The organism is Aquabacterium sp. A7-Y (genome assembly GCF_026153205.1).
GTDB lineage: Bacteria > Pseudomonadota > Gammaproteobacteria > Burkholderiales > Burkholderiaceae_C > Caldimonas.
The window spans coordinates 1-55897 of record NZ_JAPFBW010000022.1; the positions used below are offsets into that span (position 1 = coordinate 1).

Here is a 55897-nt window from a genome sequence, read left to right on the forward strand (position 1 = left end):
GGCGAGGTTGCTGCCGCGCACGCTGATGACATCGGGCGTGGTGGTGCCGATTTCGGTGGTGACTGCCATGGGTTTCTCCTAGTGTGGTGTCCCGCAGATACGTGGCAGAAGTTCTGCCGAGAAACGGCCGCATGCGTCGTTGCGGTGCTCATCGGGCGGCCCCGCCCGATTCCGCGCCGCGCCTAGCCTGCGACCGTTTTCGACAGAACTTCGCAGCCGGTTCTCTTCGGCACCCAGCTGTGCCACGTATCTGCGGGACACCACACTAGCCGGCCAGGCCGACGGTGATGCCGCCGCAGACATAAAGCACCTGGCCGGTGATGAAACCCGCCCTGGCGTCCATGAAGCCGTCGACGGCGTGGGCGACCTCGGCGGGGGTCCCGAAGCGCTGCACCGGGATGCTGCGAGCGATGCGCTGCGTGCGGGCGCTGTCCGGCGGATTGGCCGCCGCGAAGGCTTCGGTCATGATCGGACCGGGCGCGACCGCGTTGACAGTGATGCCGGTCGCAGCGAGCTCCAGTGCCCAGGTGCGGGTCAGCGACTGCAGCGCGCCCTTCGCGGCCGAGTAGCCCGAACGCAGCTCCTTGCCGAGGGCGGCCCGGCTGGTGATGTTCACGATGCGGCCGAAGCCGGCCGCCTGCATCGCCGGCAGCACGGCCTGGGTGCATTGCAGGGCCGCTCGCGCGATCACCCGGATCTGCAGGTCGAAGTCTTCCAGCGAGGTGTCCTGCAAGCTTGCCGGCCGGATCGCCGCGACGTTGTTGACCAGGCCGGCGACCGGATGGCGGGACGTGATGGCGGTCAGTGCGGCGGCAAGGGCCTCCCGGTCGGACATGTCGACTTGAACGAACTCGCCGACGTCCGGCTCGGGCGGCGGCTTGAGGTCGAGTGTGACGACCTGCCAACCCGAGGCGCGCAACCTGCGGCAGGTGGCCCAGCCGATGCCGGAGGACCCGCCGGTCACCACGGCATGGCGGGTGCAGTTTCCTGTGCTCATGTCCTTACTTTCGCGAGGCGTTGTGCGATGTGCCGGTGCGTGTCCTTCTTCGACACCTTGCCGTTGGCCGTGCGAGGGAGTTCGTCGAAGAAGTGGACGGCTTTCGGTGTTTTCACCGGGTCGAGCTGGTCCCGCACCCAGGACGTCAGCTCCGCCTCGGTGGCGACTGCGCCGGGGCGCAGCTGCACGGCCGCATGCACCGCCTCGCCCCACTTGTCGTCGTCGATGCCGACCACGGCGCAGTCGTATACCGCCTCGTGGCGACCCAACACGTTTTCCACGTCGCTGGGGTAGACATTGAAGCCGCCGGTGATGATGACCTCGCGCACGCGATCCTTCAGGAACAGGTAGCCCCGCTCGTCCAGGTAGCCGCCGTCGCCGGTGTGCAGCCAGCCATCGTGCAGCGTCTGCGCGGTCTGCTCCGGCTGCTGCAGGTAGCCCGACATCACGAGGTCGCCGCGCACCACGACCTCGCCCGCCTGCCCGGGCGGCAGCAAGCGGCCTTGCGGGTCCATGATCGCGACCTCGGTCAGCAGCGTCGCACGCCCCACCGACGCCAGATTGCGCGGGTCGCGGGCCTCGTCGGCCGACAGGTAGGCGATGATCGACGGCGCTTCCGTCTGTCCGTAACCCGTCTCGACGCAGCCGAACACCTGCTGGGCCTCGCGGATCTTGTCGGTGCGCATCGGCGCGGCGGCATACACGAAGTGGCGCAGCGAGCTCCAGTCGCGCTGGCGCACCGTTTCATCCTCCAGCAGGCTGTAGATCAGCGTGGGGGGCATGAAGACCGCCGTGATGCGTTCGCGCTCCATCTGCTCGAGCACGTCGCGCGGCCGCGTCGAGCCGGGCAGCACGACCGACCCCCCGCAGCCGAGCACGGGCAGCAGGAAGGTCGAGGTGCCGTGGGTGATCGGGGCCACGGCCAGATAGCGTTCGTGCGGGTGCAGGCGCATCGCGTGGATGAGGGAGACGATGGTCGTGTTCCAGCACCGCAGGCTCTGCATCACGCCCTTCGGCGGGCCGGTCGTGCCCCCGGTGAACTTGATGGCCTGGGTCTCAGACAGGTCCAGGCGGACCTCCTGCGGAAGACAACCCCGGTGGCGCTCGACGAGTTCCTTCAGTTCGCACCTCGGGGTCGCCTGCCCGAGCGGCGCGACCGCCGGGGTATAGCGGATCGTCGCCCCCTGGTGAGCTGACAACTTCCCGGCCAGCGTCTGCTCGACCACCACCAGCGACGCCTCCGTGAAGTCGACGATGCGCATCAACTCCTGCTGCCCGGCACGCGGATTGAGCGGGACCCAGACCTTGCCAGCCAGCAAGGTGGCGAACAGTGCGACGACGTGCGCCAGGTGGTTGCCGCCGCAGATCGCAATGCGCGCGTGCGGCCGGGGCGCCAGTTCCTGGAAGGCCGATGCCAGTGCCTGGGACCGCTCGACCAACTCCCGGTAGCTGAGCGACCCCTCCGGACCGGAGACGGCGATCTTGTCGGGAAAGCGCACGGCGCTGCGCAGCAAAAAATCTATCGGCTGCATGGCGGCTTCCTTGTCTCGCACGCACCGGGTTTCATTCCGCCTTGGCTCCCGAGAACTTGACGACCTCGCTCCACTTGTCGTGTTCCTTCTGCACGAAGGCGGCGAACTCGCGCTGTTTCATCGGCCGTGTTTCGGCGCCGAGCTCGCGCAGGCGGGCCTGGACCTTGTCGCTTTGCATCGCCTTGTTGACCTCGCTGTTGAGTCGCTCGACGACGGCGGGCGGCGTGCCCGCGGGCACGAACAGGCCGGACCAGGCGGTCGCTTCGTAGCCGGCCACGCCGGCTTCCACCATCGTCGGAACGTCGGGCAACAAGGGGGAGCGGCTGGCGCTCGTGACGGCCAGGGGCCGCAGCGTCCCTTTGGCGATGTGCGGCAGGGACGTCGGCAGGTTGTCGAACATCAGGTCCACCTGGCCGCCGATCAGCTCGGTCAAGGCGGTGGCGCCGCCGCGGTACGGCACATGCACGATGTAGACCTTCGCGAGGTGCTTGTACAACTCGGCCGACAGATGGATGCTGCTGCCGTTGCCGGACGACGCGGCATTGAGCCGGCCGGGCCGGGACTTCGCCAGCGCCGTCAGCTCGGCAACCGACTTCGCCGGCACGGCGGGATGGACCACCAGGACGTTGGGAATCGTCGCGAGGAAAGCGACCGGCACGAAGTCCTTGCGTGTGTCATAGGGCAGCCTGCCGTACAGCGTGGGATTGATCGCGTGGGTGCCGACCGTGCCCTGCAGCAGGGTGTAGCCGTCCCCCGGGGCCGTCGCGACTTCCCGTGTTCCGATGTTTCCGCCGGCTCCGGCCCGGTTCTCGACGATGACGGTCTGCTTGAGGGCCTGGCTGAGCTCGCCGGCGATCATGCGGCCGAACAGATCGGCCGCGCCCCCGGGCGGAAACGGAACCACCAGGCGAAGCGGCCTGGCGGGCCAAGTGTCCGCATGCGCCGACGCCGAAACCCAGCAGGCAGCCGTGGCCGCAATGACAAAAAGCAGTCGCCTGATCATGTGAAGTCCTTCGATAGGCTAGGGAGGGGAACGCCTGCAGCGCAGGAGGAGGTGGGTCAGGGTGTCGGCGGGGGCCGGCCGATGCCGCAGCACAAGCCCCCGTCGACCGGCAGTTCGACCGCGTTGATGTAGGCGGCTTGATCCGACAGAAGAAAGCCGATCGCGCTGGCGATCTCCCAGGCCGAGCCCTGCCTGCCAAAGGGCAGCGCACCGGCGGCCCGGCCGGGCCTCGCCGCGCCGGCGGCACGCCCCATCGGCGTGTCGATCAGTCCCGCCAGGACGAGGTTGGCGCGGATGTCGCGGCTGTGTCCTTCCATCGCGGTCGCGCGGCACAGCGCGCCGAGCGCGGCCTTGGAGGCCTCGTAGGCGGGATTGCGCCCGAGGGGCAGCAGCGCGGCGACCGAGGAGACGAAAACGATGGCCGCGCCGGGGGACATCAGCGGCAAGGCCGCCTGCACGCACAGCAGGTGGCCCCGCGAGTTGACGTTCAGGATGCGGTCCCAGCTGTCCGCGGTGACCTCGGGCAGCGGGCGCCTGTCGCTGATGCCCGCATTGAGCACCAGTCCGTCCAGGCGTCCCATCAGGCGGCAGGCTGTCCCGGCGATCGCCGTCGCCTCATCGGGCTGCGCGATGTCGGCCTGCACGGCCCAGGCCTGTCCTCCCTCGGCTTCGATCAGCGCCACGGTGGCTTGCGCGGCCTGCAAGGAGCGGTCCGCACACACCACCCGAGCGCCGCGCCGCGCCAGCGCCAGACAGGTCGCGCGGCCGTTGCCGACCGGCTCGCCGGCAGCCTCGAACGCCTGCCCGCCGCCGACCACCAGGACATGCCGCTGCGCCATGTCCTGCCCTTGCCGGGTGGCCGCCGCATTCTTAGAATGTGAAAAGGTTTCCATACAGAAATTCACTATACGAAGCGCCGCGGGAGGCATCAACATATGGAACGTTTCCATTCGGGAAGACCATGAGCGGCAAGGCGTCGGTCAGGGATGTGGCGCTGGCGGCCGGGGTGTCCATCGCCAGCGTGTCGCGGGTGCTCAACAACAGCGGCTATGCCAGCGAGGCCTTGCGGCAGAGGGTCGAGCGCGCCGTCGCAGCGACCGGCTATGCGCCCAACTTCAGCGCCAAACATTTGCGCACCGGGCGCAGCAAGGCGGTCGGCTTCATGGTGTCCAACATGGCCAACCCTTTCCTGTCGACCGTCTTTGCCGAGGCGGAGCGCCGCCTGCAGGTCGGCGGCTTCTCGCTGTTGGTGGCCAGCACCTACGACCAACCCAGCAAGGAGCAGGAGTTGCTGACCTTGTTCGAGAACCGGCGCCTCGAAGGCATCATTGCGTCGCCCTGCGAGGAAGGGGTGCCGCGCGCGCGCAATCCCTTCGTGAAGGCAGGCTTGCCCCTGGTGATCCTCGACCGCGAGGTCGATTGCGACGGCGACCTGGTGTTTTTGGACCACCGCGCCGGCGTGCGTCAGGCCGTGGAGTACCTGGCGTCCCTGGGGCACCGCCGCATCGCGCTGTTCGGCCCCAGCCTCGCCATTCGCCCGGGCCGGGAGAAGCTGCTGGGCTACCGGGACGGCCTGGAGGCCTGTGGCCTCGAGCACGACCCCGCACTCGTCTGCATGCTGCGATCCGCGGTGGACTCGCCGCACGAGCAGATGGCCGAGATGCTGCGGCTGCCGCAACGGCCCACGGCCCTCATCGGTCTCGGGACGCGCATGCTGGCGGGTGTGCTGCGCACGGTGCGCCGGGCCGGCCTGGAGATTCCGCGCGATCTCTCCATCGTGGGCATCGGCACGGACGACGTGTTCGCCTTTGCCCACCCTCCAATGACCCTCCTGCGTTTCAAGCTCGATCGCGTGGCGCAGGTGGCGGCCGACCTGATGCTGGACCGCCTGTCCAGCACCGCGGTGCCGGCACCTCGCACCGTCACCGTGCCCTTCGACCTCGTGCTCGGCGAGTCCTGCAGGGCCGTGCACAAGTCCTGACGGTGCACGGGCGAGCGCCCCCGCATAGAGGCAGGCCGCCTGTTACCTTCGAAGCGGCTTGACGGCGCCGGTCGCCGAACTAGGGTCCATAGGTCTTCGTCCCATTCTTGGAGGACCGCATGAGCCTTTCCGCCCCCCTTTGGCTGGCAGCGCCGCTGCTGGCATGTGCCTGCCTCCAGATCACGCCGGCCCAGGCGGCCGGCAGTGGCGATGCCTACGCCGAGATCGCCGACCTGCAATGGAGCGTCGAAGATCTGGCGCCCGCAGACAATGTCCGTCCGGAGTTCGTGATCGGCTCCGGCGGCATCTTGTCCAGCCTGCGCTCGATCGGGATGCCCTATGTCTACCGCGGCGACGAGCAATCCGAGCTCGGAGCCTTCGAGCCGCGGACGCTGTCCAGCCGCTATCGTGACAGCTTCGCGGGTGTCGTGACCGGCGCTGACCGGCTTCGCACACATGGGCGGGCCGGGCCCGAAAACAACGTTTTCTCGAACACGACGGCCTCGCTCGGGGCGATCCACCTGACCCCGCAGACCCGCTTGACGCTCACGGGCACCGCCACGGTCGGGCTGAGCTGCATCGCCGGCGCCGGCGCCGACCACTGCACCTTCCAGGACCAGGCGGCCGCCTGGTCCTGGCTGACGCTGCGCTTCGGCGACGATGTCAGCAGCCCCGGCAGCCGCTTCATCGCCAAGCTCGATGCCACCGACTTCCCGACCGACTATCACGGTGAAGCCCTGACGCTGGAGCAAACGTTTGTCCTGAGTGTCGAGAACCGCTCCGATGTACAGCGTGAGGTGCAGTTCTCGGCATTGCAGGCGATCTTCACCGGCAACGCCGCGCCTCCCCCGGTGCCAGAACCCGGCACCTGGGCCTTGCTGGCCGCGGGCCTGGGCTTGCTGGTCGCACGGCGCCGGGCCGCCGCCGCTGCGGCGCTTGCCTGCCTGGGGTCGGCCTTTGCGCCGCTGGCGAGCGCCGTCCCGGCGCAACTGGAGACGGTGCGTGACGTGATATCGGCCAGCTCGCTGCCCTCGGTCAGAACGCCCATTTCGGGCGTGGCCATCGATCCGGCGACCGGCATGGTCTGGGAGCGCCTGTGGACCAACCCCCAGGCCGCGGTTGCGACGTACAAGACCTATACCTCGATCGAGGCCTTCGAGGCGGACGCCTACAGCGGCCTTCGGCCGAACGCGCTCGGCTGGGGCACGTATTTCGCGGCGCGCGACGGCCAGCTGTACAGCCATGCGTCGAGTGACCGGGCCCTGATCGGCCGCGAGGTGGCTGAGACCGGCACGCCGATCGATGTCGCCGTCGTGCCGGGTATGGGCGGCGAGAACGGTGTCGACAGCTTCGACTGGGGCGGTTACACGGCCGCCAACATGCTGAGCGACGGAGAGCATCTCTACGCCGTCGGCGGCGCGGCGGGAAGCGCGGGCGCGCGTTGGCAGATCACCACCTACGACACCGCCCTGAACCCTCTGCGCACGGTGTCCTTCGCCGCGGCTGACCGGCCCGGCTTCGCGTTTGCGATCGACGGGCGCATCGTGTTCGGCGACGACTACGACGACGACCACATCTCGATGATGGTCGACGCCGCCACCGGCGCGATCATTCCCCTCGACGTCACGCTCCAGGGGCAGGACCTGGGGGGACCGTCGGGCTGGGGCTTTGGCTCCACCCAAGGCATCTACATCGAGAACGCCTTCTACGACCACGTCAACGACGCCGTGTATTTCAACGATGCCGGCACCTATCTGAAGCTGGCCGAGGCATCGCAGGTCTTCGGCATCATGGGCAGCGTGCCCGAGCCGCAGTCTGTGCTGATGCTGCTGGCCGGACTGCCGCTGCTGTGGTGGGGATCTCGGTGGCGGGCGGGTAGCGGGCGGGTACATCGCTGAACCTGGCCTGTACGTCGAGCCCATCGAGACGCAAAGCCCGAAGGGCCTGCACGACATCCATCGTGCAGGCCCTTCAGCGCTTGCGCTGAGGCTACCGGGTGGCAGCCAGCGGGTGGTTTACTGCTTCAGCATCACCGGCTCCTGACCCAGGGTGACCATGCCGCCGGAGATGCCCGACTCCTGACCCGCCAGGGTGCGGACCTTCGAGACGCCCCATTCGCTGGGCACCACCACCTTCGTGTTCTGCGAGATGGACCAGGCGATCACGTAGTTCTCGCTGCCGCGGTTGACCCGGAACACATACACCTTGTTGTTGATCTGGAAGGAGTCGACCAGGCGAGCCCCCTTGATCCACTTGATCGCCTCGGCGTAGGCCAGGCCCGCGGTGGTCGGCGTCTTCCAGTCGGCTTCCACCATGCGCGAGCCGGTCGCTTCGGTCTGGCGCTCCCAGAAGTAGTAGTTGAAGTTGCGGATGCCCTTGCCCCACATCATCATCAGGGCCCGTGCGTTCACGCCGCGCTTCTGCACATAGGACGAATCCCAGGTCGAGCAGTTGTGCTTGGTGCGATCGCAGATGTAGCTGCCTTCGGTGTTCCACAGCTGCTTGTCCTGCAGGCCGTGGTTGCGCATCACCTCGCGGGCATTCTGGATCTGCGAACCCAGCGCTTCCGGGTCGGAGTTGTAGTAGAAGTGCCAGCCCACGTAGTCGACATACTGACCCCCGCCCAGTTGGAAGAAGCGGTCCATGAAGCTGTAGCCCTGGTCCACCCCCACGCCCGGCGACACCAGCTTGGCCGTCGGGTCAGCCGCCTTGATCTCCTCGCTCGCGATGCGGGCCATCTCCACCATCTTCTCCATCGACCCCTGGTAGGTGCCCGAGAAGTCCGGCTCGTTCCACAGCTCGTAGAACTTGATCTTGCCCGCGTAGCGGCGTGCGATGGTGCGCACATAGTCGCGCCAGTCGTTCATGTTGGCCGGGTGCATGTTGGCGCCAGGACCGTACATGCCGTTGGAAGACGGGTTGCTCGACGCCCACTGCGGGGTCTGGCCCATGGTGTACAGGATCTGCCCCCCGTTGCGGGTGATGTAGTTCACGTACATGTCCATGCGATAGCCGTTGCCGGTGGTCCAGTCCCACACGTTGTTGGCCTTCTCCAGGTCGCGCCAGTTGGTGCCGGTGTTCCACATGCGCACGATGCCCTGACCCAGGGTTGGCCAGTTGTGGTGCACACCCAGCTTGTTCACGTGCACACCGAACAGGGTGTCGGGCGCCGTGGCGGTGCTGTACGGGGCCATCTCGTTGTACTTGACCTCGGAGATGCTCAGGTTGTCGACCCAGATGTTGGCGCCGGGCGTCTTCGAGATGACCCGCACGGTGCCCAGCACGTCACCCAGGTAGGTGCCCTGGATCTCGATCTTCTGCCAGGTCGAGCCCACGGCGACGGTCTTGGCGCCGGCCGCGTCCCACGGGTGGGCGTCGCGGCGCACCATCAGTTCCACCGACGCACTGCGGTCCGAGCGCACATAGACGCTGGTGCGGTAGGTGCGGCCCTTCTTGAAGGCGTAGGGGTACACCAGCTGCGCATCGCCGCTGCCCTTGCTCAGCATGCGGAAGCGCTGCGACGACCCACCGGCGTAGACGAAACCCGCACGGGTTTCCCTCGAAGAGTCGTAGGTGGCGATCGGGAAGCCCCAGAAGTTCACCTTCCAGCCCGGCGCGGTCAGCGCGTAGCTGCCTTCAAAATCCGAGGTCGCGACCGGGGTCACGGTGGTCGACGCCGCGCCCTTGGCCGGCAGCACGATGGCGGTGGCGTCGGAGGTGCCGCTCGACGGGATCGCGGTGACGGTCACGTCGTCGATGTAGACATTGGCGCCCAGCCGCTTGGAGATCACGCGCAAGGAGCCCGGCTCGTTCCAGCGGTAGGTGCCTTCGAACTCGACCTTGGTCCAGCCGCTGGTCAGCGCCACCGTCTTGCTGCCGGCGACGTTGAACGGCGCGGCATCACGGCGCAGCATGATCTCGACGCTGGCCGCGATGTCGGCGCGCAGGTAGGCGGTGACGTGGTAGGTCTGGCCGTAGCTGAACGGGTAGGGACGCACCAGCTGGGCGTCGGCGCTCGTGCCGGCGGCGCGCTGCGTCACCTTGAAACGCTGCGAGGACGCGCCCGAGCGGAAGAAGGTGGGACGGGTTTCACGGGCGGTCTCGTACTGCGTGCCACCCCAGGCGGAAACGGTCCAGCCCGGCGCGGTACGGCTGTAGCTGCCTTCAAAATCAGCCCTCACCACGTGCGCGGTGTCGGCAGCCGACACCGACATCGCCTCTTCCGGCGCGGCAGCGCTCGTCACCGACATCGCGCGTTCCGTCGCCAGCGCTTCCACTTGCAACTGGGGCGGCACCGTGTCTTCGACCACGGGGGCATCGGTCTCAACGGCTTGCAGGTCGCCGGCGGCTTCCGCCGTCGACGCCACGCTGTCTTCCACCACGGTCGGCTCCGCCGACATCTCGTCCTCCGAAACGGAACCGCCGCCGCAGGCAGCCAGCAGAACCACGCTCAAGGAAACAGCCCAACGATAGACGCTCGAGTTCATTCTCTGTCCTGGATATGTGCATGATCAAAACCAAACCAGGTCCTTGCCGCGCGGTGAGCGGGTACAAGTGACGTGTTTGGACAGGAGAGCGGGCGCGCGAAGGAGGGTACCGACCTGAGTCGGTGTGACGTCCGAGCGGACGTGACCTCGTTCTTCCCGCTAGGTGTTGTCAGGCAGGGGAGCCTGAGCGTCTTTCACCGTTGCGATGCCCACCTAAACGGCGCTCAGCGGGCGGACTTGATAGTCAAGAATGCAACAAAGTTACGCTGAATGTGACTGTTGGTTTCTCGATCGCGCTGCGTCGGGGCTGCGTAGAGCGGCTCTCGTCGACGAACTCGCAATATGCGGTGCGCCGACTTTGCATTTATTGCGGTTTCCGAAACGACCCCTTGTCAGCAGCCTCGTTTTTCCGCCAAGGGTTAACCCCTAAAGTTCATCCCATCGATGAGCACAAACGAACAACGGTTGCGACTCAGCGAGGGGCCGGGGGGCCGATCCCGCCCATCCGGAACTAAGCAAACTGAGAATGGAGCTGAACATGAACGCCAAGAAGAACCTGATCGCCGTGCTGATGACCGCCTTCGCCGCTACCGGCGCCTTTGCCGGCGAAGCGAACGACTTCGACCAGAGCTGGACCGGCGAGGCCCAGTCGGTGAAGACCCGTGCCGAAGTGAAGGCCGAGCTGGCCCAGGCCCGTGCCCAGGGTGAACAACTGGCCGTGTTCAGCGGCGAAGCCACCGTGCTGCCCGCGCAGGCCGCCACCGCCACCGCCCGCAGCCGCGAGGACGTGAAGCAGGAAACCATCAGCTTCCTGCGCACCCAGCGCAGCGCCGCCCCGATCAACATCGGCGGCTGAGTTCGAAGGGCGGGCCGAGCGGCCCGCTGCTGGTGACGACAAAGGAAAGGCCCGCTCCGCGGGCTTTTTTCATGGCGGCGACCGGCAGGTGGAAGTGGGGCAGAGCAGAGCCGCGTTCACGGCAGCGAGGCTGAAGCCGAGAACGCCTTTTTCATCGTATCCCGGTGATCCTGCCCTTCACTCGTAGTGCACGGTCCCCATCTGCACACGCCGCTGTGACCGCGAAGGTATTCCCTCGCTGTCATCCCTTGCCTCGATAGCCTGCTCCAGGTTCTCGCGCACGTCGTCGGGAATCCGGCGAGGCAGGTTCTCCACCAGGTAGGTGAGTTCGTTCACGTCGCACACCTGCTCCAACGCGAGCACCGCCTGCCGTCGCACGTGCTCGTTCGGGTCGTCCAGGCTTCCCGTGAGCAGCGGCAGGCTGTCCTGCGGGGGGAAGAAGCTCAGGGCCCACACCACCCGGCGCCGCACGTAGGCCGACTTCTCCTTGCGCCGCAGCCGCTTCAAGGGACCGAGTGCGGCGGGCTCCGCCATGGCAGCGAGGGCGAGTGAGGCTTCGGCGCGAACGCCTTCATCGTCGTCCTTCAAGCGCCGAATCAACGGTTCCACGAACTGGGGATCGCTGCAGTCCTGCAGTGCCTTGCAGGCCTGCTCGCGCACGTGGCTGTCGGCGTCATCCAGGGCACGGGCCAGCGCCGCGGCGGCGCCCGGGAGACCGCTGCGGGCGATGGCCTCGACCAGGGTTCCCCGGGTCACCGCATCCTTCGCGGGATCCATCAGGTGCGGCAGCACGTCTTGCCATCGCATCAGGGTGTCGGAACGCGCCAGCCCTTTTGCCGCAGCCTGCTGCACCTGAATCTCGGGGTCATCGAGACCCTTGAGGAACACGTCTTCTCCACCGTCTGGCTGCAATTTCGCGAGCGCTCGATACGCTTGCTCCCGCACGTCGCGGTCGGCATCCGCGGCTGCGCGCAGCAGGACGGGCAGGGCTTTCGGGTCCTGCAACCGGCCCAGGGCCTGGATCACCTGACGCCGAACCTCGACCTCTGCATCTGCGGCCGCCTCACGCAGGGCTGGCAGGGCTGAGGAGACGTCGTCCTGCGTGAAGGCCAGCAGCGACCACAAGCCGCGTGCCGCGCTGAGCCGGATCTCCAGGCTCGGGTCACGCAAGGACTCGCACAGGGCTGGCAGACCGGCGGCACTGTGCGTGTCCCCCAGCGCCTCGATGCGCGCTGCCCGGACGCGCGGGCTTTCCGATGCGCCCTGACGTGTTGTCGCGAGCCGGGCGACCACCCTTGCATCGCGAATGTTCGACAAGGCACTGGCCGCGTAGCAGCGCACCTCCTCGTCCGGGTCGGTGTGCATCAGTTCCGCGATCTGCTCGATGGCATCGCTGGCATCCAATGTGCCGAGGGCGATGACTGCTTCCAGCCTGACGTGAGCCGCCTCATCGGCCAGTGCTTTCTTCAGCACGGGAATGGCTTCGGCCGTGGAGTACCGCAGCGCATAGCATGCTTGCTCGCGCACGCGGGCCGATGGGTCAGAGACGGCATCGATGAAGGTCGGCACCGTGGCATCAGAACGGTCTCCAGCGCTCTCGTGCGCGGCGTAGATCGCCGTGGCGCGGACCCGGTCGCTTTCGTCTTGGGTCGCCTGCAGGAGCACGTCCAGCAGTTGTTCGTCCTTCATCGCACCGAGTTCAGAGGCCGCGCGATCGCGCACGTCGGCCTCTGTGTCCTGCTGAAGACGCTGCTTCACCGCCTCGATCGCCTGTTCGGTGCCGGCTCGCACGAGGCTGGTGATGGCGCTGGCGCGCACGTCTGGGCTGGGATCGCGAAGGGCTTCGATCAGGGCAGCGGCGCACCTTGCCGCACAGCTGCCCAGCGCTTCAGCCGCAGCGGCTCTCACCGTGGCGCTGGTGTCGTTGCGGAGCGCGGCCAGCACGGCTTCGCGAGCTTTGCGCAACGCCTCCAGCGGGTAGCGGCCCAGCGCGTGGGCCGCGCTCGCGCGAATGTAGGTGTCGCTGTCCCGTGTCGCCTCGATCAGGGCCGGGACGAAGGCCTCGTCCACGCCGGGATCGGTCAGGCTCACGTTCGCTCCCCGGCGCTCGTCGCTTGCCTGGTCCCGCAGGGATCGAATCAAGGTCCTGATTTCGTCGGCCGAGCGCCCTCCACTTGAACGCGCGGGCCTGAGCAAGGAGATGATGGAGCGAAAAAGCATGTGTTGTTATAGGTTCCGGCCTTCGCCGGCCTCCCCGAGGATCCCTGAAGACCGCGATTGTGGCCTGTGCTGCAGCCGCTCATGGCAGGGCGCCGGCCCGGCCCTTGTTTCAAACTTCCATAGGCCTGGCGGGTTCGCGCGACGAATGTTGGGCGATGCCGTCCTTTCGGGGCGGCACTCTGCGCCAACCGGAGATCGCCATGCTTCCCGTTCCTGCCTCGCTTCCTCTCAGCGCGCGTGCTGTTGTCTACGCTTCGCGGGCGCGCCACTGTCTCAAAGTCGGTAGCGTCGTCTACTTCGTTGCCTGCGCCCCGAGTGTCTTGGCGGCAGACACCGTGTGGACCGGAGGCGCTGGCCCCCGGGAGCCCTTCTGGGACCTGGCAAGCAACTGGTCTGCGGGACCGCCGGGCTCGACCGCGACACGCGCCTTGCTGGGCGACAGCGACACCATCCTCCGTCAGGGTACATTCGTGGCGCAGCAGGTGAGCGGGCAGGGCCGCCTAACTTTCTCCGGGGGAAACCTGGCACTGGCGGGCCCGGGCTCCGCCATCGGCCATCTGGACTTGGCGGGCGGCATGCTGCGCCATGGCATCGATCTCACGGTCGGCCGCCTCGACTGGCGTGCCGGCGGCATCGTCGCCGGCGATTCTGCCTCGAGCCTGGGCAACGCGCTCACGGTGAATGGGCCCGCCTTTCTGTCCGGTACGCTGAACGCCGGCAACGCAACCCGGCTGCAACTCAACGGGGCGGGCGAGTGGAAAGACGGCGCTTCTTCGATCGACAGCAATGGGTTCACCTTGGCCCTCGGCCCGCGCGCTACCTTTCACGACCATACCTCCACTGGGGAACACAGCTTGTCTGACGGGCGCCTGGTCAACGAAGGACGCTACCTGAAAACCGGCGCGGGGACGAGTTCCTGGGACGGCTACAACCACGTGTCCGAGAACCGCGGTCTGCTCGAGGTGTTGGGCGGGCGGCTCAAGATCGAGGGGGGGTACGCGCCCTTCTACAACTTCGGGACCCTGCGCGTCGAGAACGCCTCGATGGTCATCGGCGCGGAGCAGGGTGGCCTGAACAACAGTGGCACCCTCCATGTCGGGAACGGCGGGAGGCTGGAGGTCTCGCAGCCCCGGGGTGGCGGCGTGGGCAGCACCGGTGTGTGGACGATCGAGAGCGGCGGGTGGGTCGACCTGAGGGACACGGCGATGCACCCGGACTTGCCGGGGTGGTCGCCCTCGCCCTTCAAGGCGGGTGCGATCCGCAACGACGGGACGCTGATCTTCCGTGGCGGGGAGTTCAACAGTGCGGATGTGACCGGAGCCTTCGTCTTCAGCAAGGAGGTCGCGATCAGCGGCCGCGGCCGCTGGGAGGCGGTCGAAGGCGTGGACGTGCGGATCGAGCGCGACCTGCAGGTCGGGCGACTGCGCATCGCCGAGCCCAAGCCACACGACCCGCTGATGCCCTTCGATCATGTGTTCTCGCGCGTGGGGGTGGCCGGCGCCGTCACGGTGGACCGGCTGGACTGGGAGGATGGCTTCTTCGACCCGACCGGCCCGGTGACCGTGCGCCACACCGCCCGTCTGTCGAACGACCACGCCTACTGGAAGGGGCAGGAGATCCGCCGCCTCGCCAAAGAGATCAAGGTGCCCTTCACCTTCCTCGGCCGGGCGGAGTGGGACGGCAAGGGTGACCTGTTCGGCACGGGCACGGTCCGGGTGGCTCCCGGAGCGCGCTTCGAGGACCGGAACGAGCACGGGACCCTGGAGTACCAGGGCGGCACATGGGCGCCGCGGCTGACGCTGATCGACCTCGCCTCCTTTCAGAACCAGGGCCGCTATGTGAAGACCGGCGCCGCGACCACCCTGGTCCGGTCCCGCTTCGACAACCGGGGCAGTGTGCAGGTGGTGGACGCGGCCCCGCTTCTGTTCGCGGGCGCCCTCGAGAACACCGGCACCCTGGAAGCCGTGCGCTCGAGAATCGTCGTCTGGGGCCCGCTGGCCCAGCTGCGCGAGAGCACGCTCACCGCAGGCCGGTACGTGGCCCGCGACGGCACGCTGGTCCTCCAGGGCGCCGCGGCGCAGGACGGGGTCCAACCGGCCGGCATCTACGTGAACCGCGGGGGCATCGTCCTCGACGGCCCGCAGGCCCGCATCTCAACGGTGTGGTTCGGCATGGAGCAGGACGCCCTGCGTCACCTGAATGAGAACCACGGTGAACTGCAGGTGCTCAACGGGGCGAGGCTGACGAGCGCCTCGTCGCTCTACAACCGGGGCCAGCTTGCCGTCAGCGCCGCAGGCGTGGTGCAGGCCGCGGGCTTCAAGCAGGACTTCGCAGAGCCACGTCGCCCCACCTCGGCCACGTGGATCGACGGCACGCTGCAGGCGCAATACATCTGGTTCTCCACCGGTGATTTCGGTCCCGGCACGCGGGGCGGCATCGGTGTCGCGAACCTGGTCGGCGACGCGACGCTGTCCGAAAGCAACGTGCTGATGCTGGACATCCAGGACGCGCAGAGCTTCGATCGCGTGCGGGTGAGCGGCAGTGTCGAACTGCAGGGCGTGGTCCGTCTCGACTTCCTGGGCGCCGAGCCGCCGACGGGCACCTTCCGCGTCCTCACGGCGGTCGGCGGCATCGAAGGCCGGTTCCGCTCGCTGGAGTCCGACCTGGATCCGGCACGCTACCGGCTTGACGCGAACTACACCCCGACCTACCTGGAGCTCACCGTCACTGCCGCGCCCGAGCCGGGCACCTGGAGCCTGATGCTGCTGGGCGGGGTGCTGCTGGTCGCTGCGCGTCGGCTGGCCGGGCCAGCCTCTGGGTCAGGCAGGCCGGCGCGCACTGCACCGCCTCCACCACAGGGCCGCCGAACGCCTCACCACAACTTGCAACTATAATGCGAATCGTTCGCATTTGTGGCCAATGACGTGAGCTCCTCCTCCAATCCTGTGCCAGCCTCTCCTGCACCGATCCCGCTGGACCTGCGGCGGGTCGATGCCGCTTACGGCAGCGGCACCTCCGCTCCCGAGCGGGTCGCCGCGATCGGGGCCGTGGTGGTCGCGCACCTGGCGGCCGGCTGGGGCTTGATGCAGGTCGATGCCGTGCGCGAGGCGGTCAGCGAGGCCGCGCCCATCTTCGTCAACTTCGTGCAGGTGGCTCCGCCGCCGCCGGTGCCCGCCCCGCCGCCCCCTCCGCCGCCCGAGCCGCCGAAGCCGCGCCCCAGGACACCGCCGCCGCCGGCTCCCGTGGTCACGGCGCCGCCCAGCCCGGCCCCGGCGCCCTTTGTCGCGCCGCCGCCACCGGTCGAGCCGCAGCCGCCAGCGCCACCCGCGCCCGAGCCGGCTCCCCCCGTGCCGCCGGCGCCTCCGGCTCCGCCCGCACCGGCTCCGCCGCGCACCATCTCGGCCACCGAACTGCAGGTGGTCACGCCGGTGAGCGTCGTTTATCCGACCCAGTCCAAGCGCCTGGGCGAAGCCGGTCGTGTGGTGCTGCGGACGCTGATCGATCCCACCGGACGGCCGGCACAGGTGCTGGTCAAGTCCTCGTCCGGTTATGCCCGGCTCGACGACGCGGCCGTCAACGCCATGCGTGCGGCGCGTTTCCGCCCCCCGATGCGAGACGGCAAGCCCGAAGCCGTCTGGGCAGAGATGCCCATCCTTTTTGAACTGGAGAACTGACCGTGAACCCCTCCACCTCCCTCGGCTTCGGCCACTTCATCGCCCAGGCCGACGTCATCGGCAAGGCCTTGCTCGTGATGCTGGTGCTGATGTCGGCCATCTCGTGGTACCTGATCATCATGAAGGGCATCACCCAGTTCGTCCGCAAGAAGCGCAGCGAACAGTTCCTGAGCTTCTTTTGGAACGCCAGCTCGCTCGACGCGGTGCAGAACGAGATATCGACGCATGGCGTGCGCGACCCCTTCTCGCACCTCACCGCCCATGCGATGCACGCCCAGGCCCACCACGCGAAGTACGGCGCTGCCAAGCTGGAGGAGGCGGGCAGCGCGCAGGACTTCCTGACCCGCACGATCAAGAAGACCCTCGACGAGGAGACCATGCGTCTGGAGAACGGCCTCACGATGCTGGCCACCATCGGCGCGACCGCTCCTTTCGTCGGCCTGTTCGGCACGGTCTGGGGCGTCTACCACGCCCTCGTGGCGATCGGCATGAGCGGCTCCGGCACGCTGGACAAGGTGGCCGGCCCGGTGGGCGAGGCCCTGATCATGACCGGCATCGGCCTGGCTGTGGCCATCCCCGCCGTGATGGGCTACAACTGGCTGACCCGCAGCAACCGCGTGCTGACCGCCAAGCTCGACGCCTTCGCCTTCGAGCTGTTCACCTTCCTTTCGATGGGCCAGAGCCTGAAGGGCGAAAACGTGCGGCCCCTGAACCCGAACGGCCGTCACGGCGGCCAGCCGGCGCACGCCGCCTGAGCCGACGCGAAGGAGCACTTCCATGGCATTCGCCAGTTTCGACAACAAGTCCTCCGGCGCCCCGATGGCCGAGATCAACATGGTGCCGCTCATCGACGTGATGCTGGTGCTGCTGGTGATCTTCATCGTCACCGCGCCGCTGCTGACGCACGCCGTCAAGCTCGACCTGCCCAAGGCCACCGCCGAGGCCAACCAGCTCAAGCCCGAGAAGGTGGAATTCGCGATCGACGCCTCGGGCACGCGATTTTTCAATGGCGAGGTGGTCAGCCGCGAAGAGGCGATCAAGCGTTTCGCCACCGAGGGCGCCCGCCAGCCCCAGCCCGAGGTGCACCTGCGCGCTGACCAGAACGTGCCCTACCGCTATGTGGCCGAAACACTGGCCGACGCTTCCAAGGCCGGTCTGAGCAAGATCGGCTTTGTCAGCGAGCCCGAGCAGAAGTAGATTGCTCCGTCCCGAGCGAGGCCCTGCCCAGGTCCTCGCGGGACACCCGTCATTACCCAGGCTCTAGGCAGCGCCCGCTGCCCGGCCCAGGCAAGGCGTACCGGAGGGCCGACAAGGTCCCGTCCTGCCTGCAAGCCCGTCTTGTCCTGTTGTCTCCGGGTGTAGTCGCACCGCCAGGTCGCCCTGCTGATCGTCGCTCCGGTGTTCGTGAACCCCTCCGCCACCTACGGGAGACTGTCATGCAACGACGCGATTTCATCGGCTGGCTCGCCAGCTCGGCCCCCCTGTCTGCCGCCGTCCTCAGCGCTTGCGGCGGCGGCAGCGACGACAACGACGACACCGACAATCCCCCCGAGACGCCCCAGCCCAACCGCTACGCGGCCGAGTGGCTGGTGGCCGACCCGCAGGCGGCCGGCGCCTTCCCGCCGGCGCTGGACGAGGTGGAGCGGATCGACGAGTTCCTCAACGCCTGGGGCATCGCGATCCGGCCGGCCGGCGCGGGCGGGCACTTCTGGGTCGCCGCCGGCGGCTATTCCTTCCAGTTCGTCGGCGACGTGCGGGCCTCCTCGGACAGCTCGCTGCGCATCTTGTTCCAGGATGCGCTGGCCCTGGTCAAAGTGCCGGGTGCCGGTGTGCCGGACGGCGAGACCGAAGTCACGGACACGACGAAGTTCATCGGCTTCACGACCGGGGTGGCTTTCAACGGCGCGCCGCTGGATTCCGGGCAGTTCCTGGTGCGCGATCAACCCGTCGAGGTGGGCGGCCGGACCGAGCTGCTCACCGGCTCGGCGCGTTTCGTGTTCGCGACCGACTCGGGCGTGATCTCGGGCTGGACCGAGCGCGACGCGGACACCGGCGCCATCGTGCGCCAGGACGGGCCGGCGATGCCCATGATCGACCTGTCGGCCAGTGGCAGCCAGTTTTTCGGCCTGGCCGTGAAAACCGGCAGCTGGGACGAGCTGTGGGCGGCTGACTTCGGCAGCCAGCCCCAGATCCGCGCCTGGGACAGCCAGTGGCGGCCGCTGGACCTGGCGGCCCGCGGCGCCTTCGCCAACCCCTTCATCGAGGGCCGGACCCAGGCCCGCCCCGGGGACTATGTGCCCTTCAACATCCAGGTGCTGCGCTGGGGCGGACGCGACTGCGCGATCGTCGCCTATGCCAAGTCGCAGCCCGACCCCGCGGATCCGACCCGTTTCCTCGCGGGTGAGGAAGACGCGATCGCCGCTGACCAGGAAGGCGATCGCCCCGACCGTGGCCGGGTCGCGATCTTCGACCTTGAAGGCCGCTTGCTGCAGCGCATCGAGGACGATGGCCGGCTGAATGCCCCCTGGGGCCTGGCGGTCGCGCCGGACAGTGGCTTCGGGCGGCTCTCCGGCGCCTTGCTGGTCGGCAACTTCGGTGGCCGGGGGCGGATCGCCGCCTACGACGACGAGGGCCGTTTCCTCGACTTCCTGCGCGGCAGCGACAACGAGCCGTTCGCGGTGCCCGGCTTGTGGGGCCTGCAGTTCGGCAACGGCGCCAGCCTGGGCGACGCGAATGCGCTCTATCTGGCGGCCGGGCCGGGCGACGAGACCCAGGGGGTGTTCGGTGTGCTTCGGCCGGCGTGAGCGAACGTCGAACCGGTCACGCGGGTGACCGCTACGCGCGACCGGCCGGGGTATTCTTGTGCCGAACCAGCTCCAAAATCCGACGCGGGGCCGCGCGTCGGACCGGTCCGCCGTCCTGCAATGCAGGCTTGCGTTAGATCAATCCGTTATTTGTGTATGGATGATTCATTTCCGATTCATCTGTATGATCGCCCTTCATCGGGTTCTCCCTTGTCCATTCCAACTCGCCCTCTCATGCCATGAGTGCCTTCAACGAAGAACGCGTGCTGAGCGTCCATCACTGGACCGACCGCCTGTTCAGCTTCAAGACCACCCGCGACCAGGCCTTCCGTTTCCAGAATGGCCACTTCACGATGATCGGTCTCAAGGTCAACGGGAAGCCGCTGCTGCGCGCCTACAGCGTGGCCAGTGCGAACTACGAGGAGCACCTCGAGTTTTTCAGCATCAAGGTGCCCGATGGCCCGCTGACCTCGCGGCTGCAGCACCTGAAGGAAGGCGACACCATCCTGGTCGGCCGCAAGCCCACCGGGACGCTGCTGCTGGACTACCTGCTGCCCGGCAAGCGGCTCTACATGCTCGCCACCGGCACCGGCCTGGCGCCTTTCCTGAGCGTGATCCGCGATCCGCACACCTATGAGCGCTTCGAACAGGTGGTGTTGGTGCACGGCTGCCGCACCGTCGGCGAGCTGGCCTACCAGGACCTGATCACCCAGGAGCTGCCGGGCCACGAGTTCCTCGGCGAGCTGGCCTCGCAGCAGCTGCTCTATTACCCGACCGTGACCCGCGAGCCCTTCCGCAACCAGGGCCGCATCACGACCTTGATCGAGAACGGCAAGCTGGCGGCCGACCTGGGCGTGCCGCAGCTCGACCGCGAGAACGACCGGGTGATGATCTGCGGCAGCCCGCAGATGCTGAAGGACCTGAAGCAGATGCTCGACGAGCGCGGCTTCCACGAGGGCAACACGCACACCCCGGGCGACTACGTCATCGAACGGGCCTTCGCCGAGCAGTGAGATGCGACGCGGCAGCTGCCGCGATGCACGACCCAAGGGGCTTCGAGCCCCTTTTTTTTCGGGTCGCCTGTCCTCAATACGCCGCCGTGAAGCGCCGCCGGACGTGCTGCGGATACTCCACTTCGTCGAGGATGGCGACCGCCAGGTCGGCCACCGACAGACGGCCGGGCTGGTCCCCGTCCATCAAGGGCTGGTCGCCACCAAGGCGGAAGCCGCCGCGCCGCGGGCCCGGCTCCAGCAGGATGGGGGGCGACACGAAGGTCCATTCCAGCGCGGTCTCGGCCTGGATGAGCGTGAGGGCCTCGCGCGCGGCCAGCGCGCCCTGTTTCCACTGCGCCGGGAACTCCGGCGTGTCGACCAGCTGCACCCCCGGTGCAACGTACAGGCTGCCGGCGCCGCCGACGATCAGCAGCCGTTTCAGCCCGGCGCGCTTGACGCCCTCGATGATGGCGCGCGTGCCGCGCAGGAACTCGTCGTGCAGGTCCGGGTGTTCCCAGCCCGGGTTGTAGGCCGACAGCACCGCGTCATGCCCTGCGACGGCGGCCGCCACCTGGGCGGCGTCGACGACGTCGGCCTGCACGGCGCTCATCCCCGGCCGGGGCGCCAGGCGCCCGGGGTGGCGCGACAGCGCCGTCACTTCATGGCCGCGCTGCAATGTTTCCTGCAGCAGGGCCGAGCCGACGAAGCCGGTGGCGCCGATCAAAGCGAGTTTCATCACTCCTGTCCTTTCTGTTTGACCTCGAAAGAGGCGACGGTTCAACGATAGAGGATGAAGCAGCTCTACACTAGTCACGCAAATTGGCATTCGTAGTTCAGAAAAACTTCATGATCGAGCAGCTCAAGCGCATGGCCGTGCTGGCCGCCGTGGTCGAGCACCGCTCGATGAGCGCCGCCGCGCGGGCCCTGGGCACCACCACCTCGGCGGTGAGCCAGCAGGTGCGCCAGCTCGAGCGCGACATGGGGGTCACCCTGCTGCATCGATCCACCCGTCGCCTGCAGCTGACCGAGGCGGGTGAACGGTTCCACGCCGGCTGCGCCGCGATGGTCGCGGCGGCGCGCAGCGCCGAGCAGCAGCTCGCGCAGCTGCGCGACGCCCCGCTCGGCGAGCTCAGGGTGGCCTCCCCGGTCGGCTTTGCGCGCCACCTGGGACCGGCGCTGGCACCGCTGCTGGCGGGCAATGCCGGGCTCAGCCTGCACCTGCAGGTCGACGATGCCCTCATCGACCTGGCCGAGGCCCGCATCGACCTCGCGATCCGTTTCGGTCGCCTGCCAGATTCCAGCTGGGTCGCGCAGCGCCTCGCCGAGCTCGACCTGGCGGTCTGCGCCGCGCCCGCCTACCTGGCGCAGCGCGGCGTGCCCGCCAACCCGCAGGACCTGGCGGGCCACGAGTGGCTGCGTGTGGACCAGCGCCACCCGATGCCTCCGCTGGAGCTGCTCGGACCGCACGGCGCGGCGGAAAGGGTGCGACCGCGGGCGCGCGCCACCAGCAACAACCAGCTCTCGCTGCAACAGCTCTGCGAAGCCGGCCTCGGGCTCGCGGTGCTGGCACTGCAGGACATCGAGGCTTCCCTCCAGAGCGGCGCCCTGGTCACCCTGCTGCCCGACTGGCGCCCCGCCCCCTTGCCCATGTATGCGGTGACGCCGCAGCGTGGCACCCAACCTGCGAAGGTGCGCCATGCCATCGCCGCCCTGCAGACCTATCTGCTGGGCCTGCGCGGTGGCCGGGTGCTGCGCCCGGTGGGTGGGGCCTGAGGACCCGCACCGCACGGGCGCGTGTTCCGACATACCGGCCGCCTTCGTGCGCGGTTAGCATGCCCGCATGAAAGCGGCCTCCCGTGTCCACCACGTCCTGCGCCGGCCCCGGCGCGCCTGCCTGGCAGCGCTCGTCGCCCTGTGGCTGTGGCCCGTTCTCGCCACAGCGCAGTCGGCCTGGCTGTTCGGCGAACGCCACGACCACGCCGACCACCAGCGCCAGACGGCCGACGAGATCGCCCGGCTGGCGAAGCAGGGGCATCTGCACGCCGTAGTGATCGAGATGGCGGGGCAGGGGGCGAGCACCGTGGCCCTGCCGCCTGATGCCAGCGAGGCCCAGGTGCAGGCGGCGCTGGCGTGGAACGACAAGGCCTGGCCCTGGTCGCGCTACCGGGACGTGGTGATGAACGCGGTGCGAGCCGGCCGCCCGGTGTTCGGCGGCAACCTGTCGCGCCCGCAACTGCGCGAGGCGATGCGGCAGGGGCGCTGGGACGACACGGTGCCCGCTGCGAACCAACGCCGGCTGACCGAGGCGGTGCGCGACGGCCATTGCGGCTTGCTGCCCGAGGCGCAGCTGCCCGGCATGGTCCGCATGCAGCTGGCGCGCGACGACGCGCTGGCCCGGGCGGTCCGGCAGGCAGCCGAGGGCGCGGGCCGCGACGCCGTGGTGGTGCTCCTGGCCGGCTCGGCGCACGCCTCGCGGGAGCTGGGCGTTCCACTGCACTTGCAGAAGCTGGCACCGCGCCTGCCGCTGCGCACCATCGCCTTCTCGTCCAGCCACTCGCCCGCGGCGGCAGAGCCTGGCTTCGACGACTGGCGGCCGGCCCCCCACGAACCCCCGGCCGACCACTGCGCCGCCTTGCGAGGTGCGTGGCCCGCGTCGTCCCCCGCCAGCTCGCAAGCCCCTGCCCAGGACCCACGATGACCTCGACAACCCCTGCCTGCTCCGACACTCGCGGCCCGCTGGCCGGCCTGCGTGTGGTCGAACTCGGCCAGCTGATTGCCGGCCCCTTCGCGGCCAAGACGCTGGCCGACTTCGGCGCCGACGTGATCAAGGTCGAGCCGCCCGACGGCGGCGACCCGCTGCGCCAGTGGCGGCTGCTGCACGAGGGCACCAGCGTCTGGTGGCAGGTGCAGTCGCGCAACAAGAAAAGCGTGACCCTGGACCTGCGCCAGCCGGAGGCGCGCGAGATCGCGCGCCGGCTCATCGCCGAGGCCGATGTGCTGATCGAGAACTTCAAGCCCGGCGTGATGGAAGGCTGGGGGCTGGACTACGACAGCCTGAGCGCGAGCAACCCCGGGCTGATCATGCTGCGCATCAGCGGCTACGGCCAGAGCGGGCCCTACAGGGACCGACCCGGCTTTGGCGTGGTGGCCGAGGCGATGGGCGGTCTGCGCCACCTGAGCGCGGAGCCCGGCCGGGTGCCGGTGCGCGTGGGTGTCAGCATCGGCGACACGCTGGCCTCGCTGCATGGTGTGATCGGTGTGCTGATGGCGCTGCACCATCGGCGCGAGAGCGGCCGCGGCCAGGTGGTGGACGTCGCGCTCTACGAGGCGGTGTTCAACTGCATGGAAAGCCTGCTGCCCGAGTACAGCGCCTTCGGCGTGGTGCGCGAGCCGGCCGGCTCGGCCTTGCCCGGCATCGCGCCCAGCAATGCCTACCCGTGCCGCGACGGCTGGGTGCTGGTGGCCGGCAACGGCGACTCCATCTTCAAGCGGCTGATGGGCGCGATCGGCCGCGACGACCTGGCCGCCGACCCGGAGCTGGCGAACAACGTCGGCCGGGTGCGCCGCGTGGCCGAGATCGATGCGGCCATCGCCGCGTGGACCGCGTCGCGGGCGGTGCCCGAGGTGCTCGACACGCTGGAGACCGCGCGTGTGCCGGCCGGCCGCATCTACACCGCCAAGGACATCGCGGAAGACCCGCACTACCGGGCGCGCGGCATGATCCAGCGTGTCGAGAGCGCCGACGGCCTCAGCGTGGAGGTGCCGGGCGTGGTGCCGGTGCTCTCGGCGACGCCTGGCGCGATAGGCCGGCGTGCGCCCACGCTGGGCGAGGACACGCAGGCGGTGCTGCGCGAGGTCGGGGTGACGGCCGAGCAGCTGCAGGCGCTGCGGGACCGCGGCATCGTGTAGCCAGCACAGCCTGTCTGTCCCCACAGGAACTCAGGGCGACGGCGGGCGGGATGCCGCCGTCCCCAGCTGACGATCGTGCAGGCGTCGAAACAGCCCCAGTGCCGCGACCGCGCCGAGGAGCGCCAGGAACATGTCCGATTGGGTGTCCCAGGGATCGCCCTGGGTCCCCAGGAATTCGTCGGCCCCCTGGCCCAGCGCCAGCGCGGCGGCCGATTCGGCCAGCTCGTAGGTCGCACTGATGCTCAGCACGATGCAGACCACGAGGAAAGTCAGCATCGCGCGGCCGCGTACATGGTCGCCGCGGATCAGGATCTCGCGCGCGACGAGTGCCGGCACGAAACCTTGGAAGAAGTGGCCGATCTTGTCGTAGGGGTTGCGTTGCAGACCCAGCACCTCGGCGATCTGGAAGCCGAGCGGGACTCTCGCATAGGTGTAGGCCCCGCCGACCATCAGCACCACGCCGTGCAGGAAGATGCACAGATACAGCAGCGTCGTGAGCGGGAAGCGGCGCTGCGTCGCCCAGAGGACAGGCAGCGCAATCACGACCGGCAGCACTTCCAGCGCCCAGGTGAGGCGATCGTAGGGCTGGATGCCGGACGCCAGGAGCAGCGCCAGCAGCGCCAACGAAGCGAAAACCAGGGATCGGGTACTCGGTGTGTCCATGTCTGAGCTGCTTGGCCGTGTTTGAATCTCTGTCCATGCCGCCGGCGCCTTGCCGGGTGGCGGCAGCATACCCGTGCTGGTGCCCGCTTCACGCCGCCCCGTTGTTGCGCTTGAGGTCCCGGAAGGCCGCGAACAGCCAGGAGCGCATGCCGATCACCAGGGTGTAGGGCGCCCGCTGCGAGGCCGGCAGCTTCTGGTCGGCCAGGTGCTGCTGCGCGAAGTCCTGGGCGACGCGCTGCAGCCTCTCGTTGAAGAGGTTGGCCAGGCTCTTGCCGATCGAGCCGTGCACCAGTGTCAGCATCTCGCCTTCGCCGTCGAAGCCGCCGCTGTAGTAGTCGTCCACCACTTCGGCACGGAAGTACTGCATCACCGGCCCGTGCGGTCGCCAGCGGAATCCCTTGGCGACCTTGAGCCGGTAGCGGTTCATGGGCTTGAGCTCGATGATGCCGAGGCGGTCGAGCTGGGTCAGGTACTTCACCACGTCGGCCTCGCTGAGCGTGTAGGTCGACAGCATCTGCTCGAAGGTCCACTGGCTCAGGCAGCAGATCGCCACCAGCAGCAGGCGCCGGTCGGCGATCACGGCCTTCTCCTGCTCCACGCTCAATTCGCGCCGCAGCGGCTGGGCGTCGGCGACACGACGCGCCAGGTCGGCGAAGTCCAGCTTCAGCACCCGGCAGATCTCGTCGATGCGCGACAGCGGCATGTCGCCCTTGGCGAACACACGCTTGACGCTGGACTCGGCCATGCCCAGCTGTGTCGCCAGCTCGGCATAGGTGATGCCGGCGGCCTTCAGCTCGGCCTTCAAGGCGGTGACGAGGTCCAGGGTGGTACTCATGATGTGGGGGTCTCCTCTCCCAGGTGAAGTATCTCCTGAAGATACCAGAGGTCGCGTGGAAGGCAACAGCGTATCGTTTCCTTGCCGGCCGGGCGGCGGCTCGGCACGATGCGCAGCATGTTCAACAGCCCTGAGGCTTGCATGCGTACCCACCCTGCCATCCGTCGCGATACCTCCGCCTGGAAGGCACAAGTCTGGATCTCCTTCGGCACTGCGGTCACGCTGTGCGCCACCGGCCTCGCCTGGCTGCCGGGCGAGGACATCCACCGCGCATTCATGGTGATGGGCTACGTGTTCTGTCTCTCCTCGGCCTTCGCGCTGGCGAAGTTCGTGCGCGACAACGAAATCCGCAAGACCGACACCCCGATGTGGAAGCTGGTGGTCTGGGGCGGCTTCGGCGTGTCGATGGCGCTGACCGCCTGGGGCCTGTGGCGCATGGGCATCAACCCGACCTACAAGGCCTACCTGGGCGTGAGCTGGCTGTTCCTGATCTCCAGCGTCTTCACGCTCGCCAAGACCCTGCGCGACGCCCACGAGGCCGACCTGGCCCAGGCCCGCATGGAAGGCGCTGCGCTGCGCCCGGCCTCCACCCAGGACGCCGCCTGATCGACCCCGCCGGCCCGTCGGCCGGCGCCACCGTCCCTTCCTGAGGAGCCATCCATGAGCTTCCGTCTTGTCCTGCCAGCCGCGCTCGCGGCTCCGGTGCTGGCCCTGGCCTGCCTCGGCCTGCCCGGGTCCGCGCTTGCCCACCCCACCCATGTCTCCGAAGCGAGCGCCTTGTCGGCCCTGCCGCTGGCCGTCTCGGTGGCGGCGCCCGTCGGCCTGCTGTCCGGCGGCGTGGTCCTGAGCGTGGTGGCTGTCGAGGCCTCGGTCGACGGCACCGTCTGGGTGCTGGAGCGTGCCTCCGACGGCGCCCGGGCCAGCCTGCGTTTTGCCGGCCAGGCGGCCGGCGCCGTGCTGCTGTCGGCCGGCACCGCGGTGACGGTGGTCGCACTGGGCGCCGGCTGGGTGCTGTCGGCCGCCGGCGAGGCCATCGCCTTCATCCCCAATGAGCTGGGCGCGGCCCTGCTCTACAACGAGCGCCTGACGCGATGAGCGCCATGGCCTATCCCCACGCGCGTCGGCAGCTGCGTGCGCTGCCGGCCCTGGCCGCATTGATCGCGGGGCTCCTGCTGGCAGGCCCTGCGCAGGCCGGCCGCTCCTGCGAGCACAAGCCGATGGCCACCCAGACCCTGGTGCGCGGCATCGAACTGGCGCAGCGCACCACCCGTTTCCTCGACGCGTCAGGCGAGCAGGTGGTGGTGATCGCCCGCGTCGGCCAGGACCTGCGCCGCCATGGCCTGCACTATTCGCACCTCGGTTATGCCTTGCGCGAGACGCCCGGCGGGCCCTGGCGTGTGGTGCACAAGCTCAACCAGTGCGGCACCGACCGCGCGGCGCTCTACCGCCAGGGGCTGGGCCAGTTTTTCCTCGACGACCTGTTTGCCTTCGAGGCCGGCATCGTGCGCCTGAGCCCCGAGCTGCAGGCGGCGCTGCTGCCGGTGCTGCGCGATCCCCAGCGGGCGGCGCGGCTGCACACGCCCGCCTACAACATGCTGGCCTACCCGTGGGCGCAGCGCTACCAGCAGTCCAACCAGTGGGCCGTCGAGACGCTGGCGATGGCGGCCGACCCCGGCGCGCGCACCCGCGAGCGTGCCCAGGCCTGGCTGCGCCTGAAGGACTACGAGCCGAGCGAGCTGCGCATCGGCACGCTGACTCGCCTGGGCGGGCGCATCAGCGCGGCCAACATCGCCTTCGACGACCATCCCAATGGCCAGCGCTACGCCGGGCGCATCCACACCGTCACGGTGGACTCGGTGTTTGCCTGGCTGGAGCGCAGCGGGCTGGGCGGGCGGGTGGAGGTGGTGCGATGAGCCGCCGGCCGACATACCTGTTGGACGAGGGGTCGTCACCAAGGGCCGAGCGCCGGGCCGCTCCCAAGCCGGCCCGCGTCCCCTCGGGGGACCGGCCGATGTACTCATCGGACGAGGGGTCGTCACCAAGGGCCGAGCGCCGGGCCGCTCCCAAGCCGGCCCGCGTCCCCTCGGGGGACCGGCCGATGTACTCATCGGACGAGGGGTCGTCATGACGGTTCGCTCACTGGCTTGGGCCTGGGCGGCCTGGACGCTCGTCACCGCGCTCGCGGGGGCTTATTACGCCGCCGGCCGATTGGCCTCCCGGCCCGTGTCGGTGCCGCTGCTGCTGACGCCGGGCCAGGTCGTCCAGGCCGAGGTCGGCAGCGTGCTCGGCCACCATCTCGTGATGGGGCTGCAGTCCGAGCGTGTGCCTCGCCACCTGGACTTGCAGCCGGTCGCAGGCGGCGCCCCGAGCGTGCCCGGCGACGGCCGCACGCACAGGCTGCAGAGCCCGGCTGCCGCGGTGCAAGTCGAGGTGTCGGTGCAGTCGCGCCGTCGCGCCGAGCCGGTGCCAGGGCCCACTCCGAATGTGCCGGCCGGCCGCAGCAGCGTGACGCTGAAGGTGACCGAGGTCGCGCCCGGACTGCGCGGCGAGACGGTGCGCTTGCTGGTCCAGGCGCCCGTGACCTTCAAGACCACCCAGGCCGGCTACCACTGGCTGTGGTTTTATTGGCTGGCACTGCCGGTATTTGTACTGAGCCAGTATGTCTGGGCCCTGGTGCTGGTGGTTAAATCCCAGCGACGTCGGACAGCCGCTGCCGTGCCGCTCTCGCAAGCCTATTCCTGAGCCGCCGGCCGCACCTCATCACCTATGCAGCAAGAACAACACACCAGCCAGTTCGCCCTGTTGAAGCAAGGCCGCTTCGCACCGTTTTTCTGGACCCAGTTCCTGGGCGCGGGCAACGACAACCTGTTCAAGTTCGCTTTCACGGTGCTGGTCACCTACCAGCTGCAGGTGGCCTGGCTGCCGCCGGCGCTCGCGGGCCTGGCGATCGGTGCGCTGTTCATCCTGCCCTTCCTGCTGTTTTCCGCCACCAGCGGGCAGCTGGCCGACAAGTACGACAAGGCGGTGCTGATCCGCTTCGTCAAGTCGCTGGAGATCGCCATCATGGCGGTGGCCGGCTGGGGTTTCATGACCCAGCAGGTGGCGCTGCTGCTGGCCTGCGTGTTCCTGATGGGGCTGCACTCGACGCTGTTCGGCCCGGTCAAGTACGCCTACCTGCCGCAGCACCTCGACGAGCGTGAACTGACCGGCGGCAACGGCATGGTCGAGATGGGGACCTTCGTCGCCATCCTGCTCGGCAACGTCGCCGGCGGCCTGCTCATCGCGGTGCCGGGCTCGGGCAGCACCTATGTCGCATGGGCCTGTTTCGGCCTCGCGGTGCTGGGCCGGGTCACGGCCCAGCGCGTGCCGGTCTCGCCCGCCACCGACCCGCAGCTGAAGATCAACTGGAACCCGGTCACCGAGACCTGGCGCAACCTGAAGCTCGCCGGCGACAACGTCGCCGTGTTCCGCTCCATCCTGGGGATCTCCTGGATGTGGTTTTTCGGCGCCGTTTTCCTGTCGCAGTTCCCGGCCTTCGCCAAGGACGTGCTGCACGGCAACGAGCAGGTGGCCTCGCTGCTGCTGGTGGTGTTCTCGATCGGTATCGGTGTCGGCTCGCTGCTGTGCGAGACGCTGTCGCGGCGCCATGTCGAGATCGGCCTGGTCCCGGTGGGCGCCTTGGGCATGAGCGTGTTCGCGATCGACCTCTACTTCGCTTCGCGCGGCCTCCCGGCAGGCGCCAGCCACGACCTGGCGAGCTTCGTGGCGCAGCCTGGCCACTGGCGCGTGATGGCCGACCTGCTGCTGCTGAGCCTGAGCGCCGGGCTCTACAGCGTGCCGATGTATGCGCTGATCCAGCTGCGCGCCCAGCCCAGCCACCGGGCCCGCATCATCGCGGCCAACAACATCCTCAATGCGTTGTTCATGATCGCCAGCGCCGTGATGGCCGGCGGCCTGCTCGAGGCCGGCTTCACGATCCCCCAGGTGTTCCTCGTCACCGGGCTGCTCAACGCGGTGGTGGGCTTCTACATCTTCATGCTGGTGCCCGAGTACCTGCTGCGTTTCGTGGCCTTCCTGCTGTCGCGCTGCATCTACCGCTTCAAGGTGCGCGGCGACGAGCACATCCCGGCCCACGGCGCCGCCATCGTCGCGGCCAACCACGTGAGCTTCGTCGACGCCATCCTGCTGATGGCGGCCAGCCCCCGGCCCATCGTCTTCATCATGGACCACCGCATCTTCCGCATCCCGGTGTTGGGCTGGCTGTTCAAGCTGGCGCGCGCGATCCCGATCGCGCCGCAGAAGGAAGACCCGGCCACCTACGAGCAGGCCTTCGCCCGCGCCGCCGAGGTGCTGCGTGAAGGCGACCTGCTGGGCATCTTCCCCGAGGGCGCGATCACGCGCGACGGCGAACTGCAGGCCTTCAAGGGCGGCATCATGAAGATCTTGGAGGAGCAGCCGGTGCCGGTGGTGCCGGTGGCGCTGCAAAACCTCTGGGGCTCCTATTTCTCGCGCGTGGAGCAGGGCCAGGCGATGGTGCGGCCGTTCCGGCGCGGCCTGTTCAGCCGGGTCGGCCTGGTGGCGGGGCCGGCGCTGCCACCGCAGCAGGTGAGCCCCGAGAGCCTGCGCGAGCAGGTGGGCCGCCTGCTCGCGAGCTGAGACGCCCGGCGCGGCAGCCGGCCTGCGGGGTCGCGCGCCGCTTTCTTGCCGCCCTCCAGGCGCGCCCCCTTCCAGGCTGCCCCGTCGCTGTCGAGGGCGACCGCCTGCCGGCGTGGGCCGGCGCTGGAAGCACCCTGCCGGCGCCGATGGCGCCGCGTTTCATTGCAGCTGTGCAGCGCTTGCGACACCACTGATACGAATTGTCAGCTTCGTCAGCGCCAAGCTGGGGCATTCTTCCGCCCATTTACATCGAAGATGTCAGGGGCTCTTTTCATGCCGTTCCAGTTGTCCCGCGCCGCGCTCGCGCGGATCGTGCCCTTCGCCTTGTTCATGATCCTGCTGGTGGTCCGCGGTGCCGTGCCCGAGGACTCGGGCCTGGACGGCCGCTGGATCTACGGCGTCTGCGTGGTCGCCGTGGCGGCCGTTCTCGTGGGGTTCCGGCGCGAATACGTGGAACTGGCTCGCGCCACGGCGCCCCGCCTCGGCGAGTGGGTGCTCGCCATTGGCGTGGGGCTGGCGGTGTTCGGGCTGTGGATCCACATGGACCTGCCCTGGATGGTGGTGGGCGAGCCGACCGCCTCGTTCACGCCGGTCGATGCGGAGGGCCGGCTCGACTGGCCGCTGATCGTGGTGCGCTGGATCGGCGCGGCCCTGCTGGTGCCGGTGATGGAGGAGCTGTTCTGGCGCTCCTTCCTGATGCGCTGGCTGGAGCAGCCGCAGTTCGAAGGCGTCGATCCCCGGCGCGTCGGGCTCAAGGCGATCGCCCTGTCCACCGGCGTCTTCGCGCTGGCCCACACCCTGTGGCTGGCCGCCATCGTGGCCGGCCTCGCCTATGCCTGGCTGTACCGCCACACCGGCAAGCTGTGGGTGCCGGTGATCTCGCATGCCGTCACCAACGGCGTGCTGGGGGTGTGGGTGGTGACGACCGGCGAGTGGGCCTTCTGGTGAGCCGGCGGCGAGCCACCCGTCTTCGCGCAGCGGCTTGAGCCGCCCCGCTGTCCCGCAGGCGCTACAGTTCACCCTTGGCGCGGCGCCGCCGCGCACCGAACCAGGCTCCCACCATGCTCGCCTACCGACATGCATTCCACGCGGGCAACCATGCCGACGTCCTCAAGCACCTCGTGATGGTGCAGGTGCTGCGCTACCTGGGCGAGAAGGAAAAGCCGTACTGGCTGATCGACACCCACGCCGGTGCCGGCGCCTACAAGCTGCAGGGCCGTTATGCGCAGCAGAACGCCGAGTTCGAGAACGGCATCGGCCGGCTGTGGGAGCGCGACGACCTGCCCGAGGCGGTGGCCGACTACGTCGCGCTGGTGCGCGAGCACAACGCCAGCGGCGCGCTCAAGCACTATCCCGGCTCACCCGCGCTGGCGCTGCAGCTGCTGCGCCCGCAGGACCGGCTGCGCCTGTGGGAGCTGCATCCCACCGACCTCAAGCTGCTGGCCCAGCACTTCGGCAGCCAGCCGCACACCGAGGTCCACCACGGCGACGGCTTCAGCGGCCTGAAGTCGCAGCTGCCGCCGCCTTCGCGGCGCGGCGCGGTGCTGATCGATCCGCCCTACGAGATGAAGGCCGACTACGGCCTGGTGGTCAACACCGTGCGCGACGCGCTGAAACGCTTCGCCGAGGGTGTGATCATGGTGTGGTACCCGCACCTTCCGCGGCTGGAATCGCAGCAACTGCCGCAGCGCCTCAAGTCGGTCGCGCCCAAGGGCTGGCTGCATGTGCGCATGACGGTGCAGCAGCCCGATGCCCAGGGCTATGGGCTGCTGGGCAGCGGCATGTTCGTGATCAACCCGCCGTGGGTGCTGCACGACCGGCTGCGCGACCTGCTGCCGTGGCTGACGGAGGCGCTGGCGCAGTACGACGGCGCCAACTACCTGCTGGAGCAAATGGCGGCCTGAGGGTCGCCCTGCGAAGAGCTAGACGCCGCGGGCGCGGTCCGCGGCGAACTGCCGGCGCCAGCTGTCGAAGCGGCCGGCGTCCAGTGCCTCGCGCACCTCGCGCATCAGGTTCAGGTAGTAGTGCAAGTTGTGGATGCTGGTCAGCATCGGCCCCAGCATCTCGCCGCAGCGGTCCAGGTGGTGCAGGTAGGCACGGCTGAAGGTGCTGCAGGTGTGGCAACTGCAGCTCTCGTCCACCGGGCGCTGGTCGGTCTTGTAGCGGGCGTTGCGCAGCCGCAGGTCGCCGAAGCGCGTGAACAGGTGCCCGTTGCGGGCGTTGCGGGTCGGCATCACGCAGTCGAACATGTCGATGCCGTTGGCGACGCCGTCGACCAGGTCCTCGGGCGTGCCCACGCCCATCAGGTAGTGCGGCTTGTGGGCCGGCAGGCGTGGGCCGATGTGCTCGAGCACCCGCATCATCTCGGCCTTGGGCTCGCCGACGCTGAGGCCGCCGACCGCGAGGCCGGGGAAGTCGAGCGCTTCGAGCCCGGCCAGCGACTCGTCCCGCAGCTGCGTGTACATGCCGCCCTGCACGATGCCGAACAGCGCGTTCGGGTTCTGCAGCTTGTCGAACTCGACCTGGCAGCGCCTGGCCCAGCGCAGGCTCAGCTCCATCGAGTAGCGCGCTTCCTTCTCGGTGGTGAGGTGGCCGGTCGCCTTGTCGCCCATGATGTAGGGCGTGCACTCGTCGAACTGCATGACGATGTCGCTGTTGAGCACACGCTGGATCTGCATGCTCACCTCGGGCGTCAGGAACAGCTTGTCGCCATTGACCGGCGAGGCGAACTTGACGCCCTCTTCGCTGATCTTGCGCATGTCGCCCAGGCTCCAGACCTGGAAGCCGCCGCTGTCGGTCAGGATGGGTTGGCTCCAGCCCTCGAAGCGGTGCAGCCCGCCGAACTGCTGCAGCACGTCCAGCCCGGGGCGCAGCCAAAGGTGGAAGGTGTTACCGAGGATGATCTGCGCGCCCATCTCTTCCAGCGAGCGCGGCATGACGCCCTTGACCGTGCCATAGGTGCCCACCGGCATGAAGATCGGCGTCTCGACCACGCCGTGGTTCAAGGTGAGGCGGCCGCGCCGGGCCAGGCCCTCGGTCTTCAGGACTTCGAAGTGGAGGCCGCGGGAGAGGGGGGCGGGAGTGGACGGGAGCGTCTGAGGCATGGCGAGTATCAGGAAAAGGATGGCCGCGCAGGGCTCTTGTAAAGCTGCCGCGGGACGGCTAGTCTACCGGGCGCTGTCTTGTCGAAAAATTGATGAAGACCGCGCGAAGCGGAGCAGGGAGATACCATGTCCTCCACCGAAAAACCGAATGGCCCGGGTTCAGCGCCTCGCAGCGCGGAGTTCCAAGCGCAGCTCAAAGCTGCGCGCGAGATCATGAAACGTCGCTGGGCAGTGTTGAGAGCCTTGGCCAGGTGACGAAGCCCACGCTCAACACGCCCGCGCCAGCAGCATCGCATCCCCATAGCTGAAAAACCGGTAGCGCTCTTCGATTGCGTGCCGGTAGAGCTCCATCACCCGCTCATACCCGGCAAAGGCACTGACCAGCATCATCAGCGTGCTCTTGGGCAGGTGGAAGTTGGTCAGCAGCCGATCCACCACCTGGAACTGAAAGCCCGGGGTGATGAAGATGTCGGTCTCGCGCGCGCCCGCGGTCAACGTGCCGCCCAGAGCGGCCGACTCCAACGCACGCAAGGTGGTCGTGCCGACGGCGACCACCCGGGCGCCGTCGCGGCGCACCTGCTCGCTGGCCGCGACGGTGGCCTGCGGCACCTCAAACCACTCGCTGTGCATCTTGTGCTCCGCGAGGTTTTCGGTGCGCACCGGCTGGAAGGTGCCGGCGCCGACATGCAGCGTCACATTCGCGGTGCCCACGCCGCGCTCGCGCAACGCCGCCAGCACGCCCTCGTCGAAGTGCAGCGCTGCGGTCGGGGCCGCGACCGCGCCCGGCTTGTCGGCGAACACCGTCTGGTAGCGCCGTTCGTCCTCGCTGCTGTCCTCGTGCGTGATGTAGGGCGGCAGCGGCACGTGGCCGTGGCGCTCCAGCAGCGCCAGCGGCTCCTCCGGAAAACGCAGGTGGAACAGGCCGCCGTCCGGGCCGCCGCGGCCCAGCACCTCGGCATCGAAGGCCTCGGCGAAACGCACCGTGCTGCCCGGCTTGGGCGACTTGCTGGCGCGCAGATGGGCCAGCACCTCGTGGCCCGGCAGTACGCGCTCGACCAGCGCCTCGACATGCCCGCCGCTGGCCTTGGCGCCGTGCAGCCTGGCCTTGATCACGCGGGTGTCGTTGAAGACCAGCAGGTCGCCCGGCTCCAGCAGGCCGGGCAGCTCGCGGAAGACCCGGTCCACCGGGGCGCGACCGCGGCCGTCGAGCAGCCGCGAGGCGCTGCGTTCGGCGGCGGGGTGCTGGGCGATGAGTTCGGGAGGCAGCGCGAAGTCGAAGTCGCTCAGGGTGTAGGCGCGAGACATCTTGGAACGAGGGCCGGACAGACCCGTGCCGCAGGTGAAAAAAGCAAAGGCAGAATTGTCGCCTATGCCCCCGGTCGCCGCTTCCAGCCCCGTTCCGCCGTCCGCACCGCCCGCCTCCGCGCCGAAGCGGGAGAAATCGGCGCCGCAGAAGGCGCTGGAGAAGATGGGCCTGGAGCGTGATATCGACCTGGCCTTGCACCTGCCGCTGCGCTACGAGGACGAGACCCGCATCACGCGACTGCGCGATGCGCGCCACGGCCAGGCCGTGCAGGTCGAGGGGGTCGTGTCCGACAGCCAGGTCACACTGCGTCCGCGCCGCCAGCTCGTCGTGACGCTGGACGATGGCAGCGACACCGTCCAGCTGCGCTTCTTCAGCTTCTACCCGGCCCACCAGAAGACGCTCTCGGCCGGCCAGCGTGTGCGTGTGAGGGGCGAGCTGCGCGGCGGCTTCCTGGGGCGCGAGATGGTGCACCCCAGCTTCAAGGCGGTCGATGAAGACACCCCGCTGGCCGCCTCGCTGACCCCGGTCTACCCGACCTCGGCCAACCTGCCGCAGAACTACCTGCGCAAGGCCGTCGCCTCGGGGCTGGCGCGCGCGCGGCTCGACGAGATCCTGCCCGAGGCGGTGCTGCCGCCGGGGCTGCCCAGCCTGCACGAGGCGCTGCACTTCCTGCACCACCCGCCGCCGGCCACACCCGTGCTGACGCTCGAGGACCGCAGCCACCCCGCCTGGCAGCGCCTGAAGTTCGAGGAGCTGCTGGCCCAGCAGCTCTCGCAGCTGCAGGCGCAGCGCGAGCGCGCGCTGCTGCGGGCGCCGGCGCTGCCGCTGGAGCGCGGCGGCCTGCACGAACGGCTGCTCGCCGCCTTGCCGTTCCGGCTCACCGACGCGCAGCGCCGCGTCGTCGAGGAGATCGCGCGCGACCTGCAGCGGCCCCAGCCGATGCACCGCCTGCTGCAGGGCGACGTCGGCTCGGGCAAGACGGTGGTCGCCGCGATGGCGGCCGCCGTCGCGATCGGCGCCGGCTGGCAGTGCGCGCTGATGGCACCTACCGAGATCCTGGCCGAGCAGCATTTCCGCAAGCTGGTCGGCTGGCTGGAGCCGCTGGGCATCGTCATCGCCTGGCTGACCGGGAGCCAGAAGGGCAAGGCGCGCCGCGAAATGATCGCCCGGGTGGCCGACGGCGAGGCGCAGCTGGTCGTGGGCACCCACGCGGTGATCCAGGACCAGGTCGAGTTCGCGCGCCTGGGGCTGGCGGTCATCGACGAGCAGCACCGCTTCGGGGTGGCCCAGCGCCTCGCGCTGCGCAGCAAGATGAAGCCCGGCCCCGGCCTGGCCGAGGGCGACGCGGGCCTGGAGCCGCACCTGCTGATGATGAGCGCCACGCCGATCCCGCGCACCCTGGCGATGACCTACTACGCCGACCTCGACGTCTCGACCATCGACGAGCTGCCGCCGGGTCGCACGCCCATCGTCACCAAGGTGTTCTCCGACGCCAAGCGCGAGATGGTCGTCGCCCGCATCCGCGACGAGGTGGCCCAGGGCCGCCAGGTCTACTGGGTCTGCCCGCTGATCGAGGAGTCGGAGAAGCTGGACCTGCAGAACGCCACCGCGACCCACGAGCAGCTCAGCCAGGCGCTGCCCGGCTGCATGGTGGGGCTGCTGCACGGCCGCATGCCGGCGGCCGAGAAGGCAGCGGTGATGTCGCTGTTTTCGGGCGGCCAGATGGCGGTGCTGGTGGCGACCACCGTGATCGAGGTCGGCGTCGACGTGCCCAATGCCAGCCTGATGGTGATCGAGCATGCCGAGCGTTTCGGGCTCAGCCAGCTGCACCAGCTGCGCGGGCGGGTCGGGCGGGGCGCGGTCGCGAGCGTCTGCGTGCTGCTCTACACCTCACCCCTGTCGGACAGCGGCAAGTCGCGCCTGAAGGCCATGGCCGAGACCCACGACGGCTTCGAGATCGCCCGGCGCGACCTGGAGATCCGCGGCCCGGGCGAATTCCTTGGCGCCCGCCAGTCCGGCGCGCCGCTGCTGCGCTTCGCCAACCTGGAGGAGGACATCGGGCTGGTCCGGCAGGCCCGGCGCGCTGCCGCCGAGCTGCTGGACGACCACCCCGGCATCGCCGCCGCCCACGTGGCTCGCTGGCTGGGCGGCAAGGCCGAGTACCTGAAGGCCTGACCGCGTGGCCCGGTGCCTGCCACAGGCCGGCGCTCCCCGCCCTGGGCGCCCGGCAAGGCCGAGGTGCGCCGAAGGGCAATTGCCCGGCATACCGGTCAAGGCGCAACGGGCGCACAATCGGATGACGGCTGCGATAGTTTTTTGCTTAAATGCCAGGAGCAGCCGCTGTACCGGAGACTCTCGATGACCTTGACCGAACTGCGCTATATCGTGGCCGTGGCCCGTGAGAGGCATTTCGGCCGCGCCGCCGAAGCCTGTTTCGTCTCGCAGCCCACGCTGAGCGTCGCGATCAAGAAGCTCGAGGACGAGCTCGACGTCAAGATCTTCGAGCGCGGCGCCAGCGAGGTCAGCGTCACCCCGCTGGGCGAGGACATCGTGCGCCAGGCCCAGGCGGTGCTGGACGAGGCGGCGGCGATCAAGGAGATCGCCAAGCGCGGCAAGGACCCGCTGGCCGGCCCGCTGCGGCTGGGCATCATCTACACCATCGGCCCCTACCTGCTGCCCGGCCTGGTGAAACAGGCGATCGAGCAGGTGCCGCAGATGCCGCTGATGCTGCAGGAGAACTTCACCGTCAAGCTGCTGGAGATGCTGCGCACCGGCGAACTCGACTGCGCCATCATGGCCGAGCCGTTTCCGGACACCGGGCTCGCGATCGCGCCGCTCTACGACGAACCCTTCGTGGTCGCCGTGCCGCGCCACCACGCGCTGGCGCGGCGCGAGAACGTGAGTTCCGAGGAGGTCAAGCGCGAGACCATGCTGCTACTGGGCACCGGGCACTGCTTCCGCGACCACGTGCTGGAGGTCTGCCCCGAGTTCGCGCGCTTCTCCAGCGATGCCGAGGGCATCCGCAAGAGCTTCGAGGGCTCCTCGCTGGAGACCATCAAGCACATGGTGGCCTCGGGCATGGGCATCACCGTGGTGCCGCAGCTCAGCGTGCCGCGCGAGCCGCAGCAGCACGTCGCCTACATCCCCTTCCGCGACCCGGTGCCGACGCGCCGCGTGGTGCTGGTCTGGCGCCGCACCTTCACCCGCTACGAAGCCATTGCCGCGCTGCGCAACGCGATCTACGCCTGCGAGCTGCAGGGCGTGCAGAAACTGTCCTGAGCCGCCCGGGCGCGGCTTTTCCCTCAACCGGAGTGTTCATCCATGGCAAAAAACAAGCTGAAGACCAAGGCCACCGGCGTGCTGCCGGTCAACATCGGCATCGGCGAGGAAGACCGAGCCGCCATCGCGGCGGGCCTGAACAAGCTGCTGGCCGACACCTTCACGCTCTACCTGACGACCCACAACTTCCACTGGAACGTCACCGGGCCCATGTTCAACACCCTGCACACCATGTTCATGGCGCAGTACACCGAGCTGTGGAACGCGGTCGACCCGATTGCCGAGCGCATCCGCGCGCTGGGCCATCCGGCCTCTGGCTCCTACAAGGACTACGAGTCGCTGACCACCTTGTCCGACGTGCCGACCCAGCCGCCCAAGGCCGACGAGATGATCCGCATCCTGGTGCAGGGCCACGAAGGCGTCGCGCGCACCGCGCGCGGCCTGTTCCCGCTGGTCGACAAGGCCTCCGACGAACCCTCGGCCGACCTGCTGACCCAGCGGCTGGACGTGCACGAGAAGACCGCCTGGATGCTGCGCAGCCTGCTCGAGGAGTGAGCGCGCCGGTGGCGCCCGCTATGATGCCGCCGCGGCCGCCCGCCAAGGGTTCGAGCGTGGTGTGTTCCGGCAGACCGCGCGCCCTGGGGTATCCCCAGGGTGAGGTTCAGCAGTTGTCCCACCGGGGCATGTGGCCCGGGGCCCGCCGGGCCCGACCCCGCATGCGTCACCGGCAGGTTGGCGGGCGGACCGCACCAACGAGCGAGCTGCGGCCTTGAAACGCGGCCCGCGCTACCTGGCCGCGCGCGGCATCGCGCGCACCGTGCTGGCCGGCGCCGTCGACGCCCCTGCCTTGCGCGCCCGCCTCGCGGCCTGCCTGGTGGTCCCGGCCGGCTGGCGCGACGATCTGGCCCGGCGGCTGGCCGCCTGGCCGCCTTACCGCTGGCGGCAGCACGATCTCGACTCGCTCACCGAGTGGCTGCTTCACGATGCCCGCTTCGGCGAAGCGTGGCAGGTGCATCGACCGCCGGTGGTGCGCCGCTACATCCTGCGTCCGGTGTACGCGATGCGCCCGGCGCCACTGGGCCTGCACGAGCAGGCGTTCGTGCCGCTGGCGACGCCCGGCGATCTGGCCGCCTGGCTGGGCCTCGCGAACGCCGGGCTGTGGCGCCTGGTCCTGCCCGCCGCCTGGCAGCGCCGCCGCCCGCTCGGCGAGCAGCACTACCGTTTCCTCCAGATCCCCAAGCCGAGCGGCGGGGTGCGCCTGATCGAGGCACCCGAGCCCTATCTGAAGGGGCTGCAACGCCGGCTGCTCGATGGCCTGCTGAGCCGTGTGCCGGTGCACGACGCGGTGCACGGCTATGTCGCGGGCCGTTCAGTGGTGAGCCACGCGGCCGCCCATGCGGGCCGCGAGGTGGTGCTGCGCTTCGACCTGCAGGACTTTTTCAACAGCGTGCCGGCCTCGCGTGTGCATGCCCTGTGGCGCACCCTGGGCTACCCGCTGCCGGTGGTGCGCTGCCTGACGGCGCTGTGCACGGTCGCGACCCCCGAGGTCGTGCTGCAGCGGCTGCGCGAGGACGGCGGCTGGGACTGGGCCCAGGCCCAGCGGCGGCGCGACGCGCACCTGCCCCAGGGCGCGCCCACCTCTGCGGCCCTGGCCAACCTCTGCGCCTTCGGACTGGACCTGCGGCTGGCGGCGCTGGCCGAGTCCTTCGGCGCCCGCTACACCCGCTATGCCGACGACCTGGTGATCTCGGGCGATACCGAGCTGCGCCGGCAGGCCGCGCGGATCGAGCCGCTGGTGGCCGCGATCGTGCGCGAAGAGGGCTTCAGGCTCAACCATCGCAAGACCTTCGTGGCCCCCGCTCGGGGGCAGCAGCGTGTCTGCGGCATCGTCGTCAACGAGCGGCCCAACCTGCCGCGCGAGGCCTTCGACCGGCTCAAGGCCAGCCTGCACCGCTGCGTCGTGCACGGCCCGTCGGCCCTGCAGCTGCCGCAGGAACTGACGCAGCCGCGGGCCTCAGCCCTCGCGGAGGGTCGCTCGCCGTACCCGGAAAGCGCGGTGCTCTCCGACGCTGGCAACGTGCGCGAGCACCTGCGGGGGCGCATCGCCTGGGTGGCGCAGCTCAATCCCGCCAAGGCGTCCCGGCTGATGCGGCTGTACGAGCAGATCGACTGGACCCGCTGAAGCCGGCCGCAGTGACGAATAAACTGGCGGGATGACCGCCCTGCAAGCCAAGCCGCCGAAGTTCCCCCTCTACCTGCAGTTGATCCGCTGGGACAAACCGGTCGGCAGCCTGCTGCTGCTGTGGCCGACGCTGGCGGCGCTGTGGATCGCCGCCGGCGGCTTCCCCGGCTGGCATCTGCTGGCGGTGTTCACCCTGGGCACCTTCCTGATGCGCTCGGCCGGCTGCGCCGTCAACGACGTGGCCGACCGCGACTTCGACCGCCACGTCAAGCGCACCGCCCAGCGCCCCGTCACCAGCGGCGCCGTGAGCCCGCGCGAGGCCCTCGCGGTCGGGGCGGCACTGGCCCTGGTGGCCTTCGCGCTGGTGCTGACGACCCGCCGCGCCGCCATCCTGTGGTCCTTCGCCGCGCTGGCCGTGACCCTGCTCTATCCCTTCACCAAGCGCTTCTTCTCGATGCCCCAGGCGGTGCTCGGGGTGGCTTTCAGCTTCGGCATCCCGATGGCCTTCGCGGCGGTCCAGGGGGAGGTGCCGCCGCTGGCCTGGCTGCTGCTGCTCGGCAACCTGTTCTGGGTGGTGGCCTACGACACCGAGTACGCGATGGTGGACCGCGACGACGACCTCAAGATCGGCATCCGCACCTCGGCCATCACCTTCGGCCGCTTCGACGTCGCGGCGGTCATGGCGCTTTATGCCGGCTACCTCGTGGTCTGGGGCTGGATCGGCTGGCGGCTGCAGCTGGGCTGGCCGTATGCGCTCGGCATCGCGGTCGCCGCGGCCCAGGTGGCCTGGCACTACACCCTGATCCGCGGGCGCAGTCGCGAGGCCTGCTTCCGGGCCTTTCGCGAGAACCACTGGGTTGGCCTCGCGATCTGCGCCGGCGTCATCGTCGGCATGGCGGTGCGCTGAAACCCATGCACCCCCCTGTGGCGTTCGCACCAGCCCTGCTCCATCCTCGTAGAGTTTCGTTTCGAGCCCTTGCTGCCACGAGCTTGAATGGCCGGATTCGAGGCGCGCGAACAGGCGGATCCGCCAACAATCCGCTTCCCTTTGGTGAAAGATCGACTGGCACAGCCCTTGCGGTAGCCGCCTGCCCTCAACTTGCTCCAGGAGCGGAAGATGAAGTTGCTACACGTGCTCAAGCATGGGATGGTGGCTGTCGGGTGTGCAACGGCAGGGACTGCGGCCCTGGCTGGCCTGTACACGCTGGTGTCCTCGGTGCCCGAGCCCGAGACCTACGCCCTGCTGCTGGCCGGGCTGATGATCATGCTGGTGCTCAACCGCCGCCGTTTCGGCGACTGAGCGCACGACAAGGCACTAGCGGCCGAACTCGTCGCCCAGCTCGCGGGCGCGCTGCTGCGCCGCCTGCATCGCCCGCACGAAGGCCGTCTTGATGCCATCGCGCTCCATCGCGCTCAAGGCGGCGTAGGTGGTGCCGCCCTTGGACGTCACGCGCTCCCGCAAGACCTGTGGCGGCTCGCTGGATCGCTGCGCCAGTTCGGTGGCGCCGGCGAAGGTCGCCAGGGCCAGCTGCTTGCCCTGCTCGGCGCTCAGGCCCATGGCCTCGGCGGCGTCGACCATCGCTTCGACGAAGTAGAAGACATAGGCCGGGCCCGAGCCCGACAGCGCGGTCACCGCGTCGAGGTCGGCTTCCCGATCGACCCAGACCGAGGCCCCGGTCGGCTTGAGCAGGGCGACCACGCGCTCTCGCTCCTCCGCGCTGACCCCGGGCCGCGCGTACAGCCCGGCGATGCCGCGGCCGATCAGCGCCGGCGTGTTGGGCATGCTGCGCACCACCCGCTCGCTGCCGGTGGCCCGGGCGATCGCGTCGCTGCCGATGCCGGCCATCACGCTCAGCTGCAGCGCGCCGCCGACAAAGGCCGCGCACGGTGCGGCCGCGGCCGTGAAGAGCTGCGGCTTGACGGCCCACACCACGGTGGCGGTCCCTGCCAGCGTTTCGCCCGGCGCGGCCAGCGCGGCCACGCCGTGCTCGGCGGCCAGGCGTTCGCGCTGTTCGGCGCTGGGCTCGACCACGATCAGGTGCTCGGCCGGGCGGCCGCTGCTGCGCAGGCCCCCGATGATGGCCGAGGCCATGTTGCCTCCGCCGATGAAGGCGATCTTGTCGGTGCTGTTCATGCCGGGTGTCCTGTCTCAGAACCAGCAGTGTACGGAAGCCCGTCGCCTCAGTGGCCGCCCGCCAGCAGCGAGGCATTGCCGCCGGCCGCCGCGGTGTTGATGGTCACGGTCTGCTCGGCGCAGAAGCGCGGCAGGTAGTTCGGGCCGCCGGCCTTGGGGCCGGTGCCGCTCTGGCCCTCGCCACCGAAGGGCTGCACGCCGACCACCGCGCCGATCATGTTGCGGTTGACGTAGACATTGCCGACGCGCGCCCGCTCGGCGATATGGCGGGCGCGCCCGTCGATGCGCGTCTGCACGCCCAGCGTCAGGCCATAGCCCAGCGCGTTGATCTGTTCCACCACGGCGTCCACCGTCGGCAGCTCGGCATGGCCCCAGCGCACCACGTGCAGCACCGGGCCGAAAATCTCCTGGCGCACGTCCGCGATGCGCGGCAGCTCGTAGGTCACCGGCGCGATGAAGTGGCCCTGCAGACCCGCCGGCACCGGCGTGCGGGCGACCCGGCGCGCCTCGCGGTCCAGCCGCTCCACCTGGCGCGTGATGTGGGCGTGCGCCTCGGCATCGATCACCGGTCCGACATCGGTGGCCCAGTCGGCGCTGTCGCCGACCCTCAGCTCCTGCATTGCGCCGCCCAGCATTTCCAGCAGGCCGTCCGCCACCCGCTCGTGCACACACAGCAGGCGCAGCGCCGAGCAGCGCTGGCCGGCCGAGCGGAAGGCGCTCTGCACCACCGCGTCGACCACCTGCTCGGGCAGCGCGGTCGAGTCCACCACCATCGCGTTGATGCCGCCGGTCTCGGCGATCAGCGGCACGATGGGGCCGTCCTTGTCGGCCAGCGCGCGCTGGATCAGCTTGGCCACCTGGGTCGAGCCGGTGAAGGCGATGCCGGCGCAGCGCGCATCGCGCACCAGCTGCGAGCCCACCGTCTCGCCGGGGCCGTGCAGCAGCACCAGCGCGTCCTCCGGCACGCCGGCACGGTGCAGCAGTTCGACGAAACGCAAGGCGACCGCCGGCGTCTGCTCGGCCGGCTTGGCCGCCACGGTGTTGCCGGCCACCAGCGCTGCCACCACCTGGCCGGCGAAGATCGCGAGCGGGAAGTTCCACGGGCTGATGCAGACGAACACGCCGCGGCCGCGCATGTGCAGCTGGTTGGACTCGCCGGTGGGTCCGGGCAAGGGCAGCGGCGACAGGCGCTGCTCGGCCTGCATGGCGTAGTAGCGGCAGAAATCGACCGCCTCGCGCACCTCCGAGATCGCGTCGGGCATCACCTTGTGGGCCTCGCGCACCAGCAGCCCGCAGAACTCGGCCATGCGGCCTTCGAGCGCGTCCGCGGCGCGCCGCAGCACGGCCGCACGCATCGCCACAGGCAAGGCGTCCCACTGCGGGTGGTGGGCGTGCAGGCGGCGCATTGCGACCTCGACGTCCTCGGGCCCGGCCCCGGCCACCTCCGGCACGCGCGTGTCGCGCAGCGCCCCGAACAACGGCTCGCGCTCGGTCGGCACGGCCAGGTCGGCGCCGCGCGAGTTGGGCCGCTCGGGGCCGTAGAGCTCCAGCGGCAGCGGCAGCGCCACGCGCGACTGCAGCTGCAGCGGCGAGACCAGCAGCGCGTCCAGGCCCACCGACTCATCGGCGAGCTGGTGCACGAAGGAGGAGTTGGCGCCGTTTTCCAGCAGGCGCCGCACCAGGTAGGCCAGCAGGTCGCGGTGCTCGCCCACCGGCGCGTAGACGCGCAGGGTGAGGGGCTCGCGCCTGAGCACCTCGCGGTACAGGCTCTCGCCCATGCCGTGCAGGCGCTGCATCTCGAAGGGCACAGGGCGCTGCCGCGCCAGGCCCAGAATGGCTGCGATGGTGCCGGCGTTGTGGGTCGCGAACTGCGGGTAGATCGACGGCGCGTGCTCCAGCAGCGCCTGGGCGCAGGCGAGGTAGGCGAGGTCGGTGTGCGACTTGTCGGTGAAGACCGGGTAGCCCTGCAGGCCCATCTCCTGGGCGCGCTTGATCTCGCCGTCCCAGTAGGCGCCCTTGACCAGCCGCACCATCAGGCGCAGGCCGTGCTCGCGGCCGATGCGCGCGACCTCGTGCACCACCTCCAGTGAACGTGTCTGATAGGCCTGCACCGCCAGGCCGAAACCCTGCCACTGCGGATGCTGCTGGCCAATGCGCGCGGCCAGCGCCTCGAAGACGTCCAGCGAGAGCTCGAGCCGGTCGCTTTCCTCGGCGTCGATGGTGAGGTTGAGATCGGCCGCCGCGGCCAGCTCGATCAGCGACCACACACGTGGCAACAGGGTCGCGAAGACGCGCTCGCGCTGCGCCTCCTCGTAGCGCGAGAACAGCGCGCTGAGCTTGATCGAGATGCCGTCGCTGCTTTCAGGGCGCGCCCCGGCCGGGCGCGCCCGCGTGATCTGCTCGATGGCGTGGCGGTAGGAGGCCAGGTAGCGCTCGGCATCCGCCTCGGTGCGGGCGCCTTCGCCCAGCATGTCGAAGCTGAAGCACAGCGTGGGCTGCTCCTTGCGCTGTGCCTGGGCTTCCTTCTGTGCCTCCTGGATGTTGCGGCCCAGCACGAACTGCCGGCCCAGCAGTTGCAGGGCTCGCACGGCCGCCGCCACCACGGTCTGCGAACCCAGGCGCTGCAGCATGCCGGGTGGCTTCTGCGCGTCGCTGGGCAGGATCTTCTTGGTCAGTCCGATGACGCTGGCCGACAGGCTGGACAGCATCGGATGGGCACCGCCGCCGGCCGACTCGAAGTCGGCCCGGCCCAGCTGGTCGGCCGTCAGCGCCATCGCGGTCTCGGCGTCCGGCACCCGCAGCAGGGCCTCGGCGAGTCGCATGAGTGCTAGACCTTCCGTGGTCGACAGCGGATATTCCTTCAGCAGCGACTCCATCGCCCAGAACGGCGCCGGCCGCTCGCGCACCGCCTGCACCCAGGGGCCGGCGGTGGCTTTCACCGCGTCCCAGGGGAGATGCACGCGAGTGAGCAGCGACTTCACGACCTCGGCCTCGGGGCGGTCGGGCGCCGGCAGGCGCATGGCAGGGGCGGGGACAGTGAAGCGGGCAGGGGTGGACATCGTCTATGCCTCAGGGTTTTGCATAACTTGCTAGGTTATGAGCAAGCTACTAGCATCTTTCACCGATCGGAAGGTGTCTGGCAGAGGAAAATAAAGCATGAAAAACGGGTCGGTGGAGTTCAACGATCTCGACAAGATCGATCGCAAGATCCTGCGGGTGCTTCAGCAGGACGGGCGCATCGCCAACCTCAAGCTTGCGGAGGCGGTGCACCTCTCGCCCACGGCCGTGCTGGAGCGCGTCAAGCGCCTGACGCGGGAAGGCTACATCCTGGGCTACGAGGCACGCCTGAACCCGCTCAAGCTGAGCGCCAGCATGATGGTTTTCGTCGAGGTGGTGCTGGACCGCACCACGCCCGACGTGATGAACGCCTTCAAGGCCGCAGTGCAGACGCGGCCCGAGATCCTGGAATGCCACCTGGTCGCCGGCGGTTTCGACTACCTGATCAAGACCCGGGTGGCCGACATGCAGGCCTACCGCGAGCTGATCGGCTCGGTCATCTGGTCGCTGCCGGGCGTGCGCGAGACCCACACCTACGCGGTGATGGAAGAGGTGAAAAACACCAACCTGCTGCCCATCTGAGGGCAGCGCCCGCTTCAGGGCGCCGGCCGCGGCCGCGTGCCGAAGATCGCGGTCCCCACGCGCACCAGCGTCGCCCCTTCGAGCACCGCCGCATCCAGATCGGCGCTCATGCCCATGGACAGGGTGTCGACGGCCAGGCCCTCGGCCTGCAGGCCTTGCAGCAGCTCGCGCAGCGCGCGGTGCGGCCGGCGCTGTTCCTCCAAGGTGGCGGCCGGTTCGGGAATCGCCATCAGCCCGCGCAGCCGCAGCCGCGGCAAGGCTGCCACCGCGCGTGCCACGACGGGCACCTCGGTGGGCGCCAGGCCGCTCTTGCTGGCCTCGCCGCTGATGTTGACCTGCAGGCAGACCTGCAACGGCGGCAGGGCCTCCGGCCGCTGGGCCGACAGGCGCTCGGCAATCTTGAGCCGGTCGACCGAGTGCACCCAGTCGAAGTGCTCGGCCACGACACGGGTCTTGTTGCTCTGCAGTGGCCCGATCAGGTGCCATTCGAGCTGCTCGCGCTCCTCCGCCAGCGCCTGGATCTTCTCCAGCGCTTCCTGTACGTAGTTCTCGCCGAAGCGGTGCTGCCCGGCGTGCAAGGCTTCACGCACGGCCGTGGCGTCGAAGGTCTTGCTCACGGCCAGCAGCGTGACGCTTTGCACGTCGCGTCGGGCCTGCTCGCAGGCGGCCGCGATGCGCCCTTGGACTTGTTGTATGTTCGCTGCAATCGTCGCCATAATGGCGCGAGCTTAACCCTCCAACGCCGCCCCGCTCCACGCGCGTTTCCCCCATGGACATCACCCAGCTGCTGGCTTTTTCGGTCAAGAACAAAGCCTCCGACTTGCACCTCTCAGCCGGGTTGCCGCCGATGATCCGGGTGCACGGGGATGTGCGCCGCATCAATGTCGACCCGCTCGAGCACAAGCAGGTGCACGACATGGTGTACGACATCATGAACGACTCGCAGCGCAAGGCCTACGAGGAGACGCTGGAGTGCGACTTCTCCTTCGAGATCCAGGGGCTGGCGCGTTTCCGGGTCAATGCCTTCAACCAGAACCGGGGCGCCGGCGCGGTGTTCCGGACCATCCCGTCGAAGATCCTGACCCTGGAGCAGCTCAACGCGCCCAAGATCTTCGCCGAGCTGGCGCTCAAGCCGCGCGGCCTGGTGCTGGTCACCGGGCCCACCGGCTCGGGCAAGTCGACCACCCTGGCCGCCATGGTCAACCACCTCAACGAGAGCGAATACGGCCACGTGCTGACGGTGGAAGACCCGATCGAGTTCGTGCACGAATCGAAAAAGTGCCTGATCAACCAGCGTGAGGTCGGCCCGCACACGCTGAGCTTCAGCAACGCGCTGCGCTCGGCACTGCGTGAGGACCCGGACGCCATCCTGGTCGGCGAGATGCGCGACCTGGAGACCATCCGCCTGGCCCTGACGGCCGCCGAGACCGGCCACCTGGTGTTCGGCACCCTGCACACCTCCAGCGCCGCCAAGACCATCGACCGCGTGGTCGACGTCTTCCCGGCGGCCGAGAAGGACATGGTGCGCGCGATGCTGTCCGAGTCCGTGGTCGCGATCATTTCGCAGACCCTGTGCAAGCTCAAGGACGGCTCCGGCCGGGTCGCCGCCCACGAGGTCATGCTCGGCACCTCGGCGGTGCGCAACCTGATCCGCGAGAACAAGATCGCGCAGATGTACTCGGCCATCCAGACCGGCAACAGCATGGGCATGCAGACGCTGGACCAGAACCTCTCGGACCTCGTCAGGCGCAACGTGATCTCTCCGGCCGAGGCGCGTGCCAAGGCCAAGTTCCCCGAGAACTTCCCGGGCTGAGACGACACTGCCGCCTGCCGCCGCCGCACCCTCAGACGCCATGAAAAAGCTGATCGACAAACTCAAGGGGGCGCAGGCGCCCGGGGCCGACGAGCAGCAGGGTGGACAGCCGGGCGAAGAGGACGCGGGGGAGGACTCGCACTTCTTCACCACCATCTTCCAGGAACGTGCCGACGACACCCAGTCCGTCGCCAGCTGGCAGGCCCGCGCGCGCCAGGTCGGTGCCCAGCCCTTCGACCGGGCCGACGGCGCCGACCGCTTCTCCGCCCTTTGGGGTGTGGACCGTTATGTCGCGACGCTGGGCAAGCAGGAGCTCGACCGCATGAGCGAGTACCTGGACTTCGTCCAGGTCGACGCTGGCAAGGAAGTGATCGGCCAGGACGAGCAGGGCGACTACATGCTGATCGTGCTGGAAGGCAGCCTGGCGGTGGACCGCGTGCAGCCCTGGGGCGCCCGGGTGCGGCTGGCCGAGGCCCGGCCGGGCGACATGCTGGGCGAGATGTCGCTGCTCGATGCCGGCGCGCGTTTTTCCGCCTGCACCACGCTGACGCCCTGCGTGCTCGCGGTGGTCGACGCACAGGGCCTGGACGCCCTCATCATGCAGGAGCCGCGCCTCGGGCTGGCCCTGCTTGCGTCGCTGGCGCGGCGGCTGTCGCTGCGGCTGCGCCAGGTGAGTGCCCGGCTCAGCGCGGTGCTGTCGCGCAGCTGAGGCGCCGTTTCGTTTTCTCTCGACGTTCCCGAACCCTCCCGCTCTCGCTCTCCCCAACCGGACCGACGCATGGAAAGAGACCAGGCTTCCAAATTCATCAACGACCTGCTGCGCCTGATGGTCAGCCGCAACGGGTCGGACCTCTTCCTGACGGCCGAATTCCCGCCGGCGATCAAGGTCGACGGGCGCGTCACCAAGGTGTCGCCCCAGCCGCTCACGGGGCAGCACACCATGGCGCTGGCCCGCTCGATCATGAACGACAAGCAGGCGGCGGAGTTCGAGCGCACCAAGGAGTGCAACTTCGCCGTGGCGCCGCAGGGCGTCGGGCGCTTCCGCGTCAACGCCTTCGTGCAGCAGGGCCAGGTCGGGCTGGTGATGCGGGTGATCCCGCAGACCCTGCCCAACATCGATACGATGGGCCTGCCGCAGGTGCTCAAGGAGGTCACGATGACCAAGCGCGGTCTCGTGATCCTGGTCGGCGCGACCGGCTCGGGCAAGTCGACCACGCTGGCGGCGATGGTCGACTACCGCAACGAGAACTCGCACGGCCACATCATCACCATCGAGGACCCGGTGGAGTTCGTGCACCCGCACAAGAACTGCATCGTGACCCAGCGTGAGGTCGGCCTCGACACCGAGGGCTGGGGCCAGGCGTTGAAAAACACGCTGCGCCAGGCACCCGACGTGATCCTGATGGGCGAGATCCGCGACCGCGAGACCATGGAGCACGCGGTGGCGTTCGCCGAGACCGGCCACCTGTGCATGGCCACCTTGCACGCCAACAGCGCCAACCAGGCGCTGGACCGCATCATCAACTTCTTCCCCGAGGAGCGCCGCGCCCAGCTGCTGATGGACCTGTCGCTCAACCTCAAGTCCATGATCTCGCAGCGCCTGCTGCCGCGCCAGGAAGGCAAGGGCCGGGTGGCCGCGGTCGAGATCCTGCTGAACACGCCGCTGATCTCCGAGCTGATCTTCAAGGGCGAGGTCGCCGAGATCAAGGAGATCATGAAAAAGAGCCGCGAGCTGGGCATGCAGACCTTCGACCAGTCGCTGTTCGATCTCTATGAAGGCAATGCCGTCACCTACGAGGACGCGCTGCGCAATGCCGACTCGGTCAACGACCTGCGTCTGCAGATCAAACTCAACAGCCACCGTGCGCGCAGCTCCGACCTGGCCGCCGGGACCGAGCACCTGACCATCGTCTGACATGCAGAAAAAGAGCTACGACCCCATCGCGCCGCGCAAAGTCGCCTTTCTCGGCCTCGGGGTGATGGGCCATCCGATGGCCGGCCACCTGGCCCAGGCCGGCCACCGGGTGACGGTCTACAACCGCACCGCCGCCAAGGCCGAGCAGTGGGTGGAGCAGTACGGCGGCGCCTCGGCCGCCACACCGGCGCTGGCGGCTGCGGGCGCTGACATCGTGTTCGCCTGCGTCGGCAACGACGACGACCTGCGCAGCGTGGTGCTGGGGGGGCTGGGCGCCTTCGCCGGCATGCAAGCCGGCGCTGTTTTCGTCGACCACACCACCGCCTCGGCCGATGTCGCGCGCGAGCTGAGCGGCATCGCGGCCGGACGCGGCCTGCACTTCATCGACGCACCGGTGTCCGGGGGCAACCTGGGCGCCATCAACGGCGTGCTGACGGTGATGTGCGGCGGCGCGGCGGAGGCCTTTGCCCAGGTCCAGCCGGTGATGATGGCCTATGCCAAGGCCGTCACCCTGCTGGGCGGCAGCGGCGCCGGCCAGCTGGCCAAGATGGTCAACCAGATCTGCATTGCCGGACTGTTGCAGGGCCTCAGCGAAGCCATTGCCTTCGGCCAGCGCGCCGGGCTGGACATGGAGGCCGTGCTGGCCGTGATCGGCAAGGGCGCCGCGCAGAGCTGGCAGCTGGAGAACCGCGGGCCGACGATGGTGCAGGGCCGCTTCGATTTCGGCTTCGCGGTGGACTGGATGCGCAAGGACCTCGGCCTGTGCCTGGAGGAGGCGCGCCGCAACGGCGCCCGGTTGCCGGTAGCGGCGCTGGTCGACCAGTTTTATGCCGACGTGCAGCAGCAGGGCGGCGGGCGCTGGGACACCTCGAGCCTGATCAAGCGGCTCTGACGCGGGGCGCAAGAAAAAGCCGGCGCTGGTGCGCCGGCTTTTTTCGCCTCACTGGGCCGAGCCGCCTTGCGTCGAGCCCCCGTTGGCGTTGGGCGAGGTGCGGATGATGCCGGCCAGCTCGTCCTCGGTCAGGATCTCGAAGACCTTCACCACCTTCATCACGCCGCCGACGCTGCGTGCCAGCTCGGCGCCGCGGTTGGCTTCACGCTCGGTGACGCGGCCCATCAGGTAGACCGTGCCGCGCTCGGTGATGACCTTGAAGGCATTGGCCTGGATGTCGCGCGCGTCGACGAAGGTGGCCTTGACCTTGCCAGCCAGGATCACGTCGCTGGAGCGTGAGGTCAGCGAGCTTTTCTGCGTGACCGTGATCTCGTTGACGATGGAGCGCACGTTCTCGATGCGCGAGACCACCTGCTCGATCGCCTGCCGGTCCTGCTCGGTGGGCGCCTCGCCGGTCAGCAGCACCATGCGGTTGTAGCTGTTGGCGTTGATATGGGCGCGATCGCCGACCGCTTCGCGGATGCGGTTGACGGCCTTGAGCTCGATCGACTGGTCCTCGAGCTGCGTGCCCGAGGTGCGCCGGTCGATGGCGAGCATGGCACCGCCCAGCATCGCGCCGCCGACGATCAGCGGGGCACAGCCGGGCAGGCCGACGAGCAGCGTGGCCGCCGCGAGCGCGGTCAGCAGCGGGCGCTTGAAAGTCGACAGCGAGTAAACAGACGGGCTCATCAGTGGTCCTGCTCTCCGAGCAATTGGGTGTCGATGGCGTCGCACAGGCAGTGCAGCGCAAGGATGTGAACTTCCTGGATGCGGGCGGTGCGCTCGTGGGGCACGCAGATGTGCACATCGGTCTCGGCCAGCAGTTCGCGCATGCGGCCGCCGCCGCGGCCGGTCAGGGCTACCACGGTCATCTCCTTGTCGTGCGCCGCCTGCACCGCGGCCAGCACATTGGCCGAGTTGCCGCTGGTGGACAGTGCGATCAGCACGTCGCCGGGCTGGCCCAGCGCCTGCACCTGCTTGGAGAAGACCTGCGAGAAGTCATAGTCGTTGCCGACTGCAGTCAGGATGGAGGTGTCGGTGGTCAGCGCAATGGCGGCGAGGCCAGGGCGCTCGCGCTCGAAGCGGCCGACGAACTCGGCCGCGAAATGCTGCGCGTCGCTGGCCGAGCCGCCGTTGCCGCAGGCCAGCACCTTGCCGCCGGCCGTCAGGCAGCCCAGCACGGCCTGCACGGCATCGGCGATCGGCCGCGCCAGCAGATCGGCGGCCTGGTATTTCAGGTCGGCGCTTTCGAAAAACTGTTGTTGAATGCGTTGTTCCAGCATGGCTGCCGATGATAAGTCACCCGCGACAGATCGCCGGCGGTCGCCGGTGGTTCCGCAGTCCGCTCAGGCCGCACTGAAGGCGGCCTGCAGCCATTCGAGCTGCCCGCCTTCAATCGCGACCACATCGAAGCGGCAGGGCGGCGGGGTCGGGCAGCGCAGCAGGAAATGCCGGGCTGCCAGCACGATGCGGCGCTGCTTGGCGGGCGTGACGCTGGCGGCGGCGCCGCCGCAACGGCTGTCGCGCCGCTCGCGCACCTCGACGAACACCAGGGTGCCATCGGCCGCGCGCAGGATCAGGTCGATCTCGCCGGCCGGCCGGCGCGGGCCGGCCGCGACGCGATAATTGCGCTGCACCAGCTGCAAGCCCGCGCGCTCGAGAAACGCCAGCGCGCGATCCTCCGCCCCCTCTCCCTGCCGTTGAATTGTCGTGACCATCGAGGCCTCGCCGTCGTCCATGTTGCTGCAGGCCGCCGCCCAGGCTGCCGCAGCGCAGCAGTATCCCGCGGCCACCCTCTATGTGGTAGCCACCCCCATCGGCAACCTGGCCGACATCACGCTGCGAGCGCTGCATGTGCTGTCGCTGGTCGATGCGGTGGCGTGCGAGGACACCCGCCACACCGCCGGCCTGCTGCGCCACTACGGGCTGGAGCGTGGGCTGCTCGCGGTGCACGAGCACAACGAGCGCGAGGCGGCCCAGGCGGTCTGCGCACGGCTGGCCGCCGGCGAGCGGGTGGCCTATGTGAGCGATGCCGGGACGCCGGCGGTGTCCGACCCGGGCGCACGCCTGGTCGCCGCGGCCCGCGAGGCCGGCTTCCGTATCGTGCCGGTACCGGGCGTGAGCAGTGCCACCGCGGCCCTGAGCGTGGCGGGCGATGCGCAGCCGGGCGGCTTCCGGTTTGTCGGCTTCCTGCCCAGCAAGCCGCGCGAGATGGAGCAGGCGCTGCAGGAACTGGCCGGGCGCACCGAGGCGCAAGTGCTGTTCGAGGCGCCGCACCGCATCGAGGCCCTGGCGCGTGCGCTGGCGGCGGCCTGCGGAACGCGGCCGCTCACGGTGTGCCGCGAGCTGACCAAGCAGTTCGAGAGTGTCGTGACGCTGGAGGCCGAGGCGCTGCCCGGCTGGCTGGCCGAAGACGCCCACCGGCGCCGCGGCGAGTTCGTGCTCGTGCTGCACGCGCGCGCTGCTGCCGACGGGGACCCGCTGCAGCAGGCCGAAGGCGTGCTGGTGGTTCTGCTCGAAGCGCTGCCGCTGAAGCAGGCGGTGGCGCTGGCCGCCCAGGTCACCGGGGCCCCGCGCAATGCGCTCTACGAACGCGCCCTGACGCTCAGGCAGGGCGGTGGGGACTGAACCGGCTGTTCTTCAACGCCGCTCGGTGATCACCGGCACCAGCTGCAATGCATCGCGCAGGCGCAAGGCCGCGGTGGCCGCCTCGCCCCGGGTGGCATAGGGCCCGGCCTGCAGCCGGAACAGCGGGGCATCCTCGATGACGGCCAGCAGCGGTCCCAGCCAGTCCAGCTCGCCGCTGACACGACGCTGGAAGTGCTCGGCGCCTTCGCGCTGGCGGAAAGCACCCAGCTGCACCCAGTAGCCCTGGGCGGCTGCCGGTGCGGCGCGGGTCTCGGCGACCGGTACCGCCACGGCCGCCTCGGCGGCAGGCGGTGTTTCGGGAACGGCCGCCGGCGGGCTGGACGGCGTGGGGACCGGCACCGCGGTGGGGACGGCAGGCTCCGGGTCGGTGGCCGGCTGGGCGGGCGCGTCCGCACCAGAGCGCGCGACGCGCGTGTCCGCGGCGGCCGGGCTGCCGCGGCGCCAGGTACCGGCCCGGATCTCGTCGTTCGTCAGGCGCTCGACCTCGACCTCGGCGCTGCCGCGCAGCACGATGCCGAGCTTGCGCGCCGCCGCGTAACTCAGGTCGATGATGCGGTTGCCGTGGAAAGGCCCGCGGTCGTTGATGCGTACCACGACCTCGCGGCCCGAGCCGAGGTGGCGCACGCGCGCATAACTCGGGATGGGCAGGGTCGGGTGGGCTGCCGTCATCGCATACATGTCGTAGACCTCGCCGCTGGAGGTGCGGCGGCCGTGGAACTTGCGGCCGTACCAGGAGGCGATGCCGCGCTGGCGGTAGCTCTTGTCGCCCAGCACCGGCACATAGTCCCGCCCCATCACCGTGTAGGGCCGGTTGGCGCCGCGCGCCAGCGGCTCGACACGCGGCTCCGCGTCGGGCGTGTCGCGGGCCTCTCCGGCCGGGGCCGGGCCGGGTCCGTCGACATCGGGGCGCCGGGGCGAGGAAGGACCCGAGGCGCATCCGGCCAGGGCGAGCAGTGCGGCGCACAGCAGCCCGGCGGCAAGCCGGGGCAAGGGGGCGGGCAGTTCAAACATGCCGCGAGGGTAATCGAGGCGGACCGCCTGGCTCAACCGCGGCGGCGCGCCGATCGTCAGAGCTTGTGAAGAGTTCCCGATCCCGGCCGCTGAGGCCGCCGCGGGGGCCGCCCGGGCTGGCGGGCGGGTGCCGGCAGCAACGTTCGGCTACGGTGCTTACGATCGGCTGTCTCGCCACGGGTACATCGCCTGCTTGTCAGCCGCTGTCGATGCCGCAGAAGGAGTCGCTCTTGGACCTGCTTGTCGTTGGGGAAAACGCCGCCGCCGCGGTGGCCGGGTGTCATGGTTGACTGGATCATCCGGACGATCACCGAGCAGGGCTACCTCGCGATCCTGCTGCTGATGTGTGCCGAGAACGTCTTTCCGCCGCTGCCCTCCGAGCTGATCATGCCCTTCGCCGGTTTCGCCGCGGCGCGTGGCGACCTCAGCCTCGCCGGTGTGATGATCAGCGGGACGCTCGGCTCCCTGCTCGGGGCGCTGCCCTGGTATGTCGCCGGTCGCAGGGTGGGCGGTGAGCGCCTGCGGCGCTTCGCCGACCGACATGGCCGCTGGCTCACAGTCTCGCGCGAGGAGCTGGACACGGCCGACCGCTGGTTCCACCGCCACGGCCCGCTGGTGCTGGTGGTGGGCCGCATGGTGCCCGCCGTCCGCACCTTGATCGCAGCGCCGGCCGGCGTGATGCGGCTGTCCTGGCTGCCCTTCCTCGGATGGTCGCTGCTCGGCTCCTTGCTGTGGACCGGCGTGCTGACCGGCGCCGGCTTCGTGTTGGAAAGCCGCTACGAGCAGATCTCGCGCTGGATCGACCCGGTCGCCAAGGGTGTGGTCGCGCTCCTGGTGCTCGGCTACGTCGTCAGGGTGCTGCGCTACGGCAGGCGCAGGTCGCCGGACGCCGACCGGGGCTGAGCCGGCGGCGCCTCAGGCGCTGTCACCCGCAGGGTCCAGACGCCCCTGCGGCAGCGGCACGTGGTGGTAGATCTCGCGCGCCAGCGCCCGCAGGTCCATGGGCTTGCTGAGGTAGCCGTCCATGCCGGCCATCAGGCAGTCGTGGCGATCGCGTTCGCTCACCAGGGCGGTGGCCGCGATGATGGGGAAGTAGGGCAGCTCGCCGGCCGCCTGATGGCGGCGCAGCGCGCGGGTCGCCTCCAGCCCGTTCATGCGCGGCATCATCACGTCCATCAGGATGCCGCGCGGCGCGCCGGACAGGCAGTAGGCCACCGCCGCCTGCCCGTCGCCGACGATATCGACCTCGTAGCCCAGCACCTGCAGCATCTCGGCGAAAAGGCGCTGGTTGACTTCGTTGTCGTCGGCCACCAGCAGGCGCGGGC

Annotated in this window: 50 protein-coding genes and 1 pseudogene (1 of these 51 cut by a window edge); 32 read left to right on the forward strand and 19 right to left on the reverse strand. The window is 69.3% G+C overall.

The window, feature by feature from the left end; translation table 11 throughout:
• Positions 1-265 precede the first annotated feature (265 nt).
• The 4 genes from OOT46_RS19200 to OOT46_RS19215 are packed head-to-tail and all read right to left on the reverse strand — an operon-like array spanning position 266 to position 4425.
• The gene (locus OOT46_RS19200; protein ID WP_265405242.1) at positions 266-997 is read right to left on the reverse strand and encodes an SDR family oxidoreductase; all 732 of its coding nucleotides are present in this window, start codon (positions 995-997) and stop codon (positions 266-268) included.
• Positions 994-2529, reverse strand: a complete 1536-nt coding sequence (locus OOT46_RS19205; RefSeq protein WP_265405243.1) for a class I adenylate-forming enzyme family protein — start codon at positions 2527-2529, stop codon at positions 994-996. The genes OOT46_RS19200 and OOT46_RS19205 overlap by 4 nt, the downstream gene beginning before the upstream one ends.
• A 31-nt stretch (positions 2530-2560) precedes the next feature.
• Positions 2561-3532: a Bug family tripartite tricarboxylate transporter substrate binding protein gene (locus OOT46_RS19210; protein WP_265405244.1), complete on the reverse strand. Its 972-nt coding sequence runs from the start codon at positions 3530-3532 to the stop codon at positions 2561-2563.
• Between the two features lie 56 nt (positions 3533-3588).
• On the reverse strand, positions 3589-4425 hold the full coding sequence (locus OOT46_RS19215) for an SDR family NAD(P)-dependent oxidoreductase (RefSeq protein WP_265405245.1): 837 nt from the start codon (positions 4423-4425) through the stop codon (positions 3589-3591).
• A 68-nt stretch (positions 4426-4493) separates the two neighbouring features.
• Here OOT46_RS19215 and OOT46_RS19220 point away from each other — a divergent pair, with 68 nt between their 5' ends.
• Entirely contained in the window at positions 4494-5513 is a 1020-nt protein-coding gene (locus tag OOT46_RS19220; RefSeq protein ID WP_265405246.1) for a LacI family DNA-binding transcriptional regulator, read from the forward strand.
• A 119-nt stretch (positions 5514-5632) separates the two neighbouring features.
• Positions 5633-7411 (forward strand): PEP-CTERM sorting domain-containing protein, encoded by a 1779-nt coding sequence (locus tag OOT46_RS19225; protein WP_265405247.1) that lies wholly within the window; start codon positions 5633-5635, stop codon positions 7409-7411.
• A 117-nt stretch (positions 7412-7528) separates the two neighbouring features.
• Here OOT46_RS19225 and OOT46_RS19230 read toward each other — a convergent pair whose 3' ends face one another.
• The gene (locus tag OOT46_RS19230; RefSeq protein ID WP_265405248.1) at positions 7529-10000 is read right to left on the reverse strand and encodes a GH39 family glycosyl hydrolase; all 2472 of its coding nucleotides are present in this window, start codon (positions 9998-10000) and stop codon (positions 7529-7531) included.
• 538 nt (positions 10001-10538) lie between these two features.
• On the opposite strand from OOT46_RS19230, the gene OOT46_RS19235 reads away from it, so the two are divergent.
• Positions 10539-10856: a DUF4148 domain-containing protein gene (locus OOT46_RS19235; RefSeq protein WP_265405249.1), complete on the forward strand. Its 318-nt coding sequence runs from the start codon at positions 10539-10541 to the stop codon at positions 10854-10856.
• 177 nt (positions 10857-11033) lie between these two features.
• Here the strand turns inward: OOT46_RS19235 and OOT46_RS19240 are convergent, their stop codons facing one another.
• Positions 11034-13076 carry a HEAT repeat domain-containing protein gene (locus tag OOT46_RS19240; RefSeq protein WP_265405250.1) on the reverse strand — a complete coding sequence of 681 codons (2043 nt, stop codon included), beginning with the start codon at positions 13074-13076 and terminating at the stop codon, positions 11034-11036.
• A gap of 320 nt (positions 13077-13396) precedes the next feature.
• Between OOT46_RS19240 and OOT46_RS19245 the strand changes: the two genes are divergently transcribed.
• The 6 genes from OOT46_RS19245 to OOT46_RS19270 all read left to right on the forward strand — a co-directional run bounded on the left by OOT46_RS19245 (position 13397) and on the right by OOT46_RS19270 (position 20567).
• On the forward strand, positions 13397-15970 hold the full coding sequence (locus OOT46_RS19245; RefSeq protein ID WP_265405251.1) for a PEP-CTERM sorting domain-containing protein: 2574 nt from the start codon (positions 13397-13399) through the stop codon (positions 15968-15970).
• 51 nt (positions 15971-16021) lie between these two features.
• Entirely contained in the window at positions 16022-16750 is a 729-nt protein-coding gene (locus OOT46_RS19250) for an energy transducer TonB (RefSeq protein ID WP_265405252.1), read from the forward strand.
• Complete coding sequence (locus OOT46_RS19255; RefSeq protein WP_416136227.1) at positions 16747-17505, forward strand: MotA/TolQ/ExbB proton channel family protein; 759 nt, start codon at positions 16747-16749, stop codon at positions 17503-17505. The genes OOT46_RS19250 and OOT46_RS19255 overlap by 4 nt, the downstream gene beginning before the upstream one ends.
• A 22-nt stretch (positions 17506-17527) precedes the next feature.
• The gene (locus OOT46_RS19260; RefSeq protein ID WP_265405254.1) at positions 17528-17947 is read left to right on the forward strand and encodes an ExbD/TolR family protein; all 420 of its coding nucleotides are present in this window, start codon (positions 17528-17530) and stop codon (positions 17945-17947) included.
• A gap of 239 nt (positions 17948-18186) precedes the next feature.
• Positions 18187-19554 (forward strand): TIGR03118 family protein, encoded by a 1368-nt coding sequence (locus tag OOT46_RS19265; RefSeq protein ID WP_265405255.1) that lies wholly within the window; start codon positions 18187-18189, stop codon positions 19552-19554.
• A gap of 239 nt (positions 19555-19793) precedes the next feature.
• A complete protein-coding gene (locus tag OOT46_RS19270; protein ID WP_265405256.1) occupies positions 19794-20567 on the forward strand; it encodes a ferredoxin--NADP reductase in 774 nt (257 codons plus the stop codon).
• Between the two features lie 73 nt (positions 20568-20640).
• Here the strand turns inward: OOT46_RS19270 and OOT46_RS19275 are convergent, their stop codons facing one another.
• Positions 20641-21282 (reverse strand): NAD(P)-dependent oxidoreductase, encoded by a 642-nt coding sequence (locus tag OOT46_RS19275; RefSeq protein ID WP_265405257.1) that lies wholly within the window; start codon positions 21280-21282, stop codon positions 20641-20643.
• Between the two features lie 113 nt (positions 21283-21395).
• Between OOT46_RS19275 and OOT46_RS19280 the strand changes: the two genes are divergently transcribed.
• The 3 genes from OOT46_RS19280 (at position 21396) to OOT46_RS19290 (ending at position 24455) form a co-directional block, all read left to right on the forward strand.
• Entirely contained in the window at positions 21396-22319 is a 924-nt protein-coding gene (locus OOT46_RS19280) for a LysR family transcriptional regulator (RefSeq protein WP_265405364.1), read from the forward strand.
• 67 nt (positions 22320-22386) lie between these two features.
• Positions 22387-23244 (forward strand): ChaN family lipoprotein, encoded by an 858-nt coding sequence (locus tag OOT46_RS19285; protein ID WP_265405258.1) that lies wholly within the window; start codon positions 22387-22389, stop codon positions 23242-23244.
• On the forward strand, positions 23241-24455 hold the full coding sequence (locus OOT46_RS19290) for a CaiB/BaiF CoA transferase family protein (protein WP_265405259.1): 1215 nt from the start codon (positions 23241-23243) through the stop codon (positions 24453-24455). The genes OOT46_RS19285 and OOT46_RS19290 overlap by 4 nt, the downstream gene beginning before the upstream one ends.
• A gap of 30 nt (positions 24456-24485) precedes the next feature.
• On the opposite strand, the gene OOT46_RS19295 is transcribed toward OOT46_RS19290, so the two are convergent.
• Positions 24486-25118 (reverse strand): DUF2238 domain-containing protein, encoded by a 633-nt coding sequence (locus OOT46_RS19295; protein WP_265405260.1) that lies wholly within the window; start codon positions 25116-25118, stop codon positions 24486-24488.
• A gap of 88 nt (positions 25119-25206) precedes the next feature.
• Complete coding sequence (locus OOT46_RS19300; RefSeq protein WP_265405261.1) at positions 25207-25953, reverse strand: helix-turn-helix domain-containing protein; 747 nt, start codon at positions 25951-25953, stop codon at positions 25207-25209.
• 141 nt (positions 25954-26094) lie between these two features.
• On the opposite strand from OOT46_RS19300, the gene OOT46_RS19305 reads away from it, so the two are divergent.
• The 7 genes from OOT46_RS19305 to OOT46_RS19335 all read left to right on the forward strand — a co-directional run bounded on the left by OOT46_RS19305 (position 26095) and on the right by OOT46_RS19335 (position 32513).
• Complete coding sequence (locus tag OOT46_RS19305) at positions 26095-26559, forward strand: YiaA/YiaB family inner membrane protein (protein ID WP_265405262.1); 465 nt, start codon at positions 26095-26097, stop codon at positions 26557-26559.
• A gap of 54 nt (positions 26560-26613) precedes the next feature.
• On the forward strand, positions 26614-27048 hold the full coding sequence (locus OOT46_RS19310) for a hypothetical protein (protein WP_265405263.1): 435 nt from the start codon (positions 26614-26616) through the stop codon (positions 27046-27048).
• A gap of 5 nt (positions 27049-27053) precedes the next feature.
• Entirely contained in the window at positions 27054-27866 is an 813-nt protein-coding gene (locus tag OOT46_RS19315; RefSeq protein ID WP_265405264.1) for a DUF2145 domain-containing protein, read from the forward strand.
• A gap of 211 nt (positions 27867-28077) precedes the next feature.
• Entirely contained in the window at positions 28078-28695 is a 618-nt protein-coding gene (locus OOT46_RS19320; protein ID WP_265405265.1) for a hypothetical protein, read from the forward strand.
• A 24-nt stretch (positions 28696-28719) separates the two neighbouring features.
• Entirely contained in the window at positions 28720-30609 is a 1890-nt protein-coding gene (locus OOT46_RS19325; RefSeq protein ID WP_265405266.1) for an MFS transporter, read from the forward strand.
• A gap of 273 nt (positions 30610-30882) precedes the next feature.
• Positions 30883-31557: a CAAX prenyl protease-related protein gene (locus OOT46_RS19330; protein WP_265405267.1), complete on the forward strand. Its 675-nt coding sequence runs from the start codon at positions 30883-30885 to the stop codon at positions 31555-31557.
• Between the two features lie 113 nt (positions 31558-31670).
• Positions 31671-32513: a 23S rRNA (adenine(2030)-N(6))-methyltransferase RlmJ gene (locus tag OOT46_RS19335; protein WP_265405268.1), complete on the forward strand. Its 843-nt coding sequence runs from the start codon at positions 31671-31673 to the stop codon at positions 32511-32513.
• An 18-nt stretch (positions 32514-32531) separates the two neighbouring features.
• Here the strand turns inward: OOT46_RS19335 and tgt are convergent, their stop codons facing one another.
• Both tgt and queA read right to left on the reverse strand, forming a co-directional pair.
• Positions 32532-33713 (reverse strand): tRNA guanosine(34) transglycosylase Tgt, encoded by a 1182-nt coding sequence (tgt, locus tag OOT46_RS19340; RefSeq protein ID WP_265405269.1) that lies wholly within the window; start codon positions 33711-33713, stop codon positions 32532-32534.
• A 267-nt stretch (positions 33714-33980) separates the two neighbouring features.
• Positions 33981-35018: a tRNA preQ1(34) S-adenosylmethionine ribosyltransferase-isomerase QueA gene (gene queA / locus OOT46_RS19345; protein WP_265405270.1), complete on the reverse strand. Its 1038-nt coding sequence runs from the start codon at positions 35016-35018 to the stop codon at positions 33981-33983.
• 64 nt (positions 35019-35082) lie between these two features.
• On the opposite strand from queA, the gene recG reads away from it, so the two are divergent.
• The 6 genes and pseudogenes from recG to OOT46_RS30985 all read left to right on the forward strand — a co-directional run.
• Entirely contained in the window at positions 35083-37194 is a 2112-nt protein-coding gene (gene recG, locus OOT46_RS19350) for an ATP-dependent DNA helicase RecG (protein ID WP_265405271.1), read from the forward strand.
• Between the two features lie 183 nt (positions 37195-37377).
• Entirely contained in the window at positions 37378-38298 is a 921-nt protein-coding gene (locus OOT46_RS19355; protein ID WP_265405272.1) for a LysR substrate-binding domain-containing protein, read from the forward strand.
• Between the two features lie 42 nt (positions 38299-38340).
• Positions 38341-38853: a Dps family protein gene (locus tag OOT46_RS19360; RefSeq protein ID WP_265405273.1), complete on the forward strand. Its 513-nt coding sequence runs from the start codon at positions 38341-38343 to the stop codon at positions 38851-38853.
• A 214-nt stretch (positions 38854-39067) separates the two neighbouring features.
• On the forward strand, positions 39068-40480 hold the full coding sequence (locus OOT46_RS19365) for a reverse transcriptase family protein (protein ID WP_265405274.1): 1413 nt from the start codon (positions 39068-39070) through the stop codon (positions 40478-40480).
• A 31-nt stretch (positions 40481-40511) separates the two neighbouring features.
• The gene (ubiA, locus tag OOT46_RS19370; RefSeq protein WP_265405275.1) at positions 40512-41387 is read left to right on the forward strand and encodes a 4-hydroxybenzoate octaprenyltransferase; all 876 of its coding nucleotides are present in this window, start codon (positions 40512-40514) and stop codon (positions 41385-41387) included.
• Between the two features lie 300 nt (positions 41388-41687).
• Positions 41688-41780, forward strand: a pseudogene (locus tag OOT46_RS30985) (PEP-CTERM sorting domain-containing protein); the annotation flags it as partial.
• A gap of 15 nt (positions 41781-41795) precedes the next feature.
• On the opposite strand, the gene proC reads toward OOT46_RS30985, so the two are convergent.
• Complete coding sequence (gene proC, locus OOT46_RS19380) at positions 41796-42614, reverse strand: pyrroline-5-carboxylate reductase (RefSeq protein ID WP_265405277.1); 819 nt, start codon at positions 42612-42614, stop codon at positions 41796-41798.
• 47 nt (positions 42615-42661) lie between these two features.
• Positions 42662-45673, reverse strand: coding sequence for an L-glutamate gamma-semialdehyde dehydrogenase (locus OOT46_RS19385; RefSeq protein ID WP_265405278.1), 3012 nt, complete (start codon positions 45671-45673; stop codon positions 42662-42664).
• A 97-nt stretch (positions 45674-45770) separates the two neighbouring features.
• Between OOT46_RS19385 and OOT46_RS19390 the strand changes: the two genes are divergently transcribed.
• Entirely contained in the window at positions 45771-46253 is a 483-nt protein-coding gene (locus OOT46_RS19390) for an Lrp/AsnC ligand binding domain-containing protein (RefSeq protein WP_265405279.1), read from the forward strand.
• 14 nt (positions 46254-46267) lie between these two features.
• On the opposite strand, the gene OOT46_RS19395 is transcribed toward OOT46_RS19390, so the two are convergent.
• On the reverse strand, positions 46268-46969 hold the full coding sequence (locus tag OOT46_RS19395; protein WP_265405280.1) for a YggS family pyridoxal phosphate-dependent enzyme: 702 nt from the start codon (positions 46967-46969) through the stop codon (positions 46268-46270).
• Positions 46970-47022: 53 nt separating this feature from the next.
• Here OOT46_RS19395 and OOT46_RS19400 point away from each other — a divergent pair, with 53 nt between their 5' ends.
• The 4 genes from OOT46_RS19400 to OOT46_RS19415 all read left to right on the forward strand — a co-directional run bounded on the left by OOT46_RS19400 (position 47023) and on the right by OOT46_RS19415 (position 50873).
• The gene (locus tag OOT46_RS19400) at positions 47023-48066 is read left to right on the forward strand and encodes a type IV pilus twitching motility protein PilT (RefSeq protein WP_265405281.1); all 1044 of its coding nucleotides are present in this window, start codon (positions 47023-47025) and stop codon (positions 48064-48066) included.
• A gap of 40 nt (positions 48067-48106) precedes the next feature.
• Positions 48107-48775 (forward strand): cyclic nucleotide-binding domain-containing protein, encoded by a 669-nt coding sequence (locus OOT46_RS19405; protein ID WP_265405282.1) that lies wholly within the window; start codon positions 48107-48109, stop codon positions 48773-48775.
• 69 nt (positions 48776-48844) lie between these two features.
• Positions 48845-49981, forward strand: coding sequence for a PilT/PilU family type 4a pilus ATPase (locus OOT46_RS19410; RefSeq protein WP_265405283.1), 1137 nt, complete (start codon positions 48845-48847; stop codon positions 49979-49981).
• Position 49982: 1 nt separating this feature from the next.
• Entirely contained in the window at positions 49983-50873 is an 891-nt protein-coding gene (locus OOT46_RS19415; protein WP_265405284.1) for an NAD(P)-dependent oxidoreductase, read from the forward strand.
• 48 nt (positions 50874-50921) lie between these two features.
• Here OOT46_RS19415 and OOT46_RS19420 read toward each other — a convergent pair whose 3' ends face one another.
• The 3 genes from OOT46_RS19420 to OOT46_RS19430 form a co-directional block, all read right to left on the reverse strand.
• Positions 50922-51602 (reverse strand): BON domain-containing protein, encoded by a 681-nt coding sequence (locus OOT46_RS19420; protein ID WP_265405285.1) that lies wholly within the window; start codon positions 51600-51602, stop codon positions 50922-50924.
• A complete protein-coding gene (locus OOT46_RS19425; protein ID WP_265405286.1) occupies positions 51602-52195 on the reverse strand; it encodes a phosphoheptose isomerase in 594 nt (197 codons plus the stop codon). Before OOT46_RS19425 ends, OOT46_RS19420 begins: the two co-directional genes overlap by 1 nt.
• Before the next feature lie 63 nt (positions 52196-52258).
• Positions 52259-52651: a YraN family protein gene (locus OOT46_RS19430; protein ID WP_416136225.1), complete on the reverse strand. Its 393-nt coding sequence runs from the start codon at positions 52649-52651 to the stop codon at positions 52259-52261.
• On the opposite strand from OOT46_RS19430, the gene rsmI reads away from it, so the two are divergent.
• Positions 52650-53540 carry a 16S rRNA (cytidine(1402)-2'-O)-methyltransferase gene (rsmI, locus tag OOT46_RS19435; RefSeq protein WP_265405365.1) on the forward strand — a complete coding sequence of 297 codons (891 nt, stop codon included), beginning with the start codon at positions 52650-52652 and terminating at the stop codon, positions 53538-53540. The two genes, OOT46_RS19430 and rsmI, sit on opposite strands and share 2 nt — an antisense overlap.
• A gap of 12 nt (positions 53541-53552) precedes the next feature.
• On the opposite strand, the gene OOT46_RS19440 is transcribed toward rsmI, so the two are convergent.
• On the reverse strand, positions 53553-54572 hold the full coding sequence (locus tag OOT46_RS19440; RefSeq protein ID WP_265405288.1) for a septal ring lytic transglycosylase RlpA family protein: 1020 nt from the start codon (positions 54570-54572) through the stop codon (positions 53553-53555).
• Positions 54573-54854: 282 nt separating this feature from the next.
• On the opposite strand from OOT46_RS19440, the gene OOT46_RS19445 reads away from it, so the two are divergent.
• Positions 54855-55475 (forward strand): DedA family protein, encoded by a 621-nt coding sequence (locus OOT46_RS19445; RefSeq protein ID WP_265405289.1) that lies wholly within the window; start codon positions 54855-54857, stop codon positions 55473-55475.
• A 12-nt stretch (positions 55476-55487) separates the two neighbouring features.
• On the opposite strand, the gene OOT46_RS19450 is transcribed toward OOT46_RS19445, so the two are convergent.
• Positions 55488-55897, reverse strand: the 3' portion of a protein-coding gene (locus OOT46_RS19450; RefSeq protein WP_265405290.1) for a response regulator. The gene runs 907 nt beyond the window's last position; the window shows 410 of its 1317 coding nt (coding positions 908-1317); its start codon lies off the right edge, out of view — the gene reads right to left on this strand; the stop codon is at positions 55488-55490.

Bases quoted from the DNA above. Each gene is read 5' to 3' on its own strand.
- OOT46_RS19200 (WP_265405242.1), bottom strand. From the start codon at position 997: ATGAGCACAGGAAACTGCACCCGCCATGCCGTGGTGACCGGCGGGTCC.
- OOT46_RS19205 (WP_265405243.1), bottom strand. From the start codon at position 2,529: ATGCAGCCGATAGATTTTTTGCTGCGCAGCGCCGTGCGCTTTCCCGAC.
- OOT46_RS19210 (WP_265405244.1), bottom strand. From the start codon at position 3,532: ATGATCAGGCGACTGCTTTTTGTCATTGCGGCCACGGCTGCCTGCTGG.
- OOT46_RS19215 (WP_265405245.1), bottom strand. From the start codon at position 4,425: ATGGAAACCTTTTCACATTCTAAGAATGCGGCGGCCACCCGGCAAGGG.
- OOT46_RS19220 (WP_265405246.1), top strand. From the start codon at position 4,494: ATGAGCGGCAAGGCGTCGGTCAGGGATGTGGCGCTGGCGGCCGGGGTG.
- OOT46_RS19225 (WP_265405247.1), top strand. From the start codon at position 5,633: ATGAGCCTTTCCGCCCCCCTTTGGCTGGCAGCGCCGCTGCTGGCATGT.
- OOT46_RS19230 (WP_265405248.1), bottom strand. From the start codon at position 10,000: ATGAACTCGAGCGTCTATCGTTGGGCTGTTTCCTTGAGCGTGGTTCTG.
- OOT46_RS19235 (WP_265405249.1), top strand. From the start codon at position 10,539: ATGAACGCCAAGAAGAACCTGATCGCCGTGCTGATGACCGCCTTCGCC.
- OOT46_RS19240 (WP_265405250.1), bottom strand. From the start codon at position 13,076: ATGCTTTTTCGCTCCATCATCTCCTTGCTCAGGCCCGCGCGTTCAAGT.
- OOT46_RS19260 (WP_265405254.1), top strand. From the start codon at position 17,528: ATGGCATTCGCCAGTTTCGACAACAAGTCCTCCGGCGCCCCGATGGCC.
- OOT46_RS19265 (WP_265405255.1), top strand. From the start codon at position 18,187: ATGCAACGACGCGATTTCATCGGCTGGCTCGCCAGCTCGGCCCCCCTG.
- OOT46_RS19270 (WP_265405256.1), top strand. From the start codon at position 19,794: ATGAGTGCCTTCAACGAAGAACGCGTGCTGAGCGTCCATCACTGGACC.
- OOT46_RS19275 (WP_265405257.1), bottom strand. From the start codon at position 21,282: ATGAAACTCGCTTTGATCGGCGCCACCGGCTTCGTCGGCTCGGCCCTG.
- OOT46_RS19285 (WP_265405258.1), top strand. From the start codon at position 22,387: ATGAAAGCGGCCTCCCGTGTCCACCACGTCCTGCGCCGGCCCCGGCGC.
- OOT46_RS19290 (WP_265405259.1), top strand. From the start codon at position 23,241: ATGACCTCGACAACCCCTGCCTGCTCCGACACTCGCGGCCCGCTGGCC.
- OOT46_RS19295 (WP_265405260.1), bottom strand. From the start codon at position 25,118: ATGGACACACCGAGTACCCGATCCCTGGTTTTCGCTTCGTTGGCGCTG.
- OOT46_RS19300 (WP_265405261.1), bottom strand. From the start codon at position 25,953: ATGAGTACCACCCTGGACCTCGTCACCGCCTTGAAGGCCGAGCTGAAG.
- OOT46_RS19305 (WP_265405262.1), top strand. From the start codon at position 26,095: ATGCGTACCCACCCTGCCATCCGTCGCGATACCTCCGCCTGGAAGGCA.
- OOT46_RS19310 (WP_265405263.1), top strand. From the start codon at position 26,614: ATGAGCTTCCGTCTTGTCCTGCCAGCCGCGCTCGCGGCTCCGGTGCTG.
- OOT46_RS19315 (WP_265405264.1), top strand. From the start codon at position 27,054: ATGGCCTATCCCCACGCGCGTCGGCAGCTGCGTGCGCTGCCGGCCCTG.
- OOT46_RS19320 (WP_265405265.1), top strand. From the start codon at position 28,078: ATGACGGTTCGCTCACTGGCTTGGGCCTGGGCGGCCTGGACGCTCGTC.
- OOT46_RS19325 (WP_265405266.1), top strand. From the start codon at position 28,720: ATGCAGCAAGAACAACACACCAGCCAGTTCGCCCTGTTGAAGCAAGGC.
- OOT46_RS19330 (WP_265405267.1), top strand. From the start codon at position 30,883: ATGCCGTTCCAGTTGTCCCGCGCCGCGCTCGCGCGGATCGTGCCCTTC.
- OOT46_RS19335 (WP_265405268.1), top strand. From the start codon at position 31,671: ATGCTCGCCTACCGACATGCATTCCACGCGGGCAACCATGCCGACGTC.
- tgt (WP_265405269.1), bottom strand. From the start codon at position 33,713: ATGCCTCAGACGCTCCCGTCCACTCCCGCCCCCCTCTCCCGCGGCCTC.
- queA (WP_265405270.1), bottom strand. From the start codon at position 35,018: ATGTCTCGCGCCTACACCCTGAGCGACTTCGACTTCGCGCTGCCTCCC.
- recG (WP_265405271.1), top strand. From the start codon at position 35,083: ATGCCCCCGGTCGCCGCTTCCAGCCCCGTTCCGCCGTCCGCACCGCCC.
- OOT46_RS19355 (WP_265405272.1), top strand. From the start codon at position 37,378: ATGACCTTGACCGAACTGCGCTATATCGTGGCCGTGGCCCGTGAGAGG.
- OOT46_RS19360 (WP_265405273.1), top strand. From the start codon at position 38,341: ATGGCAAAAAACAAGCTGAAGACCAAGGCCACCGGCGTGCTGCCGGTC.
- ubiA (WP_265405275.1), top strand. From the start codon at position 40,512: ATGACCGCCCTGCAAGCCAAGCCGCCGAAGTTCCCCCTCTACCTGCAG.
- proC (WP_265405277.1), bottom strand. From the start codon at position 42,614: ATGAACAGCACCGACAAGATCGCCTTCATCGGCGGAGGCAACATGGCC.
- OOT46_RS19385 (WP_265405278.1), bottom strand. From the start codon at position 45,673: ATGTCCACCCCTGCCCGCTTCACTGTCCCCGCCCCTGCCATGCGCCTG.
- OOT46_RS19390 (WP_265405279.1), top strand. From the start codon at position 45,771: ATGAAAAACGGGTCGGTGGAGTTCAACGATCTCGACAAGATCGATCGC.
- OOT46_RS19395 (WP_265405280.1), bottom strand. From the start codon at position 46,969: ATGGCGACGATTGCAGCGAACATACAACAAGTCCAAGGGCGCATCGCG.
- OOT46_RS19400 (WP_265405281.1), top strand. From the start codon at position 47,023: ATGGACATCACCCAGCTGCTGGCTTTTTCGGTCAAGAACAAAGCCTCC.
- OOT46_RS19405 (WP_265405282.1), top strand. From the start codon at position 48,107: ATGAAAAAGCTGATCGACAAACTCAAGGGGGCGCAGGCGCCCGGGGCC.
- OOT46_RS19410 (WP_265405283.1), top strand. From the start codon at position 48,845: ATGGAAAGAGACCAGGCTTCCAAATTCATCAACGACCTGCTGCGCCTG.
- OOT46_RS19415 (WP_265405284.1), top strand. From the start codon at position 49,983: ATGCAGAAAAAGAGCTACGACCCCATCGCGCCGCGCAAAGTCGCCTTT.
- OOT46_RS19420 (WP_265405285.1), bottom strand. From the start codon at position 51,602: ATGAGCCCGTCTGTTTACTCGCTGTCGACTTTCAAGCGCCCGCTGCTG.
- OOT46_RS19425 (WP_265405286.1), bottom strand. From the start codon at position 52,195: ATGCTGGAACAACGCATTCAACAACAGTTTTTCGAAAGCGCCGACCTG.
- rsmI (WP_265405365.1), top strand. From the start codon at position 52,650: ATGTTGCTGCAGGCCGCCGCCCAGGCTGCCGCAGCGCAGCAGTATCCC.
- OOT46_RS19430 (WP_416136225.1), bottom strand. From the start codon at position 52,651: ATGGACGACGGCGAGGCCTCGATGGTCACGACAATTCAACGGCAGGGA.
- OOT46_RS19440 (WP_265405288.1), bottom strand. From the start codon at position 54,572: ATGTTTGAACTGCCCGCCCCCTTGCCCCGGCTTGCCGCCGGGCTGCTG.
- OOT46_RS19445 (WP_265405289.1), top strand. From the start codon at position 54,855: ATGGTTGACTGGATCATCCGGACGATCACCGAGCAGGGCTACCTCGCG.